General features: G+C 46.0%; 49 protein-coding genes (2 of these 49 cut by a window edge). 23 read left to right on the top strand and 26 right to left on the bottom strand.

What is annotated here, in order from left to right; all coding sequences use genetic code 11:
* Positions 1-1946, bottom strand: the 5' portion of a protein-coding gene (locus tag AC1EK1_RS05605) for a heavy metal translocating P-type ATPase (protein WP_480306063.1). Its footprint begins 232 nt before the window's first position; the window shows 1946 of its 2178 coding nt (coding positions 1-1946); it begins with the start codon at positions 1944-1946; its stop codon lies off the left edge, out of view.
* Positions 1947-1985: 39 nt separating this feature from the next.
* Entirely contained in the window at positions 1986-2795 is an 810-nt protein-coding gene (gene mazG / locus AC1EK1_RS05600; RefSeq protein WP_480306061.1) for a nucleoside triphosphate pyrophosphohydrolase, read from the bottom strand.
* Between the two features lie 912 nt (positions 2796-3707).
* Between mazG and AC1EK1_RS05595 the strand changes: the two genes are divergently transcribed.
* The 12 genes from AC1EK1_RS05595 (at position 3708) to AC1EK1_RS05540 (ending at position 15022) form a co-directional block, all read left to right on the top strand.
* Entirely contained in the window at positions 3708-4163 is a 456-nt protein-coding gene (locus AC1EK1_RS05595) for a helix-turn-helix domain-containing protein (protein WP_480306060.1), read from the top strand.
* Positions 4164-4321: 158 nt separating this feature from the next.
* Entirely contained in the window at positions 4322-4723 is a 402-nt protein-coding gene (locus tag AC1EK1_RS05590; RefSeq protein ID WP_480306058.1) for a LexA family protein, read from the top strand.
* On the top strand, positions 4711-5964 hold the full coding sequence (locus AC1EK1_RS05585; protein WP_480306057.1) for a Y-family DNA polymerase: 1254 nt from the start codon (positions 4711-4713) through the stop codon (positions 5962-5964). The genes AC1EK1_RS05590 and AC1EK1_RS05585 overlap by 13 nt, the downstream gene beginning before the upstream one ends.
* A gap of 87 nt (positions 5965-6051) precedes the next feature.
* Positions 6052-8088, top strand: coding sequence for a DNA primase (gene dnaG / locus AC1EK1_RS05580; protein ID WP_480306055.1), 2037 nt, complete (start codon positions 6052-6054; stop codon positions 8086-8088).
* Positions 8081-9004, top strand: a complete 924-nt coding sequence (locus tag AC1EK1_RS05575) for an ABC transporter ATP-binding protein (protein ID WP_480306053.1) — start codon at positions 8081-8083, stop codon at positions 9002-9004. The genes dnaG and AC1EK1_RS05575 overlap by 8 nt, the downstream gene beginning before the upstream one ends.
* Positions 9005-9011: 7 nt before the next feature.
* Positions 9012-10331 carry an ABC transporter permease gene (locus AC1EK1_RS05570; protein WP_480306052.1) on the top strand — a complete coding sequence of 440 codons (1320 nt, stop codon included), beginning with the start codon at positions 9012-9014 and terminating at the stop codon, positions 10329-10331.
* Positions 10332-10408: 77 nt separating this feature from the next.
* Positions 10409-11050 carry a redox-sensing transcriptional repressor Rex gene (locus AC1EK1_RS05565; protein ID WP_480306050.1) on the top strand — a complete coding sequence of 214 codons (642 nt, stop codon included), beginning with the start codon at positions 10409-10411 and terminating at the stop codon, positions 11048-11050.
* Entirely contained in the window at positions 11051-11665 is a 615-nt protein-coding gene (locus AC1EK1_RS05560) for a fumarylacetoacetate hydrolase family protein (RefSeq protein ID WP_480306049.1), read from the top strand.
* Positions 11666-11673: 8 nt separating this feature from the next.
* Positions 11674-12834 (top strand): type IX secretion system outer membrane channel protein PorV, encoded by a 1161-nt coding sequence (gene porV / locus AC1EK1_RS05555; protein WP_480306048.1) that lies wholly within the window; start codon positions 11674-11676, stop codon positions 12832-12834.
* 15 nt (positions 12835-12849) lie between these two features.
* Positions 12850-13347, top strand: coding sequence for a 2-C-methyl-D-erythritol 2,4-cyclodiphosphate synthase (ispF, locus tag AC1EK1_RS05550; protein ID WP_480306047.1), 498 nt, complete (start codon positions 12850-12852; stop codon positions 13345-13347).
* A gap of 210 nt (positions 13348-13557) precedes the next feature.
* Positions 13558-14682 (top strand): DNA replication/repair protein RecF, encoded by a 1125-nt coding sequence (gene recF / locus AC1EK1_RS05545; RefSeq protein ID WP_480306046.1) that lies wholly within the window; start codon positions 13558-13560, stop codon positions 14680-14682.
* A gap of 31 nt (positions 14683-14713) precedes the next feature.
* Complete coding sequence (locus tag AC1EK1_RS05540; protein ID WP_480306045.1) at positions 14714-15022, top strand: DciA family protein; 309 nt, start codon at positions 14714-14716, stop codon at positions 15020-15022.
* A gap of 3 nt (positions 15023-15025) precedes the next feature.
* Here the strand turns inward: AC1EK1_RS05540 and AC1EK1_RS05535 are convergent, their stop codons facing one another.
* The 7 genes from AC1EK1_RS05535 to AC1EK1_RS05505 form a co-directional block, all read right to left on the bottom strand.
* Positions 15026-15613, bottom strand: a complete 588-nt coding sequence (locus AC1EK1_RS05535) for a 5-formyltetrahydrofolate cyclo-ligase (RefSeq protein WP_480306044.1) — start codon at positions 15611-15613, stop codon at positions 15026-15028.
* Between the two features lies 1 nt (position 15614).
* Positions 15615-17294, bottom strand: a complete 1680-nt coding sequence (locus AC1EK1_RS05530) for a S41 family peptidase (protein WP_480306043.1) — start codon at positions 17292-17294, stop codon at positions 15615-15617.
* Positions 17295-17304: 10 nt separating this feature from the next.
* Entirely contained in the window at positions 17305-17739 is a 435-nt protein-coding gene (locus tag AC1EK1_RS05525; protein ID WP_480306042.1) for a deoxycytidylate deaminase, read from the bottom strand.
* A 47-nt stretch (positions 17740-17786) separates the two neighbouring features.
* Complete coding sequence (gene argS, locus AC1EK1_RS05520; protein ID WP_480306041.1) at positions 17787-19604, bottom strand: arginine--tRNA ligase; 1818 nt, start codon at positions 19602-19604, stop codon at positions 17787-17789.
* 110 nt (positions 19605-19714) lie between these two features.
* Positions 19715-20836: a GTPase ObgE gene (gene obgE / locus AC1EK1_RS05515; protein ID WP_480306040.1), complete on the bottom strand. Its 1122-nt coding sequence runs from the start codon at positions 20834-20836 to the stop codon at positions 19715-19717.
* A gap of 8 nt (positions 20837-20844) precedes the next feature.
* Positions 20845-21420 carry an adenylate kinase gene (locus tag AC1EK1_RS05510; protein ID WP_480306100.1) on the bottom strand — a complete coding sequence of 192 codons (576 nt, stop codon included), beginning with the start codon at positions 21418-21420 and terminating at the stop codon, positions 20845-20847.
* Positions 21421-21439: 19 nt separating this feature from the next.
* The gene (locus tag AC1EK1_RS05505) at positions 21440-21982 is read right to left on the bottom strand and encodes a phosphoribosyltransferase (protein ID WP_480306039.1); all 543 of its coding nucleotides are present in this window, start codon (positions 21980-21982) and stop codon (positions 21440-21442) included.
* 207 nt (positions 21983-22189) lie between these two features.
* On the opposite strand from AC1EK1_RS05505, the gene AC1EK1_RS05500 reads away from it, so the two are divergent.
* From AC1EK1_RS05500 to AC1EK1_RS05470, 7 genes are all read left to right on the top strand, one after another.
* Entirely contained in the window at positions 22190-23644 is a 1455-nt protein-coding gene (locus AC1EK1_RS05500; RefSeq protein ID WP_480306038.1) for a hypothetical protein, read from the top strand.
* A complete protein-coding gene (locus tag AC1EK1_RS05495; RefSeq protein ID WP_480306037.1) occupies positions 23641-24954 on the top strand; it encodes a replication-associated recombination protein A in 1314 nt (437 codons plus the stop codon). Before AC1EK1_RS05500 ends, AC1EK1_RS05495 begins: the two co-directional genes overlap by 4 nt.
* Positions 24955-25046: 92 nt before the next feature.
* Positions 25047-26111, top strand: coding sequence for a 3-phosphoserine/phosphohydroxythreonine transaminase (serC, locus tag AC1EK1_RS05490; protein WP_480306036.1), 1065 nt, complete (start codon positions 25047-25049; stop codon positions 26109-26111).
* A 132-nt stretch (positions 26112-26243) separates the two neighbouring features.
* Positions 26244-27152, top strand: coding sequence for an NAD(P)-dependent oxidoreductase (locus AC1EK1_RS05485; protein WP_480306035.1), 909 nt, complete (start codon positions 26244-26246; stop codon positions 27150-27152).
* Between the two features lie 34 nt (positions 27153-27186).
* Positions 27187-28437 carry a DUF1015 domain-containing protein gene (locus AC1EK1_RS05480; protein WP_480306033.1) on the top strand — a complete coding sequence of 417 codons (1251 nt, stop codon included), beginning with the start codon at positions 27187-27189 and terminating at the stop codon, positions 28435-28437.
* Between the two features lie 527 nt (positions 28438-28964).
* Positions 28965-30713 (top strand): LysM peptidoglycan-binding domain-containing protein, encoded by a 1749-nt coding sequence (locus AC1EK1_RS05475; protein WP_480306032.1) that lies wholly within the window; start codon positions 28965-28967, stop codon positions 30711-30713.
* Entirely contained in the window at positions 30688-31392 is a 705-nt protein-coding gene (locus tag AC1EK1_RS05470) for a porin family protein (RefSeq protein WP_480306031.1), read from the top strand. Before AC1EK1_RS05475 ends, AC1EK1_RS05470 begins: the two co-directional genes overlap by 26 nt.
* Positions 31393-31397: 5 nt before the next feature.
* Here AC1EK1_RS05470 and AC1EK1_RS05465 read toward each other — a convergent pair whose 3' ends face one another.
* From AC1EK1_RS05465 to AC1EK1_RS05455, 3 genes are all read right to left on the bottom strand, one after another.
* The gene (locus AC1EK1_RS05465; protein ID WP_480306030.1) at positions 31398-32426 is read right to left on the bottom strand and encodes a tyrosine-protein phosphatase; all 1029 of its coding nucleotides are present in this window, start codon (positions 32424-32426) and stop codon (positions 31398-31400) included.
* 223 nt (positions 32427-32649) lie between these two features.
* Positions 32650-33366, bottom strand: coding sequence for a recombination protein O N-terminal domain-containing protein (locus tag AC1EK1_RS05460; RefSeq protein ID WP_480306029.1), 717 nt, complete (start codon positions 33364-33366; stop codon positions 32650-32652).
* 19 nt (positions 33367-33385) lie between these two features.
* Positions 33386-34843 (bottom strand): aminoacyl-histidine dipeptidase, encoded by a 1458-nt coding sequence (locus AC1EK1_RS05455; protein WP_480306028.1) that lies wholly within the window; start codon positions 34841-34843, stop codon positions 33386-33388.
* A gap of 305 nt (positions 34844-35148) precedes the next feature.
* Here AC1EK1_RS05455 and dapB point away from each other — a divergent pair, with 305 nt between their 5' ends.
* The 3 genes from dapB (at position 35149) to AC1EK1_RS05440 (ending at position 38011) form a co-directional block, all read left to right on the top strand.
* Positions 35149-35868 carry a 4-hydroxy-tetrahydrodipicolinate reductase gene (gene dapB, locus AC1EK1_RS05450; RefSeq protein WP_480306027.1) on the top strand — a complete coding sequence of 240 codons (720 nt, stop codon included), beginning with the start codon at positions 35149-35151 and terminating at the stop codon, positions 35866-35868.
* An 11-nt stretch (positions 35869-35879) separates the two neighbouring features.
* Positions 35880-37304, top strand: a complete 1425-nt coding sequence (lepB, locus tag AC1EK1_RS05445; RefSeq protein ID WP_480306025.1) for a signal peptidase I — start codon at positions 35880-35882, stop codon at positions 37302-37304.
* Positions 37305-37408: 104 nt separating this feature from the next.
* Positions 37409-38011, top strand: coding sequence for a WbqC family protein (locus AC1EK1_RS05440; protein ID WP_480306023.1), 603 nt, complete (start codon positions 37409-37411; stop codon positions 38009-38011).
* 34 nt (positions 38012-38045) lie between these two features.
* Here the strand turns inward: AC1EK1_RS05440 and ppk1 are convergent, their stop codons facing one another.
* From ppk1 to AC1EK1_RS05380, 12 genes are all read right to left on the bottom strand, one after another.
* On the bottom strand, positions 38046-40142 hold the full coding sequence (ppk1, locus tag AC1EK1_RS05435; RefSeq protein ID WP_480306022.1) for a polyphosphate kinase 1: 2097 nt from the start codon (positions 40140-40142) through the stop codon (positions 38046-38048).
* 5 nt (positions 40143-40147) lie between these two features.
* A complete protein-coding gene (locus AC1EK1_RS05430) occupies positions 40148-41728 on the bottom strand; it encodes a peptide chain release factor 3 (RefSeq protein ID WP_480306021.1) in 1581 nt (526 codons plus the stop codon).
* Positions 41725-42603 carry an SDR family oxidoreductase gene (locus AC1EK1_RS05425; RefSeq protein WP_480306020.1) on the bottom strand — a complete coding sequence of 293 codons (879 nt, stop codon included), beginning with the start codon at positions 42601-42603 and terminating at the stop codon, positions 41725-41727. The genes AC1EK1_RS05430 and AC1EK1_RS05425 overlap by 4 nt, the downstream gene beginning before the upstream one ends.
* A 5-nt stretch (positions 42604-42608) precedes the next feature.
* Positions 42609-43157 carry a DUF4924 family protein gene (locus AC1EK1_RS05420; protein WP_480306018.1) on the bottom strand — a complete coding sequence of 183 codons (549 nt, stop codon included), beginning with the start codon at positions 43155-43157 and terminating at the stop codon, positions 42609-42611.
* 118 nt (positions 43158-43275) lie between these two features.
* Positions 43276-43821 (bottom strand): ribosome maturation factor RimM, encoded by a 546-nt coding sequence (locus AC1EK1_RS05415; RefSeq protein ID WP_480306016.1) that lies wholly within the window; start codon positions 43819-43821, stop codon positions 43276-43278.
* 15 nt (positions 43822-43836) lie between these two features.
* Positions 43837-45147 carry a UDP-N-acetylglucosamine 1-carboxyvinyltransferase gene (gene murA / locus AC1EK1_RS05410; protein WP_480306015.1) on the bottom strand — a complete coding sequence of 437 codons (1311 nt, stop codon included), beginning with the start codon at positions 45145-45147 and terminating at the stop codon, positions 43837-43839.
* Between the two features lie 18 nt (positions 45148-45165).
* Entirely contained in the window at positions 45166-45783 is a 618-nt protein-coding gene (locus AC1EK1_RS05405) for a DUF4290 domain-containing protein (RefSeq protein WP_480306014.1), read from the bottom strand.
* Positions 45780-47135, bottom strand: a complete 1356-nt coding sequence (locus AC1EK1_RS05400; protein WP_480306012.1) for a glucose-6-phosphate isomerase — start codon at positions 47133-47135, stop codon at positions 45780-45782. The genes AC1EK1_RS05405 and AC1EK1_RS05400 overlap by 4 nt, the downstream gene beginning before the upstream one ends.
* 22 nt (positions 47136-47157) lie before the next feature.
* Complete coding sequence (locus AC1EK1_RS05395; protein ID WP_480306099.1) at positions 47158-48144, bottom strand: NAD(P)H-dependent glycerol-3-phosphate dehydrogenase; 987 nt, start codon at positions 48142-48144, stop codon at positions 47158-47160.
* Between the two features lie 72 nt (positions 48145-48216).
* Positions 48217-49764: a lysine--tRNA ligase gene (lysS, locus tag AC1EK1_RS05390; RefSeq protein ID WP_480306011.1), complete on the bottom strand. Its 1548-nt coding sequence runs from the start codon at positions 49762-49764 to the stop codon at positions 48217-48219.
* A 142-nt stretch (positions 49765-49906) separates the two neighbouring features.
* Positions 49907-51073: an HNH endonuclease family protein gene (locus AC1EK1_RS05385; RefSeq protein ID WP_480306009.1), complete on the bottom strand. Its 1167-nt coding sequence runs from the start codon at positions 51071-51073 to the stop codon at positions 49907-49909.
* 2 nt (positions 51074-51075) lie between these two features.
* Positions 51076-52164, bottom strand: a complete 1089-nt coding sequence (locus AC1EK1_RS05380; protein WP_480306008.1) for an adenine-specific methyltransferase EcoRI family protein — start codon at positions 52162-52164, stop codon at positions 51076-51078.
* Between the two features lie 542 nt (positions 52165-52706).
* On the opposite strand from AC1EK1_RS05380, the gene AC1EK1_RS05375 reads away from it, so the two are divergent.
* Positions 52707-54533 (top strand): Na/Pi cotransporter family protein, encoded by a 1827-nt coding sequence (locus AC1EK1_RS05375; RefSeq protein WP_480306007.1) that lies wholly within the window; start codon positions 52707-52709, stop codon positions 54531-54533.
* 89 nt (positions 54534-54622) lie between these two features.
* Here AC1EK1_RS05375 and lipA read toward each other — a convergent pair whose 3' ends face one another.
* Positions 54623-55525, bottom strand: a complete 903-nt coding sequence (gene lipA / locus AC1EK1_RS05370) for a lipoyl synthase (protein WP_480306006.1) — start codon at positions 55523-55525, stop codon at positions 54623-54625.
* On the bottom strand, positions 55526-57671 hold the 3' portion of the coding sequence (locus AC1EK1_RS05365; protein WP_480306005.1) for a S9 family peptidase. The gene runs 38 nt beyond the window's last position; 2146 of the gene's 2184 nt are visible here — the last part of the coding sequence; the start codon falls outside the window, past its right edge; its stop codon occupies positions 55526-55528.

Genomic DNA, 57671 nt, shown 5'->3' with positions numbered 1-57671 from the left:
GTGACTTGTGCCACATCTGTGGCCACATCACTTCCGCTGGCCATAGCTATGCTTAGGTCGGCCAATGCCAGCGCCGGGGAGTCATTGACACCGTCACCGACCATGGCCACAACCTTTCCATTCAATTGTAGTTGCTCAACAAAAGCCTGCTTGTCTAGTGGAGTCATGTTTCCCTCTGCACTATGAATGCCAACTTTGTCCGATATAGTCATTACTCGTTGACGTTGATCACCGGACAGTAGATGTAGTGCAAGCCCCCTGTCCGAAAGTCGTTGTACGACCTTCCTCGCATCTTCTCTTAGCTCGTCATCCAAGGCTATGATCGCCAGCAGTTCACCGTCCTTGGTATAATAGACGAGAGTACTTGTACTGTTCTTTTCCAAAAAGGCCTCTGCTTGTGGCGATGGTTGATACGTAGCAAAGGAGTCATTGCCTATTCTATATTTGTGTCCTCCATATTCAAACAAAAGACCGCCTCCCGATACTTCCTCCACAGAGAGGCTTATGCCATTCTCTGCAGGGGAGTATTCGGATATGGCTTTGGCTACAGGATGAGAGGATTGCTGTTCGGCAACTGACAAAAGCGTGCGGTATAGAGGCGTATCACATAGCCATATTTCGTCTTGTATGCGAAACTCTCCTTTGGTTAGGGTTCCTGTTTTGTCAAAAATCAAGTCCGTTACTTTGCTCAAGTGCTCAAGTGCCACTGCGTCACGAATCAAAAGGCCCATCTGAGAGGCACGTCCAATTGCGACCGCAATAGCTGTAGGTGTCGCCAGACCTAGTGCACACGGACAAGCAATGACAAGGACGCTGATAGCATGGTAAAGTCCTTTCGACCACGAGTCAACATCCCCAAACATCCCCCATGATACAAAAGTCAGTAGGGCTATCAGCAGGATTGCGGGAACAAAAACTCCTGAAATTTTATCAGCGATCCGTTGGATCGGAGCCTTAGTTGCTTGGGCATCTTGTACCGATTTGATAATCATCCCCAGCATCGTCTCTGCTCCGACTTTTCGTGCCACAAATCTAGCGCTACCTCCCACGCACACCGTACCGGCATATACAGGATCCCCAATTGCCTTATCCACCGGTAGTGCCTCTCCGGTAATGTTTTTTTCGTCAAAGACTCCTTGGGTTAGCAAATGACCGTCAACCGGTACATAGTCTCCTTTGCGGACTAAGATCACATCACCAACCCTAATCTCAGCAACCGGCTCCTCGCGTACGATCCCTTCTTGTTCGATAAGTGCATGGGTAGGCCTTATAGACATGAGAGCACGCAATGCATCACCGGTACGCGCTTTTGCCTTTTCCTCAAGCAATCTACCAAGTAGCACAAAAGAGATGATCATTCCGATGACATCAAAGTATCCACTCCCCATAGAGTCGTGGTTGCCCCCTGCGCAGATGAGGAAAAAGCGTACAACACTAAAGAGGTAGGCAACGGAGGTACTCATGCTGATGAGCGTATCCATCGTAAAGCTCCCATGGACTATTTGCCGGAGGGCACGATGGTGGTATTCTCTTGCACAATAAAAGTAAATCACTGAAGCCAGTAGAAAACTCAGGATCTCAATGTAGCCTTCGCTGATTCCAAGTAAATGCGGATGCCATCCAATAGTCATCATGATTGCAGACAAAAGCACTGCGGTGATGAGCTTGTTTTTCAGGCTCGATACTCCGCTGTCTGCCATGTGGGTAGAGTAGGGGACATCCTTTGTCTCGTCATCTATGAGTAGATCATACCCTATGCCTTGGACCACAGCTCGGAGTTGTTGTTGCGAAACGACACGGTCCTCATAGTGGATAGTGGCACTATGCTCAAGCAGATTGACATCCGCACTCTGGACACCGGCACACTTTCTGAGGGCTGACTCCACTGCAGCCGAACAACCGGCACAACTCATCCCTGTCACAGTATATCTCTTCGTTTGCTTCATATTCGGATGGTATTACTATTTTTATTTTGGACATTATTTCTACTCATCATAAGGCATTGTGTCACGTCGCTCATTGATTTTAGCCTCTCTGTAGTAGTTTTCGAGTTGCTCTAACGAAAGACTTCGAAGCTGTTGCCCATTTTCTTGAGCTTTCGCCTCCACATAATTGAAGCGTTTGGTAAATTTATTATTAGTCCTTTCAAGTGAAGTGTCTGGGTCAACTCCATAGAGTCGCCCCATATTGATTAGGCTAAATAAGAGATCTCCAAACTCCTCTTCCCTACGTGCGTTTGACTCCTCTCCTTCAATCACCTCACGGAGTTCCTGTAGCTCTTCAGAAATTTTTGCCCAAATGTCGCTACGATCCTCCCAATCAAATCCGACATTAGAGACCTTTTCCTGGATTCGATACGCCTTGATCATCGATGGAAGACTGCGAGGAACACCAGCGAGTACTGTCTTATTGCCACCCTTTTCTTTCAGCTTGATAGCCTCCCAGTTTTGTTCGACCTCATGCGCATCCTTCACCTTGGTATCTCCAAATATATGAGGATGTCTAAAAATCAATTTGTCTACCAGCTTGTCACATACATCCTTTAGGTCAAATGCTCCTTGCTCATCTCCTATTTTTGCATAAAAAAGGACATGTAGTAGCACATCTCCCAGCTCCTTCTTGATGTCCTCTACATCAGATCGCAGAAGTGCGTCACTTAGCTCATATACCTCCTCAATAGTATTGGGACGCAACGAGAGATTCGTCTGCTTGGCATCCCATGGGCATTGCACCCGAAGGATATCAAGGATGTCCAAAAGTTTCTCAAATGATTGAAGCTGTTCTTTTCTTCTCATCTCATCATACTTTGTAATTATATAGTCACAAACATACCACTTTTTGAGGCAAAAAGATTTATAAACCACAGTACAGCGATTCCCTCAATTACGTTTGGGAAAGCCCATAGATCAGAACTATGTTTTTAGTAAGAAAAACGACTCACTACTTTTAGGCCAGATTGTGCCCTAAAAGTAGTGAGTCGTAAACCACTGAGAGTAGGGGTGTTGTTGGGGATGAAATATTTCACGGATAGAAGCAAAAGTTTTCACGGATAGAAGCGATCGGTTTTACGGATAGAAGCAAATGTTTAGACGCATAAAAGAATTGCTGATCACCATTTCAAGAAAGAATCTTGGTGTGACAGACAATGCCGTGCCCTTGGTTCGAAGATGGGCTGGCAGCAGGTATATATCACACCGTATATGTGAATAAATATCCAATATATTTACATCCCAGGAGTCATTGTTCACATTTGTGAATCCAAAACTATACACATCTGTCACAAATGTAAATCTTGAGCCATAGGTCAATAACACAACCCACAATCTGCTATCTTTGCACGGATTAACGAAAGAGATAGCTACCAACTTTTGATATAAAATGCTTTGCATTATAGTGTTATATGCATTCCCTCCAAAAATTGTAGGACCGCCGGTGATCCCGTGTCGCCATAACCCCTCGAATTTACCATCGTTAGTTCGTTTTGAAAAGACCAATCATCTAATAATTAGATTATTACGAAAATTTTCAAAAAATATTATAGGTTGGGTTATCGGGGTAATCGTATAAAAACTTGGACCATATTCAATGAGTCTATTTTTGAAACGATTATTTATGTATAAATTTGTACACACGGATTGGATATAGAGTTTGGACGTTTAACCAGTGTGTGAATTCACATGCTAATACACACTTTTTACAGGAAAAAAATGAGCACAACCAAAGAACGAATAAAAAGCATAATTACCCGAGAAGGACTTAGTCAAGTGGATTTTTCAACCCGAACAGGTATAAAGACTTCCACACTCAGTCATGTCTTGACCGGAAGAAATAATGCCAGCTCGGAGGTGGTCGACAAGATACTTGCCGCTTTTCCAAACTACGAAGCAGAGTGGTTACTCAACGGTGTTGGACCGATGCTCACTTCCGTAGCTAGAATTCAAGAAGAACGAGAGCGATCAATTCCTCTATTTCGTGAGGTCGTTCCCACACAGCAGACCACGTCACCAGGGCCCGGAGAGGCTGTTGACAACGTTGTTGGGGGCAATATTGTGGACAGTGGCATTGCTCCTTTCTCAAAAAAACAGGTAGAGAAGGTCATCATCTATTATGACGACAACACCTATGAGGTGCTTCTTCCTGCTTCGAAAAAAAATAACGAGTAGAGTTAGCCTGGGGTGGTAGTGACGTTCAAAGCCGATCTGATATCTGTTAAGAAGAGGTCATTGTTTTTATTCCTGACAAAAAGGAACTCTTAGGTGAAGATGCAGTATCTTTGTGTCAGAGATGAGACTGATACAAAGTATAAAAACTACGAAAACCTGTGGCAAGCATAGAAATGTCGCATAGCGGATTTGCATCGCCCGCCACTGATCATGCGACAAATCCTATAGACCTTAACAAAGAGCTAGTACAGCACCCCGAGACAACCTTTTTTGCGCGCATCGAAGGAGATGCGCTCAGTGATGTCGGGGTGTACGATAGTGACCTGATCGTAATAGACCGTTCGCTCACATTTTGTGAAAATGACTTGGTCGTGTGTTACCTCAATGGCGCATTTGATATCAAGTTCGTCCATTACGACAAAAATGGTAGCATATTCCTAACCTCATCGGATCCTGAACAAGCCTCATATACTTTTGAGACTACTCCGGATCTTATGCTTTGGGGGGTTATCACCCATATAATTCACCGTCCCAATAAGAAAAGGCAGTGTACGGTTTAATTGATTGTAACAACTTCTATGTGAGTTGCGAGAGACTTTTTCGGCCAGAGCTGGTAGGGCGGCCAGTGGTAGTCCTCTCAAATAATGATGGATGCGTGATTAGTAGGAGTAATGAGGCAAAAAGGCTCGGAGTACCTATGGGGGTACCTGCTTTTCAGGTCAAGGAGCTCATTGATCAAGAAAACATTGTCGTCTGCTCCAGCAACTATGCTTTATATGGAGACCTATCCAATCGAGTAATGCGTATCATTGGACATACCATGCCCCAACAAGAAATTTACTCTATTGATGAATGTTTTGTGAAAGTTGGCAACAACGAAGAGTTGGAGCAAATTGGCAAAGAGGTGCGACAGAAGGTGTTGAGGGGGACTGGTATCCCGATTAGTATAGGCTTTGCTCCCACGAAGACTTTGGCCAAAATTACTAACCATGTAGCTAAAAAACAGGAGGAATATGGCGGAGTTTTTGTACTGAATGATGCACAACTCACGCGTAGCATTCTCAAAGCGACCCCAATCAACGATGTATGGGGGATTGGCAGACATAATCTGCAAAAGATGATAGACTACAACATCCTAAATGCGGAAGAGCTAACCAGGCGCTCTACGCGGTGGATAAAACACAACTTCACATCGACAGGGCTGGATACCTACTACGAATTAAAAGGTGTTGAGCGCATCAAACTCGACCCCACCACAACAATGAGTATCAGGCGTAGTAGATCATTTAGTACCCCTATTTCGGATAAGCACGAATTATATACGATTATGATGGAGTTTGCCGACATTGTCTGCACATCGCTACAGAAGAAAGGGCTACTGGCCAATACGATTATCCTCTATCTGAAAACTGATCGACATAATGATAAGCAAAAACAATACTTCCCGGAAGCAAGAATAAAACTGGACACCCCGACAAATAATTTGTCTGATCTTGCTCCAGTACTCAAAGCTCTATTGGATAGGCTCTACAAGTCTGACTGTCCCTTCAAAAAAGCTGGGATTATAGCTACGGAAATGGAAAACTCTGGCAGTCGCCTTTCCTTTTATTCCGAAGAGCGACTAAAGGAAAAAGAAATACAACAACTCAGTAAACTCTTCTCTGAGAAGTATGGTAGAGAGGCCCTCTTCATGGCGATCCGTGATCCCCATATACTCGATGGCATTACCCGACACAACCACAAAACTCAAAACTTCACAACCGATATACGCGAGATACTCTGTATCAAACCCACCCGATAAACAGCGGATTGTGCGCCTCTAAATTTATGGGGAAATCATTTCTATTTTTCGGTATCTTTGTAGTGTAGTTGGTTTCCACGCCTTGAAATGATTGACAGATCAACCATAGATAAGGTTATTGATCGAGCTGAGATTGTTGATGTCGTCAGTGACTTCGTAACCCTTCACCGAAAAGGGAAAGACTATGTCGGTCTTTGCCCCTTTCACGATGATACAAGGCCATCGTTTAGCGTCTCTCCATCACGTAACATATGTAAGTGCTTCTCTTGCGGTGAGGGTGGCAATCCGCTGACTTTCATAATGAAGCATGAGCACTTGACATTTCCTGAAGCAATCAAATACTTGGGGCGAAAGTATGGGATTACGGTAGAGGATAAAGAGGCCACTCCCGAGCAACTGGAACGTAAAAACAAGCGGGAAGAACTTAGAGCTGTCAACACATTTGCCAAAGATGCGTTTGTAACGACCCTCCATCAGGATGCAGAAGGCAGGCGTATAGGCCTGAGTTATTTCAGAGAGCGAGGTCTCAAGGATGAGACGATAAAGGAATTTGAGCTTGGATACTCCCCCAACGACTCAACTTTTATGGTCCGGAAAGCAAGGAGTGCAGGCATGAGTTTGGAAGACATGGAGGAGGTCGGCCTTGTACTCAAAACACAAAAAGGAGACTATATCGATCGATACAGGGATCGAGTAATCTATCCGATTCACTCAATAAGTGGTAGTGTCGTTGGATTTGGAGGACGAATACTGGTCAAAAAGGAAAACACCGGTAAGTATGTCAACTCCCCGGCATCTATACTATACGACAAGAGCAGGGAACTCTATGGACTATACCATGCCAAAAACGCTATTTCGAAAAGCGATAAATGTCTGGTGGTGGAAGGCTACATGGATGTCCTATCAATGCACCAAAGGGGAATAAAGAACGTCGTTGCAAGTTCGGGAACGGCTCTAACCGGCGAGCAAGTACAAATGATCAGGCGCTACACACCAAATGTGACGCTGATATTTGATAGTGATGCGGCAGGGCTAAAAGCAGCCCTCAAAGGTTTGGATGTAGGACTTGAGAAAAGTATGAACGTCCAAGTGGTCACGCTTCCAGAAAATGAAGACCCTGATTCTTTTGCACGAACTCACAGTCGTGAAACTATTGAAGAATACATCCAAGAAAATGAAGTTGATGGGCTCTTTTTTAAGGCAAAAGAGCTCAAGAAAGAGCTCGGAGATACTCCCCAAGCTCAAGCGAGCATAGTACAGCAACTTGCTGAGTCAATAGCACACATACCCGAGCAATTGACCCGAGAAATCTATATTGGGAACATTGCGAACCTCATGGGGGTAACAGTGAATGCTCTAGCCAGGAAAGTAGAGGAACTATGTCGCGAGAAGGTTAACGAACGATATAGGGCAAAGGAGAGGGAGCAACAGCGAACCAAACGTCAAGAAACTCAAGAAAGTGACAAAAATGTCTCGGATGCCTCGAATGATAAAAGTCAGGCACACACACCCGGGAGACGTGCCACCATCAAGGCTCCGGTCACCCCTTTTGAGGAAGAACTATTGAGATATATTCTAAAGGAGGGGATGCTTGTGCTTGAGGATTTTCAAAAAAACGATGGGACCATCGGTGGAAATGTAATAGAGGCTATCTATGATCAGACGCTAGATCTGCGCACAACCGGCACGCTTAGCAAAACATTCCAGCAGATACTAGATGAACTCATGGATGAACTGGAACAAAACCCAAGACTCTCTCCGGAACGCTATCTAACGTGGCATGAAAATGAGATCATAACCTACTACTCAACCAAAATGTTGATTGACGACTATGTCCTGAGTTCCATGCACAGTAAATTTGAAGAAGAGGAGAAACAGGCTGCTCAAATTAGCTACCGCATAATGCAAGTCATAATGAGCTATAAGTATGACGTGATCCTAAAAAAGATATCTGAAATGCTTGGCCGTATATACTCTTTTGCTAATGAAGCCGGAGGATCGTCTGATGAGGAAGCTATGCTTTTTTCGGAATATGCTCGGTTGTGTGAGCTGAAAAATAAACTAGCAAAAAGATTGGGTGAAAGAATCATAAACCCATATAGTAGAGTGCTTAGAGATGAGTAGTGAGTACATTGTGGAGGTGAAAGATATTGTCAAGGATTATGCGAACCATCGAGCGTTGGATCATGTAAGCCTTGCGGTAGAAAAAGGAAAGATTCATGGTCTATTGGGGCCAAATGGAGCCGGAAAAACGACTCTTATTCGTATCCTCAACCAAATCACCGCTCCGGACTCAGGTGTGGTAATATTTGATGGGCATCCATTCACGAGGTCAGATCTTGACTCTATTGGTTATCTCCCCGAGGAACGAGGCTTGTACAGAAAAATGAAAGTCGGAGACCAAGCCATATATCTTTCCAGGCTAAAAGGGCTCAGCTTGCGAGAGGCAAAAAGAAGATTACAAGTGTGGTTCGAAAGAATGGAGATCATGCCATGGTGGAATAAAAGGGTATCCGAACTTTCGAAAGGAATGGCACAAAAGGTTCAGTTTATCTGTACCGTCATTCATGAACCTAAGTTGCTTATATTTGATGAGCCATTTAGTGGATTTGACCCTATCAATGTGAAAATCCTCAAAGACGAAATTTTTCGGCTAAGGGAAAATGGGCATACTCTGATTTTCTCTACGCACAACATGCAAAGTGTGGAAGACCTATGCGACAATCTTACGCTTATTAACCAATCAAAAGTTGTATTGCAGGGTACAGTCCAGAGTGTGAGAGAAAGTTATAAGGGAAATATCTACAAAGTCATTTATGACTCCACCCCAACCATTTCGGATGCTTCGAGCAACCACTTTACCATAAATAGTCTGATTTCCAATGAGTATGGTCGCACAAGTCTACTTTTGGAAAACAACCGATCATTGACCTCAAATGAAATAATACAACTGTGTACTCAATGGGGGAACATCATACACTTTGAAGAGGTCCTACCAAGCATGAATGAAATATTTCTTGATGCAGTAAAAAAGAAATAGCCAAATTATGGAGAAGTTTTGGATTGTATTTAAGCGAGAATATATAGAGAGGGTTAAGAAGAAATCATTTGTCTTGATCACTATACTTAGCCCTATATTGATGATTGCCATTATAGTAGTTCCGATGCTCCTTGGGCTAGGATTACGTGACACATCAGAAAAACAAGTCGTGATACTTGATCAAACCGGAAAATACTTCAAGACAATAGCCAGTGAAGGTGCAGATAACGCAGATGGCTTTGTCTTCAAGGATGCCAATGCAAGCTTGGAAGAGTATCGCAATAGCCCTGACGATATTTATGCAGTAGTCCTTATAAACAACGACTTGTTGGATAATCCTGATGCCATTACGATCTTTTCGCATACTTCTATTCCTAATCGTTTGCAAGATGAACTGAGTCGTATATTGAAAGCTAAATTGCGTAGCGAGAAAATTGCATCGTATAATATCCCCAACTTAGACAAGATCCTCGAAGATTCGAATGTTGCACTCAACATCTCGTCCGTCCAATGGTCCAACGATGGCAAGGAAAAGCAGTCATCAACTCTGTTGGCTACTGTTGTCGGTCAGGTATTCAATTTTTCAATCTTTTTCTTTGTCACTATATATGGTAGTATGGTGATGAGTAGCGTTACTGAGGAAAAAAAGAATCGCATTGTTGAGATTATTTCTTCATCCGTCAAACCAACAACCTTACTATCAGCTAAAATTATGGCCATTGGCGCCTTAGGGTTGACACAGGTCCTCATATGGGGCATATTTCTGATTGTTGCTTTTGTCGTCCTACAAGGGGTTTTCCTTAGTTCCATTACGCTCAACCTTAGTCAACTTCAGACCAATGTGATATCAACAGGAAATTTTGATGCTACCGATGTACAGGGTATCATTGAACCGATGATGTCCTTCAACTTCACTGGAATTTTATTTGCGTTTGTCTTTTATTTCATCTGTGCTTACGTCTCATACGCATCTATATTTGCGGCACTTGGAGCTGCAACCGATAGTGACGAGGATGTACAGCAATTCATCGGTCCTGTTATGATTTTCATGGTGTTTGGCTTTTATGGAGCACTATACTCAATGGACAATCCAGATGGTCCTCTAGCTTTGTGGGGTTCTTTTATCCCATTTTTAGCACCCTTCGTAATGATGGTTCGCCTACCATTTGATCCCCCATTGTGGCAACTGGCCCTATCTTGTTTAATTACAGCTGTTTCGACTGCCTTTTTGGTATGGGCTGCTGCTCGAATATTTAGAACCGGACTCCTAATGTATGGGAAAAAGCCTACTCTCAAAGAGCTACTAAAATGGCTAAGGTATAACTAAAAGGGCCTTTTGTATATATTTGTGCGTAAATATCCAGCATCTCGTAAAAAACAATAGTAGAATCCATATACTTCTCGATGGCAGCAAATAAGAAAGCACATCAAGTCCCAGAACCTGTTCTTCGTCGGTTACCATGGTATTTAGCCTATGTGAAACTGTTGAGTTCACGAGGAGAACGAGTCGTTTCTAGTACAAATATTGCCAAAAGTATTGGTGTGGACTCAGCACTTGTGGCAAAAGATCTATCATTTGTTGACATTTCTGGGAAAACTCGCGTCGGATACGATGTCGAAGAGATGGTCCACGTATTGGAACGGTTCCTTGGATTTACCGGCCATCATAAAGCATATATATTTGGGGTGGGAAATCTAGGTGCGGCACTGCTACAAGACAAAGGTCTTTCCCAATACGGGCTTGAAGTTGTTGCAGGATTTGATATAGATCCAGAGCTAACGAACACCACGATTCACGGTGTGCCTGTGTATCCTCTTGAAGATCTTGAGCAAAAGAAGTCTCTAGATGTCAATATCGGTATCCTTACGGTTCCTGTAGATGTGGCGCAAGCAGTTACCAATACGATCGTTGGAATCGGAATTGAAGCCATTTGGAATTTCACGCCATTTCGAATCATCGTTCCTGATACCGTAGTGGTCCAAAACACATCTATGTATTCACACCTAGCAGTCATGTATAACCGGATGAGAGAGTTGCTGGCCTAAATGAAGATATTTTGTACCGAGTATACTCTCCTTGGAGCACCTAGGCGGACAGAATATCCGATAGGCAATTTTTTCATGCGATCCGACAATGCGATCACCAATTCAGGCAAGACACTATACACGCCGACTTGGAGTTCTGATATGCATTTTGTACCAGTTCTTGTTGTACGCCTTTCCAAAGCAGGAAAGTCTATACAAGAGTGCTATGCACATAAATACTACCATGAATTAGCCCTCGGAGTAAGCTTTGTAGACCTCCAATATTATCGAGCGACTTCAGCACTTGGCCTGGATCCATCATTAGCTTACAACTTTGACGGCTCCTTGGCGATATCACGGTTTTTCCCCCAGGAAGAATTTCCCGATACCATTCGACACGTCATGCTAAATAACCAGGACGAGCCAATAGAAGGAGAAGCAATTATCCATCAGAGTGTAGTGTCTCTTGGACACATTCATCAAACGATAGCAATACTCAGTTGCTACTATCTAATGAAAATGGGGGACTGTATTGCATTCCCACTGGTTGACACATTTACACCGGCATCAGCCCCTATGCAACATCTGTACAGTACCACAGATGATCACCTAATCCTAAACTCTGTGATAAAATAAAAACACATATGTACTCCATCAAGGCACTTATTCATACAACAGCTTGTTCACTATTTATTTGCACGACCGCTTTTTCTCAAGACTCTCAGATGGGATCTGCGCCCCAAGACAAATATTGGTCACCTATCATTGTAGGCTTACCTGCATTATCTGTTTCACCTGATGCCCGTAGTACTGGTATGGGAAATATTGCTGTTGCTACAAACGCAGATGCATTTGGCATATGCCACAATATGTCCAAAATGGGGTTTATTTCAAATACTTGGGGCATTTCATTATCCTATACACCATGGATGCCTGACCTCTTTAAGGATATGAATATTTCATATCTATCAGGCTACTATAGTTTTGAGGATGCAACAGGGTTGCGACATACACTTTCAGGCTCTTTGCGCTATTTCAACATCGGAAAAGCTCTTACGTTTCCTAATGGAGTTGCAAATCCAGTACCGGTACACCCCTATGAGTTCGGTGCAGATATCGGATATGCACTGAGGATGCATCCATATTGGAGTGCTGGGGTGGCACTTAGATATGGAGTCTCCGATTACAACTTTTCCGTCAATCAAGTGACTAGCAAAGCACAGACTATCCTTTGTGATCTATCACTCACATACAGAGCTCCTGTGAATATAGCAAACCATAATGCAATGGTACAGGCAGCCATTGCCACAAATAACATTGGAGGCAAACTCACTCATGATGGTGGCAGGACTTACCTCTTCTCTCCTGCCGTCTTTCGGGTTGGAGTAGGGGTAGACACCCAAATATCTAGCATCCACCAATTGGGCGTCTATACAGAGGCGACCAAACTAATGGTTCCAATATTTCCTATCGGTACAGGAGGACAGAAAGACAAAGAAAAATACTATAGTCAAAGCATCCTAAAAGCTTTATTTGGCTCATGGGGGGACAATCCAAGAGGCTTCATCGGAGAACTCAAGGAGATGAGCTTTGCTATGGGGGCTGAGTATACATACGCGGAGCGTCTTACGGCGCGTGTTGGTTATCATTTTCAGAACGCCATGAGTGGCACAAATGGTGGGCTATCAATGGGAGCTGGTATTGTATATGAGTTTGTTAAGTTTGATGTTTCATATTTCCTCGCGGATCGCCCCAACTCTCCACTAAATAACACTCTCAGATTGACCGTAAACCTTTCATTCTAAGCACAATTAATAATTATGCAGAATCAACATGGATTTCAAATAAGAGTAGGGCAAGGCTATGACGTTCACCGATTTGTGTCAGAAAGAGAGCTCTGGCTAGGAGGTATTCATATTCCTTTCGAAAAGGGTCTACTCGGACACTCCGATGCAGATGTGTTATTGCATGCCATTATGGACGCTATGCTGGGTGCATTGGGCCTGCGTGATATCGGCTACCATTTTCCAGATACAGATCCTCATTACTCCGGAGTGGATTCCAAAGTTTTGTTGAGCGCAACGCATGAGCTTATCCAAAAGGAAGGATACCAGATCTGTAATATAGATGCGACTATCGTGGCTGAACGACCAAAACTAAATCCATACATTCCCCAAATGACTGCTTGCATCGCTGATATTCTAAATATTATGCCTTCGCAGGTTTCAATCAAAGCAAGCACCAATGAAAAAATGGGATTTGTCGGACACGAGGAGGGAATGATGTCATTAGCCGTAGTGTTAATGGTTAAAGAATAGAGATTATATAATGGGGGGAAGTATTGGTCCTCCAGTGATATAAGAGTGAAGTGCGTTTCTTTTGTGTCAATTAAACATAAGGTTGATTATAATTCGTTTTGTTTATTAGGATAAAGATAGCGATATGTTTTTATTTTCCCTTAAGTTTGTGCGAAAATAGGTAATTTGTACTTTTATTAGACACCTGCACAAAGTGGCCAAAGAGTATATATGATTCTGAATCACTTATCAATCACCAACTACAAAAACATAGAAGAAGCGTCTCTTCGTTTTTCAGAAAAGCTTAACTGCATCATAGGTGCCAACGGAATGGGAAAGACCAACCTTATAGATAGTATTTACTATCTGTCGTTTACGAAAACGCACCTATATCTTCCGGATAATATGGTCATAAAAGATCATACAGACATGGCTATTATTGAGGGACAATACACCATGAATGACAAGGAAGAACGGTTATTTTGTGGTATACGAGTAGGGAAGCCCAAAGTCCTGAGACGAAATAAAAAAGAGTATGACCGCATAGCAGACCATATAGGTGTATTTCCTTTGGTCATGATCTCCCCTGCGGATATTGACCTGATCAAGGGAGGAAGTACTGAGAGACGTAAGTTCATGGACCAGCTTATATCGCAAGAATCAGTATCCTATCTTACCTCTCTGATTAATTATAGGCGGCTACTTGATCAGCGCAATGCACTTCTAAAGCAGGAGTATGGAATAGATCTGTCGTTGCTCAATATTTTATCGGACCAAATGGCCATTGAGGCAGAGACTATTCTTGAAATTCGGCTCAAATGGGTTGAGCGTATCCGACCTCTGTTTTTGGAGTACTACAATCAAATATCTGGTGGTGATGATCACGTGGAATTACGGTATATAGCGTCAGAACCTCTATCTGACTACACTGCGCCATCACTGAAGAAATCTTGGAGTCAATCTATTGATAAAGATAGAGCTTTGGGATACACAAGTCTTGGTCCTCATCGAGACGACCTAGAGATGCTACTCAATGGTTCCTTAATCCGAAAAGTTGGATCTCAGGGGCAAAACAAAAGCTATATGGTAGCGTTAAAGTTTGCCCAGTTTGCCCTACTTTCTCAGATCCATGCTGGAAATACGCCGATATTGCTTCTCGATGACGTCTTTGATAAGTTAGATGAGAACCGAGTGGACAGGATAGTACAGCTCGTTTCTGGACCTAATTTTGGACAAATTTTCATGACTGATACTAACCGAAAATATTTGGATCAAATACTTGCTTCTCAAAAGGAGCCAAAGTATACCCTTTTTGAAGGTAAACAGGGTTGCTTTAGAGTTTTAGAGTCTGTGTAAATGATTGATATTCTTTCCAGTTCATACATTTATGAGAATCTACAAGGTTGAAAAGGTAGACGAGATCCTAAGCAAGATGACGGAATCTTTAGGTTTTTTGATGCTAGCTCAGCTACACAAGAGTTTGGGAGAGGCATGGAAAAAGATACCAGACTCAACACTTCGTGAGTTAGACCTCGCTATCAGTATAAATACGGATGGCACGCTTTTAATTGAATGTCCCTCCAGTGTAGCACTTACATATGTGAGAAATAGGCGAAAAATGATCGCAGATCATCTAAAAGCAGAAATAAAAGGCCACAGTATTCAACAGATCAACATTACACTGTCCAAGCGCTAATATTCAGAACGTCAAAACCCTTTTGTCGGTGATAATAGCATCCATGCGCCAGTCATATGGAGCCATAGGGACCGCCTCAAATATCTGAATGTCATAGGCAAGAGCTATTTTATATTCTATCAAGTCTTTATATGACTCAAAATAGCGATCATAGTAGCCTTTTCCATGCCCTACCCTTCCTCCACATTGGTCAAAAGCCAATCCAGGCACAAGTATAATATCAGGAACAATAGGATTGGAAACAGCTCGTTGTGGCTCACGAATACCAAATTCTGATATTGTGTACTCACTTGGATCCGAATATTCATAAAAGTGCATTATCGTCGCCCCCTCTACTCTCGGGACCAAGATCGAATACTTGTCTGGAAAACAGATCAGCTGGTCTATAAGTGGACCAGTATCAATCTCTGTAGACATACTTAAAAAGAGGCCCAGACGAAGTGGTTTTGAAAATACCTTCAAGGATTGTAGATTCCAACCATCTAAAAACTCGAGAACATTTTTTGCCATTCTAACAGAAAGATCAGCTCTGTCGTTGACCAAAGCAATTCGTCTTTTTGCCTCAAGTCTAGTCTCTAGCTTAGTTTGCATATCAAGGCTCTTTGAATGCAGTTTGAGCAATGCTGTCGGGCAAAACTAAATCCTCTTGAGGAATCTGTTGCGGAGTATAGATTTCATTGCCAAACAACGACACTACGCATTGCATCATTGGGTCATGAAGACTGAGTGCTTTCTCCGATGCATCCCGACCATAGGTGTAGTTTAGAATCACAGAGATCAGAAGATCCTCAAGTTTTCCTTCTGCTTGGTGTATAAGGAAATTGCGAACCCGTATACCATATTCTTGATTTGCAAAGGTGGCCATCTGCCATGTCAATCCTTGCCTTGTGAGAAAAACATAGCATGTTTCTGCACTTCCAAGACTTTTGAGGGCAGTCCTATACTTATCAGCGTATCTGAACGCAAACGATGGAATCACACCTTTTGAAAATACCTGTGCCGTATACGAGTTGTACCCAACGGTATCACGAGGTATAAAAATGTCAGGGGTAATCCCTCCGCCACCATATACGGGGCGTCCTGAATAGGTATGGTAAAGCATATCCTTGTCCAGATGGATGGAATCACGATGAAATAGTTCTCCATTTTGGAGTCGATCGAGCCAGTCCATTGAATATTCGTTGTCTTGCCCGAGCTCATACCTACGCTGTATACAACGACCTGATGGAGTATAGTATCGTGCAATGGTCAGATGAATGGAAGAGCCATCGTAGTATTCAAATGGTTTCTGTACTAATCCTTTGCCATATGTTCTACGCCCGACAATGATACCTGCGTCATTGTCTTGTATGGCTCCACTAAGTATTTCTGAAGCCGACGCTGACACCTCATTTACCAAAACATAGATAGGTACATTTTGAAGACTTCCTGTACCATCAGATCTAAAGTCTTCTCGCGGAACATTATGACCCTGCATGTACATGATCAGTCGATTAGCTGGTAGTATTTCGTTGCTCAGAAGCAAGGATGCCTGCATGACCCCACCAGGGTTGTCACGAAGGTCAATAACGAGTCCTTTCATGCCAGCTTTTCTAAGTGTAGCGAAAGCCTTCATGAAGTCGTTATAAGTGTTGGTCGCAAATGTAGAAAGCTTGATAACACCAAGAGAATCATTAATCATGTAGGATGCATCAACAGCGTTCATGTTAACAGTCCCACGTGTCACAGAAACATCATGTACATTTCCAGTCTCTGGATTTCGTATTTTTAGGTGTACAACACTACGGTTAGGTCCTTTGAGTTTTGCACGAATGGAGTCAGCTGGCACGCCTACGTTTTCTATAGAATGTCCATCCACATACACGATACGGTCTCCTGGAATAATTCCAGCTATGTCAGAGGGACCATTCGGGACAACATCAAGCACAACTGCTGTATCCTTCAGATAGTTGAATGTCACCCCTATCCCATAAAAGTAACCATCAATACTTTCAATCTCTTGTTTCCGTTGCTCAGAAGTAAGAAAAGAGGAATGAGGATCCAGTTGGCTCATTAGCACAGGTATGAGATCCTCTACAAGATTATCTGGATTGACACTGTCTACATAATATTTTTGAATTAAATACAAGGTGGACTCAAGCTTTTCCATCGAAGAAAGTTGCCCATAACGAGTAAGAAAAGCCACACGATTCCGCAAACCAGCATAAAATGAACCAACCCCCACCAATATGAGGAGAATCGCAACAACCCCGTACCTGAAACCCTTTTTCATGAATCCACTTCTATTCTTCGCCTGTTTCAAAAGGCAAATAAACGATCTCTATTCCTGCTTCTTTTAGCAAGTCAACTCCAGCTGTCAATCTATATCTCTGCGCATATACCACCCGCTTGATCCCCGCTTGTATGATGAGTTTGGAACACTCAAGGCATGGGGCATGAGTAACATAAACTGTAGCGCCACTGCTATTATTGTTAGAGGCTGCTACTTTTGATATTGCATTGGCTTCTGCATGAAGGACATAAGGCTTAGTTAGGCCATCTTCATCCTCACACACGTTTTCAAATCCCGACGGGGTACCGTTGTATCCGTCAGAAATAATCCGTTTATCCTTTACCACTAGTGCCCCCACCTGCAATCGTTTACAATAGGAGTTCTCCGCCCAGATCCGCGCCATGCGCAAGTATCGTTTATCTACAATAAGTTGTTTATCCTCCATTGATAACATAGCTAACTATTTTTGACACAAGGGTAATGATTGTCCATTTACATACGTTCTGGCACCTCTATTCCGAGTAAATCAAGCGCAGATGCAATAACCCTAGCGGTTAGTTGACAAATAGAGACTCTCATGGCCTTCAGTGTTTGATCCTTTTCGTTAAGAACCGAATAGTCATGATAAAATTGGTTGAACTCTTTTACCAAGTCATACACATAATTTGCAATCATGGCCGGATTCATATCCATTGCTGCGGATCGTACTAAAGCCGGAAATGCATCAAGCGTGATGATAAGTGTTCGTTCTTTCTCTTCTAGTTTAATAGATCCCGAAACATCTTGTAGCCCATGAATACCCTGTTGCTCAGCATTACGCAAAACACTACTTATACGGGCATAGGTGTATTGGATAAATGGTCCCGTGTTGCCATTAAAATTGATGGTTTCAAAAGGATCAAACAGTATGTTTTTTTTAGGATCCACCTTGAGTAAAAAGTACTTCAGCGCACCCAAACCCACTTTTCGTGCCACTTCTTTGCGCTCATCATCCGACATGTCTGTCATCTTATCTAGTGATGATGATACTTCGTATGCTTGATCAGTCATCTTCAAGATCAAGTCATCAGCGTCTACTCTAGTCCCTTCCCGACTTTTGATCTTGCTACCGTCCGGCAGTGAGACCATTCCATAGGAGAAATGCTTGAGATCTTTTCCAAAGTCAAAGCCAAGCTTATCCAAGATTATGGAAAGTACTTGAAAGTGGTAGTCCTGCTCATTACCAACTACATATACCATTTTATCAATCGGATAGTCTTGGTACCTCATTTTCGCTGTACCGATATCCTGGGTAATATATACGGAAGTCCCATCTGCTCTTAATAGAAGTTTTCGATCGTACCCCTCATCGGTCAAATCAGCCCATATAGAGCCATCTTGATCTTGTGTGAAGATTCCTTCTCTCAATCCTCGATATACTTCTTCTCTTCCGACGGTGTAGGTATCGCTTTCATAGTATATTTTGTCAAAGCTTACGCCTAGGTTCTTGTAGGTTTCATCAAACCCTTCATATACCCAGCCATTCATTGTCTTCCAGAGTTTTCTTACCTCTTGGTCTCCGTTTTCCCAATCCTTGAGCATCTGTCTTACCTCACACATGAGTTGACTTTTTTGCTCGGCTTCTTCTCTAGAAATTCCCTCTTGTTCTTGAATTTTGGTGATCTCCTCATTGAGTTTCGTCCCAAAAAGCACGTAAAATTCGCCTACAAGATGATCTCCCTTTTGACATGAAGATGCCGGAGTAATGCCATTTCCCCATTTTTCCCAGGCCAACATTGATTTGCAAATATGCACCCCACGATCATTGACAATATTGGTCTTGATTACCCGATTGCCTGCAGCCGCCAGGATTTTGGAGATACTATACCCTAAAAGGTTGTTGCGTACATGCCCCAAATGTAGTGGCTTATTCGTGTTTGGAGATGAGTACTCCACCATAAAGAGTGGTGCCTTTTCCGTGACTTTATGAGTTCCAAACTGCTTCACCTCTAGATCATCAACCAATTGTTTAGCAAAAAAAGTATCGCTCAGTGTTATATTCAAAAAACCATTGACAACATTGTAATCCTTTACCAAGATTGGATACTCACTTTTTAGCTCAATACCTATTGCTTCGGCTGTCGCCTGAGGTTTAGATCGACTCACTTTCAAGTATGGGAAAACGACCAAAGTGTAGTGCCCTACAAACTCCTTGCGAGTAGGCTGTATGGATATGTTCTCTGGTTCTTCATGTAGGCCGTATAATGCTTCAAGTACTTTTGCTACACATACTTGAATATTGTACTCTATGGAATGGTTGGATAGCGACATTATTTCGTTTTTGATTTAGTTTAATCCTCGGACTTAAATTTGTGGATGGAGGGGAATGCAAAAAGACAGCTATTCACTAGAAATTCTGATGGATAATATTGTCCACCTACTTATAGCTCCTCATCGTCATCATAACATACTGCCAGTGACTCATCGTTGTTTTCGTCCTCTTCAACTCCTCTTCCGGATAGGGCTACGTGCATATTTTGTTGCACCAATGGTGACACATCATGAAAATTATTCACCGTTATGCTCCTCCAGATCAAATCTTTGAGTTCAACTAAGCCCTGAGTTGTCACAGCAGAAAAGAAGCAATGTGGAACGTCTTTTGGCAAAGTTGGTGTGAGCAGTTTTATGAGTTCTTCATCTATGAGATCGGCCTTTGAGATACCGAGAATACGGTTTTTATCCAAGAGGTCTGGGTTATATTGCTCCAACTCGTGTAGGAGCACTTCGTAGCTCTCCTTTATATCATCAGCATCAGCAGGGACAAGGAAAAGCAATACAGAGTTTCTCTCAATATGTCTCAAGAACCTTAAGCCAAGTCCCCTACCCTCTGATGCACCTTCAATGATCCCAGGAATATCAGCCATCACAAAAGACCTCCCATCACGATAGCTTACGATACCCAACTGGGGTTCTAGAGTTGTAAAAGGATAGTCTGCAATCTTAGGCTTTGCAGCAGATATAGATGACATGAGCGTGGACTTCCCAGCATTGGGAAAACCTACCAACCCCATATCGGCTAGCATCTTGAGTTGCAGGACGACATACATTTCTTGGTAAGGCTCACCCGGTTGAGCATATCGCGGAGCTTGGTTCGTTGACGTGGCGAAGTTGTAATTACCAAGACCTCCCTTACCTCCTTTTAGCAACAAGATTGTTTCTTGATCCTCTTTTACCTCACATACATAATCTCCCGTCTCAGCATTGTAGCAGACGGTGCCGAGTGGGACATCTATGTATACATCCTCACCATCTTTGCCACTACACTTATTGGCACCTCCAGCCTCGCCATTGGTAGCCATCACGTGGCGGTCGTATCTCAGTGGTAAAAGGGTCCAATAGTGTCTGTTCCCGCGGAGGTAGATGTCACCTCCACGACCGCCATTACCTCCATCAGGACCTCCCTTGGGCACGAATTTCTCTCGCCTAAAGTGCCTTGATCCAGGACCGCCTCGTCCTGATCTACAATAGATTTTTACGTAGTCAACAAAGTTAGTCTCACTCATCGGAGAGTTTATTTTTGCGTATCAATGGCATCTGTGATTCTCCGTGTGATCTCGGAGACTTCGCCCATACCGCACACTGAGATATACTTACCTTGCTTCTCAAAGTAACTAATAACCGGTTCTGTGTCACTATGGTAGACCTTTAGCCTGTTGCGAACAGAGTTTTCGTTATCATCGGATCGACCAGAACTTTTACCCCGCTCAATTATCCTTCGGATCAGTTCCTCTTCCTCAACTTCTAGCTCAACGAGTATGCTAACATCTTCACCCCGTTTTTGGAGCATTTTCTCAAGTGACTTTGCTTGTGCCACAGTACGTGGAAAGCCATCAAAAATCACTCCCTTCGCTTGATTTCCCATCTCGCTCAGTCGATTATCCATCATTTCAACAATGATCTCGTCCGGCACCAACTGGCCATTGGCGATAAGTGCTTCAGCTTTTTTCCCGACAGAGCTTCCTTTTTTTATTTCAGCTCGAAGCATATCTCCGGTTGAGATATGCTCTAGTCCATAGTGTTCCTTTACGAAAGCACTCTGAGTACCTTTTCCAGATCCCGGAGCGCCAAAAATCAAGATATTCAGCATAAATTTATTTTGGTTTGTTTCAATCATCCACCTTGACATAGATGTCTCTGTACATGCGTCCTCTGCCACAGTAGTCCAGTCCTCGACCAACGATAAAGTCATTGGGAATCTCCAAGCCTACGTAGTCCGGTTTGATTGCACACTCCTTGTGAGCATCTGGCTTCGACAGCATGACTGCAACCTTTACATCCGTTGCCCCCCTCTCCTTGTATAGCCGCACCACCTCCGTAAGCGTAAAGCCAGTGTCGATCAGGTCCTCAAGTATTACTACGACCCGACCATTCACATCTGCTTGGGGCTTCATGAGCTCACGCAATACTCCTGTAGAGCTCAGACCACTATAGCTTGAATACTTTGCAAAAGAAAGTTCATAGGGCTTTTCAAACTGCTTGGAAAGATCTGAAGTGAACATATAAGCACCATTGAGAATGCAAATAAACAACGGATCTTGGTCAGCTAGATCTTGTTCTATCTCCCTAGCCACTCTTTTTATTTCAGGAACAATCTGATCTTCAGATAAGTAAAGCTTAAACGTAAGCTCATCGATTTGTACTGTTTCCATTTGTCTTCAACTTTCGGATGTTTGTACGAAACTACTCTGCAAATCTAACAAAAAAAAGGCAGTAGCCTCGGCGATATTTTATAAATAAAAAGGATTAGGGTAGAAACCGAAGAAACGCTATATTTGTACTAACATGTTATTAGAAATACTTAATAAGATGGAGAACTGAGTATCTATTTTGCCCATCTCAAAGAACTAAGCAGAGTCATGATTGATTACATTAAAAACAACTTCAAAGAGGGAGACTACCTAAGCATTACCGGATCAGGGAGCAGAATCAATGGAACTCTCATATACATAGATAATAGGCTTGTAGTGCTTCGCACCCTTTCTGGAGCTATTGAAGGGATCAAAGCAGATGCAATTGTCTCGTTTTCAACTCAAGCGCGTGACAAATATAGCGTCAGAAGGGACAATAGAGATAATAACATTAGCCAGCAAACCACGCTTAGACAAACAGAGCCTATACATACGAATCCTATCACGAACACGTCTACCGACTCTGATCTAAAGGGATTCGCTTTCAGACAATTCAAGCCTGGGGACAAGATACCGCTTGATGAATTGACTCATCGAGATCCATCGTTGACGCATAATTGGCGTCTAAAAAGGGAAACAAAAGCCCGCTCAAGTGCTCTACAAGAAGAGTTACTGACCCTTCTTGACTCCACATCGGAAGGAAGCACCCTCCAAGAGAATTTGCAGACCATCAAATCGATGGGTAAAATAGTAGAACTAAACCCCTGCTTCCATTTTGGATTCATAGATGATCTTGGTGATGGTCAGCGCTATTTTTTCAACAAATTTGACCTTGTTGACGATGAACTCAAGTATGCACAAGGTAAGGAAGTAGAGGTAATATACCTACGCACAACTAACAGAAAGGGAGTGGCGGCCAAGTGTGTCCACCGACCGACATCGGCAGCACAACTACTTGACTTAGTGAAAGAAATGATAAAAAAAGAAGAGTTTCAAAATGCCAAGTATATTGTGCAAATGATTCTCAATGCCTACCCACAAAATCAAATAGCACGTTGTTTAGCTGATGCGTTTGAGCAAGCGAGTGATGACTTACTCCCTGCAAACAGAAATCCCGAAAGTAATGCTGAGATGTATTCTTACTACAAAGAAGGCAAAAAAAAGTTGGTGGAGAAAGATCAAAGGGGAGCTATCCAAGCCTTTCAGATGGCATTAAGTGGTGGATACCGAAAAAGTAGTTGTATTAAGGACATCAGCCAAGCATATATTTCCTTGTATACTGGCACTGAGGATGAGTATGAACGGAAGCGAATTCGCACCGAAGCATTGGACTTCATGGCAAAGCACAGATCAGAGTTGCCCAAAAATCAGAGTACACTCTTCACGCTGGAAAACTTTTATTTTGCGTTAGGAGATTATCAACAGCATATAGATGTCGTAAAGCAAGTCATCGTAAGGTGTGCAGAAGAAGGAGAATTAGCTCAATACGTTTTTTACCAAAACAAAGCTGCTCAGTGCTATATTCGACTTGGAGAACTCAATAAAGCACTTGATGCTACCACGCATGGTCTTGAGGTTGATCCGGAACATACCAATTTACTGAAAACACGTCATGCAATCATGGAAGCCATGAAAGGTAATGGGCTTGAGATGAAGGAACACTCCACCGAAAACAACGAATGAACGGAGATATGCCCCAATTCCTTCCACCACTGGCAGAGCGTCTCCGTCCCCAAAAACTAGAGGATTATTTTGGGCAGGAGCACTTGGTGGGTCCTGGTGGTTCTTTGCATGAAATGATTTCAAGCAAAGTTTTTCGTTCATTTATACTATGGGGGCCACCCGGGGTTGGCAAAACAACACTCGCATATATCGTGGCTCAACAAATGAAAGTTCCTTTTTACCAGTTGAGCGCTGTAAGCTCAGGGGTGAAGGAGGTACGGGAGGTAATTGAACAAGCACAAAAGCAACATGCTGGTCTGTTTTCCCAAGGGACTCCCATCCTTTTTATTGATGAGATCCATCGCTTTAGCAAGGCACAGCAAGATTCTCTTCTGCATGCTGTAGAAAGGGGAGTTGTCACCTTGATTGGCGCGACTACGGAGAACCCTTCTTTTGAGGTTATCCGCCCCCTACTTTCCCGGTGTAGGGTGTTTGTGTTGAATCCTCTTGACGACGAAGCTCTTGGCAAGTTGCTTAGTCGTGCGATCCGTCAAGATGTTGTTCTGAATAAGCTGACCTTTGAAATACAAGAGACAGAGGCACTTTTTGCGACATCGGCTGGAGATGCGCGTAAGCTGCTCAATATCATAGAAATTCTTGCCTCTACATCGGAGGCTACTGAAAAGCAGTCTGTCACTATCAACAACCAGATTGTGACTAGTGAACTCAGACAAAATCTTGCAGCGTACGACAAAGGCGGGGAACTGCACTATGACATAATATCTGCATTCATCAAGAGCATTCGTGGTAGTGATCCAGATGCAGCCATTTATTGGCTTGCTCGCATGATCGAAGGAGGGGAAGACCCTGAGTTCATCGCAAGGCGACTAGTCATTTCGGCCTCCGAAGATATTGGGCTCGCCAATCCCAATGCATTGCTGATCGCCCAAGCAGCATTTGACGCTGTGCACAAAATTGGCTGGCCCGAAGGACGAATCCCATTGGCTGAAGCAACGATCTACCTTGCGACATCTCCAAAGAGCAATAGTGCATATAACGCTATAAATTCAGCCTTGACCTTTGTCCGCAGTGCCCCACCCTACCCAGTTCCGCTACACCTTCGAAATGCCCCCACCCAGCTGATGAAAGACTTGGGCTATGGAAAGGGGTACAAATACCCCCACGATTACATCAACCACTACACAGATCAAGAGTACCTGCCCAAAGCAATTACTGGAACAAAATTTTGGCACAGTCAAGACAACGCTTCAGAAAACAAACTCAAGCAACAGACACTTAGCTACTTACGAAACGATCAGCCAAAAGCGTAAAATCAAGATAAATTGCGTACCTTTACACTAGAGACCAAAACGAATATGCTATAATAAAACCACTATTTATTAAACTCAAACCAAACATCGCCATGAAAATACGCAACTTTTCAGCAGGTCCATCCATTCTCAACGAAGGAGTTATCAAGAAATCAGCCGAAGCCGTTCTGAATTTTGCAAACACTGGGTTATCCCTCATCGAAGTATCCCATAGGGGCAAACCTTTTGTTGCAGTCATGGATGAAACATTGGCTCTTTTCAAAGAGTTACTCAACATCCCGGATACCCACGAGGTGATATTCTTAGGTGGTGGGGCCAGCTTGCAATTTTACCAAGCGCCACTGAACTTTTTGAAGACCAAAGCAGCTTACCTTGACACTGGTACGTGGGCTAGCAAAGCAATCAAAGAGGCGAAACTCGTGGGAGACGTGGAAGTTGTTGCCAGCTCAAAAGATGACAACTACTCGTACATTCCCAAATTCACAATTCCTGATGACGTGGACTACTTCCACTACACATCAAACAACACCATCTACGGGACCGAAATCCGCTATGATCCAGATTGCAAAGTGCCACTAATTTCAGACATGTCGTCTGATATTTTTACACGTGAGATCGATTTTAGCAAATATATTTGCGTCTATGGAGGAGCTCAAAAAAACCTTTCTGCTGCCGGCGTTACATTTGTTGTGGTTAAGAAGGATGCACTTGGCAAGGTGGATCGCACACTGCCCACCATGCTCAACTATCAGACCCATGTAGACAAGGGCAGTATGTTCAATACCCCACCTGTATTTCCGATATACGTAGCCCTCCAAACACTGAGGTGGTACAAGGAACTAGGTGGTGTGAAAGCGATAGAGAAACTCAATGAGGAAAAGGCCAAAGAACTGTACGCAGCCATTGACGAGTCAAAGATTTTCCGTGGTACTGCTGAGGCAGATAGTCGTTCAATCATGAATGTCTGCTTTGTCATGAAGGACGAATACAAGGATAAGGAAGCTGACTTCCTTGAATTTGCGACTTCGAGAGGTATGTCTGCTATCAAGGGACACCGCTCCGTTGGTGGGTTCCGAGCATCTATCTATAATGCAATGGATATCAATGGTGTTCGAGACCTAATTGCTGTCATGAAAGACTTTGAAAAGCAAATCTAAAACTAGAGAACTGAAGGCTTCCCGATCATGCAAAAGAATTTCGAAAAGGTTATTTTGATATTCCGAAAGCATGGTCGGGAACTTTTGGACTATCAAAAACGAATCTACTACTAAAATTAATCTACTACCATTATGTCTAAAAAAATACTTGTCGCTACAGAAAAGCCATTTTCGCCCGTTGCCGTAGAAAAGATCAAAAACGTGATTGAAAAAAGCGGGAACACACTTGTTTTGCTTGAAAAATATACGGACAAAGCTCAGTTGCTTGAGGCCGTAAAAGACGTGGATGCCCTTATTGTCCGCTCCGACAAAGTAGACCAAGAGGTGTTGGATGCGGCAAAGAAGCTCAAAATTGTAGTACGCGCTGGAGCTGGATATGACAATCTTGACACAGCCTATGCCTCAACAAAAGACATAATTTGCGAAAATACTCCCGGACAAAACTCTAATGCAGTGGCAGAGCTGGTCATTGGACTTGCAATTATGGCAGAGCGAAACTTCTACAATGGCAAGTCCGGAGGAGAACTCAAGGACCGAAAGATTGGTATCCACGGCATGGGACATGTGGGACAAAACGTCGCTAGAATAGCAAATGGTTTCGGGATGAGTGTTTACTCCTATCGACGATCAAAAGATGAGGAGCCAGGGGTGACCCGTCTTAGCTCCCCTGAAGAACTATACAAGATTTGTGACGTCATATCACTGCACATTCCATTGAATGACAAAACGGCAAAGTCTGTTAACTACGATTTACTGAAACTCCTCCCGAAAGATGCCGTTTTAGTCAACACCGCCCGCAAAGAGGTTATTAACGAGGATGATCTACTGAAAGTCATGCTCGAGCGACCTGATATCAAATACGTGACTGATCTAAAGCCCGATAAAGAAGCTGAGTTTTGCAAACTAGAAGGTCAGTACTTCTCAACCCCTAAAAAGATGGGTGCACAGACAGCAGAAGCCAACATTAATGCCGGAGTTGCAGCTGCGGAGCAAATTTGTAAGTACTTCTCTACAGGAGACACAACTTTTAGAGTAAACTAAAATTTTTCCACTAACACTAATATAAACTCACAACATGGCAAAAGTAAGACCTTTCCGAGGACTACGTCCTCCTAAGGACCTAGTTACCCAAGTGGCTTCGCGCCCATATGATGTTTTGAATAGTGATGAAGCCCGTGAAGAAGCAAAGGGTAACGAAAAGTCACTATACCACATTATTCGCCCAGAGATCAACTTCCCGGAGGGAAAGGACGAGCATGATCCGGACGTTTACTTGATGGCAAAGGAGCAGTTTGAAGCATTCAAAAAAAAAGGATGGCTGGTCCAAGATGAAAAGCCCTGCTACTATATCTACGCACAAACCATGAATGGTAAGACCCAGTATGGAATTGTGATTGGTGCCAATGTAACAGACTATCTGGAAGGACGAATCAAAAAACATGAATTAACTCGCAAGGACAAAGAGGAAGATCGGATGAAGCATGTAAGAATACTAGATGCCAACCTTGAGCCGGTATTCTTTGCATTTCCTGACAACAAAGTGCTTCAAGGCATTATAGATAAATACAAAGTTCAAACACCAGAGTATGACTTTGTTGCAGAGCATGATGGCTTTAGACACACTGTCTGGGTAGTTTCTGACAATGGAGACATTCAAACCATCACCGATGCCTTCGCCGATATTCCTTCTCTGTACATTGCAGATGGGCACCATCGCTCAGCGGCAGCGGCATTGGTAGGGGCCGAAAAGGCAAAAAACAACCCCGATCACACTGGTGATGAAGAGTACAACTACTTTATGGCGGTGGCCTTTCCGGCCAGTCATCTCACCATTATAGACTACAACCGTGTCGTTAAAGACCTCAATGGTTTGTCCGAAAAAGAGTTTTTGGAGAAACTTTCGGAACACTTTCTTGTCGAAGAAAAAGGCGCAACAGAGTATAAGCCACAGAAACTCCACAACTTTAGCCTCTACATGGATGGCAAGTGGTATTCTCTCACGGCCAAAAAGGGAACATACGATGACAGTGATCCTATAGGGGTGCTCGATGTAACGATAAGTAGCGACCTTATACTCCGTGATATCTTGGGCATAACTGACCTAAGAACGAGCAAACGGGTGGACTTTGTCGGTGGCATCCGCGGCCTTGGTGAGCTAAAGAAACGCGTTGACTCCGGCGAGATGAAAATAGCCTTGGCATTATATCCGGTATCTATGCAACAGATTATAAACATTGCAGATACAGGTGCAATCATGCCACCCAAGACTACTTGGTTTGAGCCCAAACTACGTTCAGGTCTAATAGTGCATAAGCTTGAAGACTAACTAACGGCCTACTTACATAAACGAGAGGTGAGGGGGTGCATTAAACATGTCACACCCTCATCTCTTATTTTGTATCCACTAAAAAGTTTAGAGAAGAATTACTTGATACTATTCCCGAAAGTATGTGAAAACTAATAGGAGTATACTATTCTTTCAAAAACCTGATTTCCAAATCACAGTTCACGACAGACAGCTCTGTCAAATAAGTGGTACCGACAGTCTCAACTACAAAAAGCATAGAAAAGGGGGATGCCACAACACGCTGCAAACAAAGCAATTGAAGTAGCCCCAAATTTTCACGAATAGAAGCAATCTGTTTCACGGATAGAAGCAAAAGTTTTCACGGATAGAAGCGTTCGTTTAGATGGTGTGGATCCCTGAAAATGGTTGACTTGTTTTGTTGTTGAATCGAGAATCAATTGATACCCTTTTTTGCTAAGTCAGCCAGTGTGTGTTTCTGGTTAGAAACGACTACCTTTGTAGTATAAAGATGGATCAATCTGTACAATAACGACCCCAACCATACAATGATAAAAAAAACACTCTACGCACTTCTCCTAATTGCTCTGGTTCCGGTGATGTGTCTTGCCCAAAGTGGCAAAAACAGACATGTCGTCCAATCCAATGAGACCCTCTATCGTATTGGTCTGAAGTATGGTATTTCTGTAGCTGAACTGTATAGCCTAAATCCGGGAGCTGAAAAGGGAATCCATGTCGGGCAAACCCTCTACCTTCCCGATCGGTTGCAACTACAACAACAGCAGGATACGGAGCGATTTCATAGCGTGAAAGCCGGGGAGACCTTATACTCTATCTCAAAACAATATGGAGTAAGTGTTGATGCCATCCGTAATGCTAATCCTGACTTGGGGGACCTCTCTGCTATCCCAATAGGTGTTATCATCAAGATTCCACTCCCTGGCAGTACCTTCGGGGCTGGAAAGTCCGAAAATATGGTTCCGGGTCCGCCTGTCAGCCCAACCAAGCAGGTGACAGGGCTAGCGGTCATGACCGTTGCGCCCAAACAGACGGTATACAGTATTCTAAAGATGACAGGGTGGTCGGAGGAGGTCTTTTACCACTACAATCCTCATGTCCGTAGTGGGCTAAAAGCAGGACAGACGGTTTTTGTACCTGATACAAAACTATCCAACAACCAAGCCACCACCCCTACCCCAGAGAAAACTCCCGGTCGACTTGAAGACAATAATGCGACAAATGTGGTGCTGGCCCTCCCTTTTGAGGAGGATACACAACATCGCTTTTCTGACTATTATAAGGGTTTTTTACTCACGATCAAGTCGGCAAAAATGGCCGGAGCAACGATCAACCTACATGTACTGGACTGTGGAAAGACGCAACTAAGCAATACGCTTAACAAAATACAAAGTCTGCCTAAAGTAGACTTGATAATCGGTGGTGTGTCGAATAACTCGGTTGCTCGTTTGGCAAAGCTCTCCGGGGAGAAGGGTGCGCTTTACGTTGTTCCCTTTTCATCAAAAGATTTGTCGGTCGAAGCCATGAACGGAGCACGCATCTATCAGGTGAACACTCCTCACCGCTTGTTGTACGAAGTCGCTACAGAAAAATTCATGAGTCAATACCAAGGCTACGAGGTCCATTTTGTGCAATTTGGATCGGACACCGAAGAGAAAGGTGACTTTGTGTACCTACTCAAGCAAAAGCTTGTAAAAGCCGGTCGTTCCTACACCGAGAGTCCTAGTACATCGGGGGTATCTACGCTGGCGGAGCTTGTTCGCAAAACAACGCATACAGTGGTGGTGCCGACCTCTTCGTCGTTCGCTGCCGCACAAAGCACTCTCGCTGCCGTTACTGATGCAGTAGGCTCAGATGACTCAGAGGGCTCAGAAAAGATTACGGTGTTTGGCTATCCAGAGTGGCAAACGTATACCTCACAGCTAGAGGCACTCTTTCATCGGACAGGCGCAACCTTTTACACCACCTTTTTCCCAAACCCAATGCATAGAGATTACCGGGCTTTTGAGCGTGAGTTCATCACCTGGTTTGGGCACGGCGTTGGCACCACTTTTCCTCGGTACTCAATCCTAGGGTATGACACGGGGTACTATTTCTTGGCCCCGGGGCTCAACAGTGCGCTTACCCAAAAGTCGTCCGGCAATAGACACGACTCTCTCTACGAGGGGATTCAGTCTACGCTTGATTTTAGGCAACAGGGCAATAAAAATTTATACAGCAATCAAGGTGTTTTTTTCGTAACCTACAATCGCAATGATCGATCTACCTCAATCAACTAGCGTGGCTCGGAAGCCTTATTTATTGATCATGATTGGGCTCCTGCATTGGGGTCTGATTTTTCCACACGCTTTTGCGCAAAAGACCGACCCCAAGCCTCGATTTATGATCGGTCCGACAGGAGGAGTGAATTTTTGTTCTGTGGTGTTTCAGCCCACCATTCAGCAGGTGCCAAAACTCGGATACGATGCTGGCGTGATCTTCAGATACGATGTCACAAAATTTGCGGGAGTATGGGTAGAGATCGATTATTCCAAGAGGGGCTGGAAGGAGGTCAATGAAAAGGTTCCGGGATATGCATACACGAGGGAGTTGAGCTTTGTGAACGTTCCGATTATGACCCACTTTATGGTCGGGAATAGTTCGTTCAAGCCAACCATAGACATGGGAGCGAGCTTTGGATACTATCTAGGCGAGCATGGAACGACGCTTCTACCGGATGGAAAGAAGAAAGTGAAAATTCCTATGGCTCATCACGACACACCAATCCAAAACAAGCTATTTTGGGGTGTTGGAGGTGGAGTCGGACTGGAGTATCACTCTGCGCATATAGTGGTCGGTCTGAGAGGTTCTTACACCTATGGTTTTGGGGATTTGTTTCACAATGCACGCACAGACACGTTTGTGAAATCGTCTGAACAGATCATCTCCACTAAGGCATACGTTCTTTATGCTTTTTAGCTTGGTCAGTAGTAGAGTATGCTCTTGAGTTTGGCACAGTCAGCTGCATCAAAGTCAAGTTCTCTTTTGAGGTAGTTGTAAACACTACCATATTTTTTTCTGATTGCAAAAAACAGAGATTGAAGGTCATTCTCTCTGGACTGGAAAAACTCAGTCACAGCTTCTTGAATACTTGACGATAACTTGTACCCCCCTGGGATCAGCCGATCTACCACCAACAGTTGATTGCTAAGCATGTAGTCGTTGATGATATCGGCTTGAGAAACTCCCAATGCACTCTGGATGAGGATAGCTAGAAATGCGACTCGCTCTTTTCCGTACCGATCACTTATTAGGATTGGGTAGTGATCCGGATCAAGCATGTAATGCAAGGCCATGCTAAACTGTTTGGTATTTTCGAATGCGTAGCTATTGAAAAGGTCTTCGCGAAAGTAAGCAATGTTTTCACTACCAAGACTTCCTTTCTGCAACTTATCCAAGAACTGCTCTGTGTCCGTATTGGTTTCGGGGAGTAAAACGACACTCAATGCCCCGGTCAGTTTGGAAAGATGATGCTGGGGAATGCTATTGTCATCCGACAGAATCAATTGGCTCTTTATGCCAAGTGTATTGAGAAAAAGGGAGTCATGTTGCGTGATACCTTCAAGTGATCCGGAACGATACAACATTCCCCATCTAACTTGATCTCCTTTGGTAGTCATGTACCCTCCAAAATCTCTAAAGTTGGTTATCGACTGGGTTGGTAGCGTACGCGATGAAACGATGCGACTCTCTTTTCCGTCGAACACCATGAGGAAAAACTGCATACCAATTTTATCCGTAGGTGCCAATATGGTTGTTTGCTCCTTTTGGATTGCTTCAGTCACTACGGGAATTGTCGGGTACCTATCGGCTTCCGGGGAGGCGTATATTTTCACATCACCGGACATCCCCGGATTCACCTGCCAGCGAATGACGTAGTTGCCATCATCGTGAATATCGGATCGTGTGTCAATGTCGTAATAGCTCTGCTTGGAGCACGAAATAGTAGCCACAACAATCAGATACAACAAAATCGTTCGATAGAGGTGGAATATGTGTCGTCTTTCACCACCGTCACTATCTTGGGGGTATGTAGTCTCTCCGAAGTCCATTCTCTTTTGTTCCTAACTTTGCACCAAATATAGCAAAAGAGTATCAGGGGCAAGGTGGAAATTACATGTAATAACGTTTTTTGAAGAATTGTGCCTCGGATACAATCCAAGCCACGACAATGGCCTAGAAAAGTTCTGACAAGACGCTTGGAGAACGTAGGTCACCTACGATTGGGTAATAGTGTGCAAGATGCTCAAGTAGCAACTCCAACAGTTCTTTGCGCAACTTGCGGTTCTGAGTGACACTGTATAGATTTTGCTCCGTAAGGCACCTATATAGCGTATGGCTTCCACTCTGATGCGCACGATCGGACAGAGAGCTAATAGGACGAAAGATGCCATCACTAAAGCTAAGTACATATCCTGGACAATATTGATCAGTCTGTGGCAAAATGCCGAAGTGGCGCACTAGAAGAATCAATAGCTCCAGATGAAAGGAAGCCAAGTCACACTCCGGTAGGTCATCCATCTTCAACACTAGTGAACTAAGGTCGGTATATAGGTTTTCGTCCGGACCGTTTGAACTCAATAGACGGCTTAATACTTCGGTTGAAAATATAGCGACAGCGTTCCCAACAACACTACTGCTTGCACAGAATGGAACATGAGAGATTTGGACCTCGAGTGGCAATTGTATCTCTCTCATAGGTCTATAGTCCAGTGTGACACTTAGTTGAGAAAGAGGTATAAAAAAGGCTCTCGCCCCAGTCGACTTTTGTCGCTTGGAGCGAGAGATTTTGAACGACATTGAGCCAATCTTTTCACTGTATGTCTGTACAATACTTGCTGTGTCGGAATAGCGTACAGACTTCAGCACAATTAGCTCAGTAGTTGTCAGCATAGGCTGCTAAGAATTCCCTTCAGATCCGCTCAAGTGATTTTACGAGGAACTCAAATGAATTCTTCACTGTCTCGATTTCCACTTTTTCATCGGGGGAGTGAGGGTATAGGATAGTGGGACCAAATGAAATCATCTCCATGTCGGGCATCACACCTTGGATGATTCCACATTCCAAGCCAGCGTGCATAATCATCACTTGAGGCTCTCTACCGTAGTGCTCTCTAAAGACCTCTTCCATAACCTCAACCACATGCGAATGTGGCTCGGGATTCCAGCCATTGTAGTCCCCATCAAACTCAACACGGGCTCCAATGATCAAAAACGTACTTTCAATTGCAGATCGCAACATTTCTTTGCGTGACTCTGAGGTACTCCGTACTAGGAAGTGTACCTCAAACTTTCCTCCGCCCAACCGGACAGCGGCCATATTGGACGAAGTCTCTACTGTTTCGGGAAACTCTGCAATAAAGGAAACTGCGCCATTTTGGCAGGCCTCAATAGCATTGATGATGTTGTCTCGGATCTCAAATGGCACAATAGAATCTGGCATCTGCTCAGCAATCTCGCAATTCAGAGAAATTCTATCTTCAATGCCTTTGTATTCTTCATTGTAAAGGTCTTCCCACTCTTTTACGAAATTCTTGAAATCTTCCAGTTCGTCTTCTGCCAATGTCACCACTGCTTTTGCCTCACGCGGGATGGCATTGCGAAGAGTTCCACCTTCCATTGATGCCAACTCTAGATCAAAAGCCGCCACAGCTTTTTTCAAGAAGCGAAACATTAGCTTATTGGCATTACCTCTCCCCAGATGAATATCTGCTCCAGAGTGGCCACCTTTTAGTCCCTTGAGAGAAATCAGCAAGGGGATACTATTGGGCATCACAGTTTCATCCCCCTTGTATTCCATAGAGACATTGACATCCACCCCTCCGGCACATCCAATATAGAGGAGCCCATCCATTTCGGAATCAAGATTCAGAAGGTACTTACCTTTTAGGAAGCCTGGTTTCAGTGCATTGGCTCCTACCATTCCCACCTCTTCGTCAATGGTCACCAATACCTCCAATGGTCCATGTTTCAAGGTATCGTCCTCCAGCACGGCTAATGCCATTGCCACGCCAATGCCATTGTCCGCTCCAAGCGTGGTATTGTTGGCACGCACATAGTTCCCATCTATATGTGCATCTATCGGATCTTTGAGAAAGTCATGATCCACATCGCTGTTTTTTTGAGGAACCATATCACAGTGCCCCTGAAGCGTAACCATAGGACGGTCTTCGAACCCCTTTGAAGCAGGCTTGCGGATAACCACGTTGCCAACCTCATCCATATGTGTCTCAAGTCCTAGCTTTTCGCCAACACTTTTGATATACTCAGCAGCTTTTTGGGCATGGTGAGTCGGGCGTGGAATCTGTGTAAGATCATAAAAATACTTCCATACCGCCGTAGGCTTAAGTTGCGTGATTTCTTTGGACATAGTATCTATTTACTTGATATTGATGATAAGTTTTTGGTTTTTGCCTTCCATTACATGCGAAGTTACGAATTTTCAGTTGTTCTCACAAACTTGTTTCTCATGATCGAATGATTAGTTTTCAAGCATGAAAATGGCGGAAAGAATGTATTTGTAAGAACACGCTATTAGGACCTTCTTCCTATTTATTTTTTTGAAATCACACAAAAAGACTACATTTTCCTTTTTGATCCTTTATTCAAAAGGTCTCATATTAGGCTACTTTTCTTACCTTTGTAGGATAAGGTACCTTAAAGTAAAGATAAAGCATGAAAATAACGATACTTGGCTATGGCCGAATGGGTCATGAGATAGAAAAAGTAGCCGAAAAAAGAGGGCATGAGATAGTCGCCAAACTAAATAAGGGATGGTCTTCCCTACCCGAGTGTGATGTGGTTATAGAATTCACGACCCCAAAGGAAGCTCCACAAAACATATTAATGGCACTCCAACAAAACCTGCCCGTGGTATCTGGCACCACGGGGTGGCTTGAGCAATGGGAGGATATAGTAGACTATGTTGAGGCGATGAATGGGACACTGTTTTATGCCTCAAACTTCAGCATTGGAGTCCATATTTTTCGGAAAATCACAAAAGAGCTTGCGCGTTACATGAATGCCCTTCCGGAATATGACGTCAGTCTGGAAGAAGTACACCACATACACAAACTTGATTATCCAAGTGGCACTGCGCTATCCATCGCAAAGGATATCCTTGAGCAATTGGCTCGTAAATCTGATATTCAATCATATCTCGCACCTGCCGATCTACCCCAAACCGTCACCGAAAAGACAATTCCGATTCATTCTATTCGTGAGGGCGAAGTGGCCGGAATACACAGGGTAACATTTGACTCTCATCAGGATACCATTCGACTTGAGCATGAAGCTCATGGACGCGAAGGACTGGCACTTGGTGCTGTACTCGCCGCCGAATACATACAAGGGAAGAAGGGAATTTTCAACATGGACCATCTGCTAAAGCTATAATTTACAGACCAATGAAAAGACTAAATTTCTCACGACTTGATAAATGGGATCGTACGTGGTTGTTTTTTTGGTTAACCATCACAGTCGCTATTGGCATATGGATGAGTAGTTTATGGGTACCCTTGGTGCTGGGACTATTTATTTTTGACGGCTATGTGACCCGTTATATCCCATGGAGATGGTGGCAAAAGTCGGACAAACCTTGGATCAGGGCCTCCATGAAGCTCATCGAGGATATTGTAGTCGTGTTTTTGCTCGTACATGCACTTAACATTTTGTTTTTCCAACAGTTCAAGATTCCTACCTCATCCCTTGAAAAAACAAATCTTGTTGGTGATCACCTTTTTGTGAGCAAACTAAGCTACGGTCCAAGACTTCCCATGACACCGTTGGCTTTTCCTTTGGTACATAATCGCTTCCCTTTGACAGAACAAAAAGCATTTATTGCCAAGCCACAACTAAAATACAGACGTCTACCGGGATTTGGTAGCGTGAAACGAAACGACATCGTGGTTTTCAACTTTCCTCCAGGGGACACGATTACAACAAGAGTGACCAATCCTGACTATTACACACTCATCTATCAATATGGTCGAGAACGTGTAAGGAGTGACGAGCGTACCTTCGGGAAGATTGAGTACCGACCGGTAGACATGAGAGATCACTACGTGAAACGAGTTGTGGGGATGCCGGGCGATTCTCTACAGGTTATCAACAATCAACTGTATATCAATAATACATTACAGGAGTGGCCCAAACACGCTCAACTAAACTATTTTGTACAAACGGGTGCTAATCATATAACGACAGAAGAACTGGAAAAACTAGGTGTTTCAAAAGACGATATTCTTCTATTGGATGGCACCAATTCCTCTTACGATCCTCTTTTTAGTTCATTAGGACTTAAACGAGACACAGTCGGGCATGTCAATTACGGCAACGTATACCATTTTCCTCTAACCAATGAGATGCTATCAAAGCTCAAAAAGCACAGCGCCGTAAAAGAAATAATCGTTGAGCCATCACCTCAAAACAAGGACTTTCCCACCTATCCTTTAACTCCTAAGAACACTTGGGAGCGGGACAACTATGGTCCTATATGGATTCCAAAAAAAGGGTCGACCATAAGGCTAACCCTTGACAATCTACCTATGTATGAACGTTGCATCAGAAACTATGAGCATCACACATTGAGTGTAAAAGATGATGTCATATTGATTGACGGACTACCAACAGACACCTATACATTCGAGATGGACTACTACTTTATGATGGGAGACAATAGACATAATTCTGCCGACTCTCGTTGCTGGGGCTATGTACCAGAGGATCATATCGTTGGCAAACCTCTTTTTATTTGGCTTTCGCTTGATAAGGACAAGAGCTTGCTAGGAGGTAAAATTCGATGGAATAGAATGTTTACGGTCCCCAAATAATGCTTGTCGGTCAATAGCTGAATTCAGTATAATAGGTAGCCGGTTTCACTCATCGTATACATGAGCCAAACCGGCTACATTGGTATTTGAAAAATTACACTCGTATGATTGCTTTACCTTCTTTGTTTTGTCCAAGTACGGCATACATGCAGATCATATGTGACTTTCCTGACACAGTCATTTACATCGGAGAAACGTATCAAAAGCAAACCCTCCGAAATCGTTGTACCCTGATGACAGCCAATGGTCAGGTTGACTTCACCTTTCCTGTAATGAAGTATGATTACCCAACTCCACCGTCCAACAAGATATTAATCTCTGAGCATGGCGCATGGCGACACCGACTGGAATACACACTGAGATCGGCCTACATGGTTGCTCCATTTTGGGATCATTATGAAGCAAAGATTCTTGACCTTATTTATAACCGTTCATTCCAGACCCTTGTGGACTACAACAAGGCATGGATGAATTTTATATGCGAGGTGCTAGATCTTTCCTCACCTGCTCATGTCACAGACTTACCGAGAGAAGCTGAGTTTCATCCGGAATATGGGGAAACCACATTTCCTAAAACAGTAAAAATGAAGCGGTACTGGCAAGTTTTTGAGGAGCGGTATGGATTTACTAGCTCACTCTCTGCCCTAGACCTAATCCTCTGTGAAGGACCGTATGCGCAAAGGACAGCACTTCAGAAAGAGAAGTGATGAACAATATTCGGCAGGAAGAAAGAAACGACTATCAAGGTTGAACAAATTTCTGGAGCAATCCATACATCTCTTTTTGGGTTCGTACGCCGGTTTTTCCATCTTTCTTGGGGATATTATCAAGTGACTCGTCCAAATATACCGCATTTACAGTATCGGCCAAGCAGAGCTCCAAGACATCATGCAAAAGTTTCTTTAGCCTCTTGTCATGGACAGGTGCTGCACACTCTATTCTACGGTATAGATTCCTGCGCATCCAATCTGCACTTGAGATAAAGTAGAGGCCTTCGCCCCCATGATGAAAATACCAAATCCGCGCATGCTCCAAATAAACATCCACCAAACGGATGATTCGAATATTTTTGCTGTACGGTTGATTAGGGACAAGTCGACAAATGCCCCTCACGAGCAAATCAATTTTCACACCGGCCTGAGAAGCTTCATACAGACTGGTTATGATACTTTCGTCTTCCAATGAGTTCATCTTGAGTACCATACGTGCCTCACGCTTCTGATGAGCTTCATTTGTCTCATAGGCTATAAGTTCATGAATGTGCTCCACCATCCCTTTTCCCGCTACAAGTATGTGCCCGAAAGTACAATCTTTTATAGTTCCCTCCAGATGCCTAAATAGTGTCAGTAGCTCGCCTGTCAACTCCTTTCTTGTCGTAAAAATTGTAATATCCGAGTAGATCTTGGCCGTCTTCTCATTGAAGTTCCCAGTACTAAAGATTGCCACACCTGGCGTATTATAGGTATGGCCGTCGTAAAACTCTAGGACAGCTGTCTTGGCATGAACTTTTAGCTTTGGTAGAGAGTAAATGATTTTGATTCCATGCCTAATCATTCGTTGAGCTGTCACAAGATTATTCTCTTCGTCAAATCTTGCTTTCAGTTCAACAAAAACAGTTACCTCTTTTCCGTTATTGGCTGCCTTTATCAATTCATCTATAATCTCCGAATCTTCTGCAACCCGGTATTGCGTTAGCTTGATCGCTTTTACTCGTTGATCTTTTGAAGCTTCGTCTAGAAGATCAAGCAAGTACTGAAATGAGACATATGGCGCATAGATTGCTTCATCCTGCGACAGCAGATGATCGATTCTACTCTTTGAGGCTTCCCACCTCAGATGACGTATTGGTGAAGGGTAATGTTGCGCGAACTTTTCTCCTAATGGATTGGGAAGCTTGATCAAATCATGCAATTGGAGATGACGTCTAGCCTCCATCATATCTTCTGAGGCTATTTCAAAGCTCTCTTGTAGCAGAGACTTCGCGTCCAAGGGTATTGCATCATCGTACTGAAAACGAGAAATTTCTCCAATCTTTCTTTTTCGAATAAGTTTACCAATGTCCCGAGCAAGCTCTACCCCTCCTTCATCGTCCCCTATCACGACATCGGCATCACGGGACACCTTGAAGCTCCAAGAGCCTACCACCTCATATCCAGGAAAAACCATCGGAAGCCCAAGTCGGACAGCTTCATCCAAAAAAGTATATGCAAATCGCTCTTTTTTTGATGGTACCTGAAGAAAACGTGGCACCTTGCTAAAGGGCAACTTGATCATATAGTGACATTTGCTTCCATCAGATCTACTTCGCAACTCGACACACAGATAAATTCTCTTGTCGCGAATAAATGTATGTAGCCGACTAGGATCTATACAAACGGGCTGAATAAAAGGGAATATCTCCTGCGAAAAGTAGGATTTTACAAAGCCTTTCACCTCTTCGGGGTAATCCCTAAAATCAGTATATAGATCCACCCCGACGCTCCGAAGATCTGGCACCATTACCTCCTCCCATGCGTACCTAAAAAGTTGTTCTTGATCCCTTACCTCACAAGTAACATCCTCCAAGTCTCGGATACGCTCCCAGACATCCTTCCGACCGGCATTCATTCTACGCCTTATGGAGGCTTTTGCTCCAGCGACACGGATTTGGTAAAACTCCTCTAGGTTTGAACTAAAAATAGAGAGAAACTTCAGCCGTTCATATATAGGGACATCACGATCCAGTGCCTCCAACAACACCCGCTTGTTGAATGAAAGCCAACTAACATCTCTACCAAAGTATCGATATACCTTATCCTTAGGCATTTCCTCCAAATACCCCTTGTCCCTCTTAGTCATGTCATCTAGAATTCACTGGAGAAATGAAACTGTATATCTGGAAATTCCTGCTGCGCCATCCTGAGCATATATGCTGAATCTGCCAAGTACACGTCCCTTCCTTGAGTATCCTTTGCCATATACTGGGCCTTTCTTTTCATAAAGTCTTCCAATGCCGCCTCATTGTCCGACTTCACCCAACACGCCTTATAGAGACTGATGGGTTCCCATCGACACTTAGCGTTGTACTCGTGGAGCAAACGATACTCAATTACCTCAAACTGTAGCTGCCCTACCGTTCCGATCAGTTTTCGTCCATTGTATGTATTGGTAAAGAGCTGTGCCACGCCCTCTCCCATTAGTTGCTCTATACCCTTCTGGAGTTGCTTGGCCTTCTGTGGGTCTGCATTTTCTATGTACTTAAACATCTCCGGACTAAAGCTTGGCAACCCTCTGAAGTGCAAAACTTCACCTTGGGTAAGCGTGTCTCCGATTTTAAAGTTTCCCGTATCCGGCAAACCCACAATATCTCCGGCATAGGCTTCGTCGACCACCTCTTTTTTTTGCGCCATAAAAGCGGTCGGACTGCTAAATCGTAGATCGCGATCTAGACGAACATGATGGTAATTGGTGTTTCGCTCAAACTTTCCCGAGCAGATCTTGACAAAGGCGATACTGCTACGGTGATTGGGATCCATATTGGCATGTATCTTGAACACAAAGCCGGTAAAACTCTCCTCATACGGATCCACCTGTCGTTCCACTGCCTGTGTGGGCGAAGGTCCCGGAGCAATCTCCACAAATGTATCCAATAGCTCCTTGACCCCAAAGTTGTTGAGGGCAGAGCCAAAAAAGACAGGTGCCAGCTCTGCATCCAGATAACGTTTTTCATCAAGTCCGGGATAGATTTCCCGGATTATCTCCAAGTCATCGGCCAGTTTCTTTGCCTGCCCCTCGGACATATACTTCAGGATATCCGGAGTACCGACTTTCACATCGACTCGCTCAGACACATGAGTCTTGTCTTGAGCACTAAAAACAGCCATTGTACTGTCATAGACGTTGTACACCCCTCTAAATCGATCACCGGAATCCACCGGCCAAGAGAGAGGGGTGGTAGCTATTTGTAGCTCTTCCTCTATTTCATCCAGCAAGTCAAATGGATCTTGAGACTCACGATCCATTTTGTTTACAAAAACAATCACCGGAGTCTTTCGCATTCTACAAACCTCCATCAGACGTCGAGTCTGCAACTCCACACCACGTGCTCCGTCGATCACAATGATCACCGAATCTACTGCAGTCAGAGTTCTAAACGTGTCCTCTGCAAAATCTTGGTGACCGGGAGTATCTAGAATATTGACTTTATACCCCTTGTACTCAAATCCCATGACGGACGTTGCCACAGAGATTCCTCTCTGCTTCTCTATCTCCATCCAGTCCGAAGTGGCTGTTTTCCGGATCTTATTACTCTTGACTGCCCCAGCCACATGTATGGCTCCACCAAAAAGGAGAAGCTTCTCGGTCAGAGTGGTTTTTCCCGCATCCGGGTGTGCAATGACGGCAAAAGTCCGTCTCCTGGCGATCTCAGTTTCGTTGTATTTCATTCACTATCTACTTCTATTACTTCACTTAGTGCTTCCCTCCATGGTCTAAACAGTTCCGGGTACTCATCACTTAGCCATCCTTTGGCTAGCACACTGTAGGCTGGTCGTTTTGCCCGAGTCACAAAGTTGGCACGAAAAGTTGGTACCACCTCCTGCTCGTAGCCAAGCTCTCTTGCTATTTCCTTGGCAAAATCATACCTGCTAGCCTCTCCTAGATCGGTCACATGGAAAACCCCATGGGTCCAATGCCCATCTACGACATATCGTTCGATGAGACGATAAATAACCCTTGCCACAGTAAGTGTGCTTGTGGGACAGCTTACCTCATCAGTGACGACACAAAGCCTGGCACCATCATTTATTTGCTTGCGAATCTTCCCATAAAAGCCTCCATTCCCCCACTTCGTAGGACCGTAGAGCCATGAGACACGCAAGACGGTGGCACCGTGATCCAAAGCCAAGCGCTCACCTTTTAGTTTACTCAGTCCATAGACCGAAATCGGATTTTCTTTTCCCCCACCCTCAATATAGGCCGTATTTTGGAGCCCATCAAAAACATAATCCGTGCCAATATGAATCACATGGTCATGAAGGGTGGTCAGCCACCCAGGCACATCGGCATTGACCGCATAGGACCTGTCTAGATCCTCCTCCGCTCTCTCCACATCGGTATAGGCTGCACAGTTGACCACGACTACCGGGCTCCGAGCTGCCAACAAAGACCGAACGGCCTGCAAATTGGTTAGATCCAAGTCTCTGTGAACGGTCGGATACCAGCAAAAATCATCCGGATCGGGATAGAGTCTCAAGAGTGCGGTTCCGAGCTGTCCTCCGGCTCCTGTCAACCAGACATATGGCTTACCGACATCCGACATTCACATCACGAATCCAAGTGGAGGCTTCCTTCCTGTATACTCCTATAGCGGTCAGAGAGCATGGCTAGAAAAGTGCTAAATTGCTTGATCGAAGCAGTCGTCTGCTCCGAAACCTCCTCACCCTTCGCACGCAAAATCAAGTACCCGTAGATTCCCACAAAGCAGGCCTCCACTTCACCATAGTCCGAAGAGCCGGATCGCTCACGCAATCCCACTATACTCGGCAAAGTTGCGTAGTACAACGAAGCAAAAAGAGATTGAGACGGAGACTTCAATAGCCGACTCACAAGTTCCTGAAGCTCATCCACAATAGCACGAAGTGCCATCACATGTCCCGATTCAGTCACATCTTGTAGTTGCATTTGCACTGCAAGGTCATTGTACCACTCCTCGGTTTCTTTCATCAGATCTGGAGAGAGGTTGTATCCTTTTTGGACATAATCATGAATGCGCTCTGCATCAAAGTCCAGCATCCGAATAATATCCTCCACCTGCCACATATAGAGGATATACTCAGCGATATTCTCCTTTTTCTTTTTTCTTGCTACTATCATCCTAAAGAGACTCCAAAATTACCAGCCAAAGTTAATCAATTCCAATTAGATCTAGCTTAGTAAACATACCAAAGCCCATATGGCATGCGGTGAATGATTTGCGCCAGATAGCTTGAGATTAGTCTGCTTGATTGTGATTCAAGACCATCAATTCTTCCGGGCATGCGTAGGTCACACACCGATTATCGGGATCCAAGCCACAAAACCAAGAATCAACCAGAGGTAGACAACACTCTACACCTTCATCATCAACGATCAATAACAAGATATTTACCGTAGAACTATCCACGTCACTGAGCTTGCCAATATACCCACGAGTTGGATGCAAAAACGTATAGCCGAGGAGTGATTTTATGGAGTTGGGGGATGATGAAGACATACAGTCTTGTATCAAAGATTGATCCACCAGTACTTGTGCACCTCTGAAACGCTCTGCATCGTCTCCACTCTCAATCATCTCGAGCTCAACAATCAGGTTGTCCCATGTGCCACGCAAGTCCAGAAGCCTAAATGGAACCGGAATCCCATCTATTGAGATGAATAAGTACTCGGGATCTATGTCCAAATACTCTTCATGCAGTAATGATAAGATCAGCTCGCCGGACTGTCCGCGCACTTTTCGGATAATCCCGTATGGAGCAAGAGTGGGAACGTGGTATGGCATTTCTTCAGCAATGGTTCAATCAATACGAGTAATCCGAGCTCCTATTGCATTGAGTCGCTTGTCAATGTTTTGGTATCCTCTGTCAATCTGGTCGATATTGTTGATTCGGCTTTCGCCATCGGCAGACAGTGCGGCAATAAGGAGTGCAATTCCAGCTCTGATGTCAGGAGACTCCATGACTGCCGGTCTAAACTTATACTCATGATTCAATCCTATGACGGTCGCACGGTGGGGATCGCAGAGAATAATCTGTGCTCCGATATCAATGAGCTTATCGACAAAAAAGAGCCGACTTTCAAACATTTTCTGATGAATCAGCACGCTACCCTTTGCTTGCGTGGCAGTTACCAGCAACACACTTATCAAGTCCGGGGTAAGCCCAGGCCAGGGAGCATCTGCCAGGGTTAGGATAGAACCATCCATAAAAGACTCCACACGGTATGAATCTTGAGCCGGTATATGGAGGTCGTCTCCCTCTTCATTGACCGTGATACCAAGTTTTCTAAATGCATCCGGAATGATACCCAACTCACGAAGGTGGGTGTTTTTTATGCGAATATCGGACTGCGTGACAGCAGCAAGACCAATGAAGCTACCGACTTCAATCATATCGGGCAACATCGTGTGCGTCGTGCCGGAAAGTCTCTCCACTCCGGTAATGGTAAGGAGGTTACTTCCGACACCCTGAATGTCTGCTCCCATCCTGTTGAGCATTCGGCACAGTTGTTGGACGTAGGGTTCGCATGCAGCGTTGTAGATTGTTGTCACCCCTTGAGCCAAGACGGACGCCATAATAATATTGGCTGTACCGGTGACCGAAGCTTCGTCCAAAAGCATGTAGCACCCCTTGAGCCCATTGTCGGCCTCAATCGTAAATAGATCTCGCTCCTTATTGTGATGAAATGTTGCACCTAGGTTTGTGAAACCTATAAAATGGGTGTCCAGCCTACGACGGCCTATTTTATCCCCTCCCGGCTTGGATATGGTGGCTTTTGAAAAGCGACCAAGGAGAGGGCCGATAAGTAGTACTGAGCCACGCAACTTGCGGCTTTTTTCCAAGAATGCGTGAGAGTATGCAAAGTCGAGATTGACATCATCTGCTTGAAAGCTATAGGTATCCTGATCCACTTTGGTCACTTTGACCCCAAGTTCCATGAGGAGCCCTATGAGGTTTTTGACATCCAAGATATCCGGTACATTATGGATGGTAACCACTTGATCTGTCAGCAAAACCGCAGAAATAACTTGGAGAGCCTCATTCTTAGCTCCCTGCGGAATTATTTCACCCGAAAGGCGATACCCGCCATCAATCACAAATGATGCCATAGCTGTATGGTTTTGGGGTTATCTTTTTCTTCTGTTGTTATGGGGCTTTTTAGAGGAGAGGGCAGCACCCTCTCGCAGGTCATTCGCCTCCGGCAGTTGGAAAAGCAGCTCGTCCAAGTATAGTTTGCCTTCCGACAATTCATACAGGTCGGCAAAAATCTTGGTGTTGGCGACACTCTCCTTATTCCAGTTGATGTAATCACGCTTCATCTGTACTGCAATTTCCTTGGCTAGCTCCATACGTTTTTCTTCATCGTCCTCCTGAAGGGCGATTGCGATCATGCGCTCAACACTTCGACCATAGTGGCGGTACCGAGGACGATACTGGTGATCATTATCCAGCTGTCTGTCAATCTTTGCCGTATACTCTTCACGAGTGGTAACCTCATATGGGAAATCCACGTCAAGCCGAAAGTCGGACATGATATAAAGGTGGTCCCACAAGACTTGCTCAAAATCGCTCCTAGCTCTATCCGCAGAGGAGATGGAGCTCATGATTCGGATGATTGTTTCGGCACACCTCTGTCGCTCGGCACGATCTGCGATCAGGCAACACTCATTGACCATGTTTTGTACATGGCGACCATAAGCAGGAAGTACCAGAGCGGGGGTAATGCTATTGTAGTCTTTATTCATTTCAGGTTGTCGAGTCGTTTTTGGATCTTCGTCGTGTCATCCTCGTAGCCGGGTTTTCCCAGGAGTGCAAACATATTGTGCTTGTAGTCCTCCACACCCGGTTGGTTGAATGGGTTGACGCCCAAGAGATAACCACTGATTCCCACTGCTATTTCAAAGAAATAGTAGAGTTGCCCCAGGGTATGTTCATTTAGTCTAGGCAACGAGAGGTGGATATTGGGGACTTCTCCATCCAAGTGGGCCAACAGTGTTCCCTGCTCTGCCATTTTGTTCACAAAGTCCACATGCTTGCCGGCTATGAAGTTGAGGCCATCCAAGTTGTCTGTATCCTCGGGGATTTTGACCTCATGCTCTACCTTTTCTATACTGATGAATGTCTCAAAAAGGTTGCGCTCCCCTTGTTGGATCATTTGCCCAATGGAGTGCAAGTCTGTCGTAAAGTTTGCCGAAGCCGGGAAAATCCCCTTGGCATCCTTACCCTCGCTTTCGGCATAGAGTTGCTTTAGCCACTCTCCTACATACTGCAACTTGGGAGAGAAGTTGGCAAAAACCTCAATCTTCTTGCCCGCCTTGTAGAGTAGGTTTCGGGTGACAGCGTATTGTGCGGCCGGATTCTTCTCTATCGGCACATTTTCGTTGGTGAGGTCTTGCATGGCTTTTGCTCCCTCTACCAGTGCGACAATATCAAATCCGGCAACGGCTATTGGCAAAAGTCCCACCGGAGTAAGGACGGTGAATCGGCCACCGATGTTGTCCGGGATGATATAGGACTTGTAGCCCTTCTTTTCGGTCAAGGTGCGCAACGCTCCCTTGTGGGCATCAGTTATCGCTACGATGTGCTTTTGTGCAAACGATGCTCCCTGCTCACGCTCGAGCATTTGAGACAAGAGCCTAAAGGCAATGGCGGGCTCAGTGGTAGTTCCACTCTTGGAGATATTTATGATCCCAAACTTTTTGCCCTTGAGTAGTTCCATCAGCTCATATAGATAGTCCTCGCTGATGTGGTTACCTGCATAGAGGAGTGACGCTCCGGACTTTGGCTTGTAGGCGGCAAAGGAGTCCTGGAGGGCTTCTACCGTTGCTTTGATACCTAGGTAGGATCCACCGATCCCGATGGAGACAACGTACTCGCAGTCTTGTCTCAGTCGATCGGCTGTCTCAGCTATATCCTTCAGGAGTTCGGGCTCTATCGAGTGGGGCAACCGGATCCACCCCAAAAAGTCTGCACCCTCGCCATCACCTCTATAGAGTGATGCCAGTGCTCCTTGCGCCTTGGTCAGATCTTGTTGGTATTGTTTGCGTAGCTCCTCAGTGCCGAGAGCGTTGTTTATGTTTAGCTTGATTGCGTTCATTGCAGTTACGTATATGTTTGGTTTAATGAATTAGTCCTTTCAGTCTGTCCACAGCTCTTGGGCAATCCAGTCTGTGGTAGAGGATCTGGTACACTGTCTCAGCGATAGGCATGAAGACCTTGTACTTCTTATTCACCTCGTGGATACACTTGGCTCCATAGTACCCTTCGGCGATCATATCCATCTCGAGTTGTGCCTGCTTCACCGTCCGCCCTTTTCCCAGCAGAGTGCCAAATGTACGGTTACGGCTATACCGAGAGTAGGCTGTCACCAGTAGATCACCGAGATAGACGGAGTCGGTTATGGGTTTTCGGGTCGTTGAGAGGGCCTTGGTGAATCGATCCATCTCAGCCGCAGCATTGGCGATGAGTACCGCCTGAAAGTTGTCTCCCATGCGCAGTCCCTGGCATATCCCGGTGGCTATCGCATAGATGTTTTTGAGGACACTGCAGTACTCGATTCCATTGACATCCGAGCTCACCAGTGTGCGGACATAATCGCAGACAAGCTTCTCCTCTATCTTTTCGGCGTTTCCCATATCGGAGCAAGCGATGGTCAGGTACGACATTCGGTCCATGGCGACCTCCTCAGCGTGTGTCGGCCCACTGATCACACCGATCATATCCGATGGCACCCCAAACTCCTTAGTCAGGTAGTCCGAGATGAGCAGATACTCCTCGGGGATAATCCCTTTCACGGCATTGAGAATAAACTTTCCTGCCAGCTCATGCCCCTGTAGCTTGTCAAAAGTACCCTTGATATAGGGCGAGGGGGTGACCAGCAAAATAGTGTCGCAAGCCTCCACTACCTCACGGACATCGGTATAGAAGTGGATCTTGTCCAGGTCAAAGGTCACGGAGGTGAGGTACGAGGGGTTGTGCGCCCCGGCCTGAAACTTCCGTACCGTCTCCTTGAACCTAAAGTACCAGTGCACCTCATTGCCCGAGTCGATCAGTATTTTTGCCAACGCTGTGGCCCAGCTTCCGCTGCCTATGATTCCGAACCTCATAGGTGACCATACACCACCCTCCACTTCTTGTTGTGTACTATTGCCCTTCACTTGCTTTAGGTGTATAGGTGATCAATTGGGAGTATTTGTCTCGTCCGTTGTTTCCGTCGCTTTTTGCTCGGGCTTCATCTGTGGGAAAAACAATACCTCTTGGATTGTATCCTGCCCGGTCAAAAACATCACCAGGCGATCCATCCCTATCCCCATACCGCTCGTGGGGGGCATACCGTATTCAAGTGCGCGAATAAAATCTTGGTCGATAAACATTGCCTCGTCATCTCCCTTTTCGGAGAGGCGCATCTGCTCCTGAAAGCGCTCCAGTTGATCGATAGGATCGTTGAGCTCGGAGTAGGCATTCAGGAGTTCTTTACCTCCGACCATTAGCTCAAATCGCTCGGTCAGTCCCTCCTTCTCTCTATGCATCTTGGTCAGAGGAGACATGGACACCGGATAGTCGATGATGTAGGTCGGCTGGATGAAGTTTCCCTCACACAGCTCGCCAAAAAGCTCATCGATCAGCTTACCCTTGCCCATCGTGTCATCGACACTCAGTCCACGCTCACGACAAGCCTGGCGTAGTTCCTCCTCGGACTTTCCGGTGATGTCGTAGTCTGCATACTTCTTGATGGCATCGGTCATTGTTATTCGGGCATATGGTGCCTTGAAGTCGATATCATGCCCTCTGTAGTGTACCTTGGTGGTGCCGTTCACCTCCATTGCCGTAAACTCCAGCAGCTGCTCCGTCATCTCCATCATCCAGTTGTAGTCCTTGTAGGCCACATAGACCTCCATTACCGTGAACTCCGGATTGTGCGTGCGGTCCATCCCCTCGTTGCGGAAGTTGCGCGAAAACTCATACACCCCTTCGTAGCCACCGACGATCAGCCTTTTCAGGTAGAGCTCATTGGCTATCCTCAGGTAGAGGGGGATGTCCAGTGCATTGTGGTGGGTCACAAAAGGTCTGGCGGCGGCACCTCCCGGGATACTCTGCAGCACCGGTGTGTCCACCTCCAGGTAGCCACGTTCGTTGAGAAACTTTCGGAAGGCCGTGAACGTCTTGGTCCGCTTCACGAATCGCTCTCGCACCTCGGGGTTCACCACCAAGTCCACATAGCGCATGCGGTACCTTAGCTCCGGGTCGGTAAAGGCATCATACGTCTGTCCCTCCTTTTGCTTCACGACCGGTAGCGGACGTAGCGACTTGGACAGCAGGGTCAGCTCCTGCACATGTACCGAGACTTCACCGGTCTTGGTTGCAAAGACAAAACCCTTCACACCGACAAAGTCGCCAATATCCAGCAGTTTCTTAAACACCGTATTATACATTGTCTTGTCCTCCCCGGGTGCAATGTCGTCCCGTGTGATGTAGAGTTGTATCCGTCCGGTAGAGTCCATCAGCTCGCAAAACGAGGCCTTGCCCATGATCCGGCGCGACATGATTCGGCCCGCCATCGACACCTGCCGGGGCTCCCCATCGGGGACAAAGTCTTTCCGCACCTCATCCGCATAGGCGTTGACCACATACTCAGGCGCAGGATAGGGGTTGATCCCCAGCTCCTTTAGTTCTCTAAGGCTATCCCTCCGCTCCAGCTCTTGCTCACTGTATTCTCGTGTCATCATTGATCTTTATCTAGTGTTCCGTCTTTTTTCTTCTCGGCACTTGGCACTCTTTTCCCCCCAAAAAAAGGACTCCCGTACCGCTTTGTTGCTCGCAAATATAATCAAATGGCACCACTCCGGTGCTTTTCTCTGTCCAAAAGGACTATTTGTTGCCCTTTTGGCGGTTGTGGTGTTTACATAGGACCCGGCAGTTGTCGGCCGTCGTCGCCCCACCCTTGCTCCACGCCGTCACGTGATCAGCGTCCATATCCTTCAGTGCCCAGATCTTCGTCTTGTTGGGGTCAAGAGAGTTGGCGCAGTCGGGGCAGTTGGAGACCCCTTTCGCCTTAGCGGCCTGGGTTTGTCGTTCGTAGATCGTCCGCTTGGTCGAGTCGTCAAAGAGGCGGATATCCAGTAGCTGTGGATCCTGCTCACCCCCGAGCAGATACTCCGGGATGCTCTCCTTTTTGCGCACCGCCTCATCGGCGAGTAGCTCGGCCAAGCGTTGGTGGATAGCGGCATGGTCGTAGGGGGTATTGTGGTACGTCTCGTAGAGCTTGCCCCACGCCACGCCCCTAAAGTGCGGGTGCTCGGTATAAAAGAGCGTCTCCACCCACTTGATCACGCTATTGAAGTAGCTCTGCAGCTCCGTTATCTCCTCATCCTGCCGGTGTGCCGCCATGTACTCCCGCACGTTGCCCCGGCTCACCCAGCTGAGCGCAGTCGCCAAAAACTCTTGGCGCTTCACGTTTCCGCGGATGTAGTGCTCCCACTCCTGCACCTTGGTATTCCCGCTGTTGCTAAAGACCTTGCGAGCCGCTGTCACAAAAGGCCCTGAGTAGACTGCATTCAGCAACTCCTGTTCGTTGAGTGCCACACCGGCGATATTGATTGTCTGAAACCACTCACGGATCTCACTCTCTGTCCCCTCGCAGATATATATAAGGAGTCTTGTATCCAGGATCCGGGCTTTCAGATCATCTGCCAGGGCCGAAAAAGTGTACGGCAACTGCCGATCGCCCATCACGATGCTAAATTGATTACTCAAAAAACGCCCCAGAGAGGTGATCCGCTGCTGACCATCCAGCACCTCCAGTTGACCGTCCTCGCGACGGTTGAAGTAGATCAGGCCGATCGGGTACTCCTTTAGCACCGAGTCGATCACGGCGATATCCTTCTTCCCATCACCGTAGATGTAGTTGCGCTGATACTCCGGCTGGATCGTCAGGCGTCCGCCAAGCCCATAGAGCCCCTTGCCCTCGCTTTCGTCGTACGAAAAGCCCTTGCATATATCACCCACCGTATACTCTGTATGTAGTGTCGTCTTCATATTCAATTAGCTCTTCTCCGTATGATTATTCGTGCATATACCTCCTTATCATCTATTGTAAAGCGCTTACCAGGAATGGGGTTATCCTCAATATACCTGTCAATTCCCAATATTTCGAATTGCTCGGGGCAGTACTTGTCGAGGAAGGAGATCGGCACCCCCATCACCCCGTCGTAGTCGCTTGGGATGGCATCGGTGAAAGCCACCTCAATGGCATCATAATTGTCGTACTTCGGGTACGCCTCCTCAAAGCTCTTTCCCTTGATCTCTTTGTGACGGCTGTACTTTAGGTTCCCCTCGATCGTTGACAGTTGCAATGGCTCGTGGCGTCGCCCATGCTCGAGGTTCGTGTACCAACAAGAATTACCAAGTCGTGTGTAGTTACCCACGTATCCCAATTTTTCGGCTTTCTCTTTGTCTTTAGGAGCTACATATGCGCCTTCAGGAACTGCAAAAACCATATCAGAAGAATTGTGGACCCCCAGCCACATCTCATTGGCAGCGATGCGGGGGAAGACGTTTTTGTAGGTGAGTGCATTCATGTTGCCGATGATGAGGAACTGCTTTTTGGCCTCAAAGATCCAGTCGACAAATTCTCGGAAGAGCGAAAAGGGCGGGTTGGTCACGATAATGTCCGCCTCGTCTCGCAGCCGGCACACCTCCTCGCTCCTAAAGTCACCGTCACCCTCCAGGTAGCTCCACTGCAGGTCGTCAAAGTCCACCTTGCCATCCAAAGTGCAGTCCTCCGAAAGGGTGTAGATCTTGCCCCGCACATTGGTTTTGGTCCGGTCGTACTGTGGGGCGACTTGCTCAAAAAGGGTCGGCTGGTAGGGGATACTCAGTCGCTTGCTGTCCGGGGCGTAGCTGGTACTGATGAGCTTGCGGAGCCCCAGCTCCTCAAAACGCTGAGCAAAGTAGCGGGTGAATTCACTCCACTCCGGATCGTCGCACGGCAGCAGTACCGTTTTGCCCCGAAAGAGGTCCGGGTCGTAGTTGATGTAGGCTTGGATCTCTCGCTCAATATCAGCGTACTGGGTATAAAACTCGTCGTTTTTGGCCTGTTTTGCCTGAGATAGATTCTTATTTGCCATGTGTTGCTTGAGTCTTCGTCCGGAGTGACTCCGTGGTTGCCCCAAAGGTACCAAATCTTTTGCCAACCCCTTATTTAGTTGTTTCCGACCGAGGGAAAAGTCTTTTTCGTCGGAGAAAAACTCGGCAGGGTCGGAGAAAAAGTTGCGCTTGTACCGGGAAAAGATAAAATCACAGTGTGATTTCTAGAAATCACACTGTGATCTGAATAAACCACAATGTGATTTGAACAAATCACATTGTGGTTTTGAGTTTTTCGACCGGAGGATTGACTTTTTGGAGGCTCTGCTTTTCTTTTTCTTGGGGAAAATGGAGACTGTTGCACGAAGGCGATCTGCTTAAAGTGGACGAAAATGGTCGGTGAACCCTCTCTCCGAACAGCCAAACAGTGTTTTAGAAATTAGTTTATTTATTCTAACTTTGCAGTGAGACGATTATGAACCATTTTTTTTGAGGCGGAGGTGTCGTCGTGGCATTTCATAGTGGAGTTGCTGCCCTCCCCTTTTCTAAAAAAGACGAGACACTCTGTGTCCAAACCCTTATCGTGGAATACAGTTTTCTAGACTTTCTGAATCTGCTCGGATCCTTGGGTCTTTTCCTCTACGGGATGAAGATCATGAGCGAAGGGCTCCAAAAAGTAGCCGGCGACCGCATGCGGAGTGTGCTGTCGGCTATGACGCACAACCGTTTTTTGGGCGTACTCACGGGATTGCTGGTGACAGCACTGATCCAGTCGTCGAGTGGCACGACCCTGATGGTGGTGAGCTTTGTGAACGCCGGCCTGCTGAGCCTGGCACAGTCGATCAGCGTGATCATGGGGGCCAATATCGGTACGACGGTGACGGCCTGGATCATTTCACTGCTCGGATTCAAGTTCGATATTGCATCGTTTGCCATACCACTCCTAGCCCTCTCGCTTCCCCTCATCTTTTCCAAAAAAACCAACTGGAATTCGTGGGGGGAATTTGTTATCGGTTTTTCGCTACTCTTCCTAGGGCTGCAGTTCCTCAAGTCCTCTATGCCGGACCTGCAGAGCAATCCGGATGCGCTCGCCTTTTTGCAGCAGTACACGGACATGGGCTTTGGCTCGGTGTTGCTCTTTTTGCTGATCGGGACGATCCTGACCTGTATCGTGCAGTCGTCCAGTGCGACGGTGGCCATCACGCTGATCATGTGCGCCAAGGGGTGGATCCCATTTGAGCTGGGGACGGCAATGATCCTGGGGGAGAATATCGGTACGACCATCACGGCCAACCTAGCAGCTCTCAATGCCAATATTGCGGCAAAGCGGACCGCCTTTTCGCACTTCTTATTCAACGTACTCGGAGTGATCTGGGTCCTCTGCCTCTACTACCCGATCGTCAATATCGTGGGAGAGATCCTTGCCGGTCAGGGGCCGGACCCCAGAGGGCTCTATCCGCTGATCAATGAGCTATCAGGGCAGTACACACCGGAGCAGATGGATCTGATGACGGGAAGCACACCTATCACGGACAACGCACAGCTCGCCGGCATACAGGCGACGCTCGGGTCGATGTCGGAGGCGTGCAGCGTGGGGCTGGCGCTCTTTCACACCCTATTCAACGTGATCAATACAGCGGTGATGATCTGGCTGATCCCGGTGTACAAGAAGATCTGCGAGGTGGTGATCCAACCGAGCAAAAAGGAGGAGAAGAAGCGGAGCTTTGCCCACTTGCAGTTTTTGAGCACCCGCATGCTCTCTACCAGTGAACTCTCGCTGATCCAAGTCCACAAGGAGGTGACCAGCTATGCCAAGAAGGTGAGGGAGATGCTACGGATGGTACAGATGCTCCTCTTCACGGACGTGCAAGCGGACTTTGAGCAAAACTACAACCGCCTGCAGAAGTACGAAAATATATGCGACCGGATAGAGGTGGAGATCGTGGAGTACCTGAGCGAGCTCTCCGAGGGCGACCTCAGTAGCGAGTCGAGACGCGAAGTGCGGATCCTGATGACTGCCGCCACGGAGATCGAGAGTATGGGGGATGCCTGCTACAACATGGGGCAAATCATCCACCGTCGCAACAACAACGACATCATGTTTTGCGCTTCACTGAAGAAGCGAATACAGGAGATGCACGCACTGGTGGAGCAGGTGGTCGATCACACGATCTACGCACTGGATGCCGACACCAAGTCTCCGGAGCTCTTTTATACCGCTGAGAATCTGGAGCACGATGTCAACAACAAGCGCGACATCCTGATCAATGAAAACCTCCATGCCCTGGAGACCAAAGACTATGAGTACCCCGAGTCCGTCTACTACCTCGACCTTGTCGATGAGTACGAGCACCTGGCCGACTACTCGATCAACGTAGTGGAGGCCATCACGGGCAAGAAGCACAGCTAATTCCCCACCCCCACTAGGGTGCAGGAAAAAAGGATGGGCTCCGAATTGTTGTTCGGGGCCCATCCTTTTTGGAAGATCCGGCATGGCGGTCAGTGGCGCAAGAGTTCTTTTAGATCCAAGTGTCGCTTGGCTTGGGTGAACTGTGCGTCGGCATGGTAGGAGGAGCGAACCAGTGGGCCACTCTCTATGTGGACAAGCCCCATCGCCTCGCCCACCTCCTTGTAGGCTCTGAACTGATCCGGGTGGAGGTACTCCACGACAGCGGCATGCTTATGGCTCGGCTGAAGGTACTGCCCGATCGTCAGCGTGGAGACCCCACTCGCCAGGCAGTCGGCAAAGAGGGAATGCACCTCCTCCGCTGTCTCACCCAGCCCAACCATGATGCCGGTCTTGCAGACAAACCCCGCACGGTGTATGTATGCTAGGACGGCTAAGCTCCTGTCGTAGGTGGCGCGGTAGCGCACTTGGGGTGTCAGTCGCCGTACCGTCTCGAGGTTGTGGCCGACAATATCCGGATCGGCGGACAAGACGACATCCAGAAGCTCAGGCCGGCCATCAAAGTCCGGGATGAGGACCTCTATGCGTGTGGCTGGCGACAACCTACGGATAGCCAAGATGGTCCGGCGCCAATGCTCGGCCCCACCGTCCGGCAGGTCGTCTCTGTCCACAGAGGTAATCACAGCATGGCTGAGCCCCATGCGATGCACACCGGTGGCGATACGATCCGGCTCAAGGGGGTCGAGAGGGGGCGGTGTCTTGCTGAAAGCCGTGGCACAAAAGCGACACGCCCTCGTACAGGTCGCCCCACCGATCATGAACGTGGCAGTCCCCCTACTCCAGCACTCCGAACGATTGGGGCACTTCCCACTGGCACAGATGGTATTGAGCCCTGCACCGATGATCGTGCCGGAGGTCATTCCATAGTATTGTGTACTGGAGAGGCTGGACTTGAGCCACTCCGGCTTGCGAAGTATAGGGGGTTTGGTGGTCATCTACTTCAGATTCTCGTTTAGGAAATTGACCATCTGACGGTACAGGTGATAAGAGGTATTGCCCCCGTGAATGCTGTGGTCCTTGTCAGGATAGATCAGCATCCTGTAGTCTTTGTTGTGCTCAACCAAGTAGGGGACAAGCTGCATGACGTTTTGGAAATGGACATTGTCATCAGCTGTGCCCTGCACCAGCAAAAGAGCACCCTGCAACCCACCGACGTGCGTGAATACCGATGCCTGGTCGTACCCTCGGTTGTTTTGCTGCGGGGTGCGCATGTAACGCTCGGTGTAGATGGTGTCGTAGAGACGCCAATCCGTCGGAGGTGCCACGGCTATCCCGGCCTTGAAAGTCCCCGAACCACGGCTCATGCTCATCAGGACATTGTAGCCACCGAAGCTCCACCCCCAGATGGCGATGTTTTTCCCATCGACATAGGGCAACTTTGCCAAGGCGCGAGCTGCCATGATCTGATCCTCACTCTCCAGTATCCCGAGTTGCCCATACGTGCACTTGAGGAAATCCCTACCGCGTCCACCGGTGCCCCTGCCATCCACACTGACCACAATAAATCCCTCCTGGGCAAGGTACTGCTCCCAACCGAGCTTGAAGCGATTGAGGGCGGTCTGCGAACCGGGACCGCTGTACTGGGTCATGACGACGGGGTACCGCTTTTGGGGCGTGAAGTCTGCGGGCTTGGTCACGAGGGCATTGAGGAGCACACCGTCGTCCGTCCGGAGCTGGACAAATTCCTTTGAGGCCAATCGCTTGGTGCCCAAGACCTCCGATAGCTTGTGGTTATCCTCCAGTACCTGGATCTCCTTCCCGGTGCCACCGGCGTGGACGGAATACCTAGGCAGCACCGTGGTGCTGGAGTAGTCCAGCAGGTAATAGCTCATGTCCGCGCTAAAAGTGGCGTCGGAGTAGCCCTTCTCTGGAGAGAGCAGACGTGTACGCCCGTCCAAAGTGGTGGCAACGACCTGCCGATCCATGGGCGTGGGTGCGGCAATCTGGTAAAAGACCTCACCCGAGGCAGAGACACCGTAGACATGAGTCACCTCATAGGGAGAAGTGGTGAGCTGTTTTTGCCTTGTACCGACCGGGGAGTAGAGGTAAATCTGCGCCGTGCCACTCTCATCGCTTACGTAGTAGGTTCCCTTGGGGGTGATTTGCATCTGCATCACCCAGTTGTTGGTGTCAATGTAGAGTTCATCCTTGTGCTGCATCCAGAGCTTTGCTCGGTGGCTGTCGGGATCTATCTGGTACCCCCTGAGGTGGTTTTGGTTGCGGTTGAGCGTAAGTACATACAGCTTGCCCCCGTGGTACTCCATCCGAGGAATGTACTGCTCCTCGGTGGCAAGCTCATTCTCCAGCAGCGCGACGGTTTTCCGATTGTCGACATGGTAGTGACGGATGCTCGTCAGCGCATTGTCTGCACCTGCCTTGGGGTACTTATACTCATAGGTGTGCGGGTAATTGCCGGTTCCGAAAATGGTCATCTCAAAAAGCTTGACCCGGCTCTCATCCGTGCGCATAAAGGTGAGGTACTTGCTGTCCTCACTCCACACCATCGAATTGATGCGATACAGCTCCTCCTCATACACCCAGTCTGTGACGCCATTGAGGACGTGATTGACCTTTCCGTCCGTCGTCACTCGGACCTCAGTGTCGTAGTCAAACTTTTTGATGTAAATATCATTGTCGATCACATAGGCACACATACGACCGTCCGGAGACAAAGTGGGGATACGGACCTGTCCGGGGGTTTCGTTTAGTGGCAGCACCATATTTCTACGCACATCGTAGTAGTGTGCGGTGTAGAGGCGACTCCTCCGATATATGGGCTTGGTCTCTCGCAAAATAACGATGCGAAGGCCATTGTCACTGATCAGGTAGTCATCAAAAGTATCAAAGTCGCACTCACGAGACGTGGCCGTGTCGAAAAGGGTACCTACAAGTTTACCCCCATTGTATGCGTACTTCAGAATCTTGGTGTGATCCGGACTGATGATGGTATAGTGTTTGCCGTCCGGAAGCGAGCGAAAACCATCCCCCGCCGTCCTTGGATAATACTTGTACTCCACCAAATCCTTGAGGTCAAACGACTGGCCTGACTGAGCAGAACAAACTCCCAGCACACTCATTGTG

Source organism: Porphyromonas sp. C0026D3 (assembly GCF_056590775.1).
This window is presented reverse-complemented; position numbering and strand designations above follow the sequence as displayed.

Bases quoted from the DNA above. Each gene is read 5' to 3' on its own strand.
- AC1EK1_RS05460 (WP_480306029.1), bottom strand. From the start codon at position 33,366: ATGCTGACAACTACTGAGCTAATTGTGCTGAAGTCTGTACGCTATTCC.
- AC1EK1_RS05495 (WP_480306037.1), top strand. From the start codon at position 23,641: ATGAACGGAGATATGCCCCAATTCCTTCCACCACTGGCAGAGCGTCTC.
- obgE (WP_480306040.1), bottom strand. From the start codon at position 20,836: ATGAGTGAGACTAACTTTGTTGACTACGTAAAAATCTATTGTAGATCA.
- serC (WP_480306036.1), top strand. From the start codon at position 25,047: ATGAAAATACGCAACTTTTCAGCAGGTCCATCCATTCTCAACGAAGGA.
- AC1EK1_RS05380 (WP_480306008.1), bottom strand. From the start codon at position 52,164: ATGGCAAATAAGAATCTATCTCAGGCAAAACAGGCCAAAAACGACGAG.
- dapB (WP_480306027.1), top strand. From the start codon at position 35,149: ATGAAAATAACGATACTTGGCTATGGCCGAATGGGTCATGAGATAGAA.
- AC1EK1_RS05525 (WP_480306042.1), bottom strand. From the start codon at position 17,739: ATGGAGGATAAACAACTTATTGTAGATAAACGATACTTGCGCATGGCG.
- AC1EK1_RS05475 (WP_480306032.1), top strand. From the start codon at position 28,965: ATGATAAAAAAAACACTCTACGCACTTCTCCTAATTGCTCTGGTTCCG.
- AC1EK1_RS05505 (WP_480306039.1), bottom strand. From the start codon at position 21,982: ATGGAAACAGTACAAATCGATGAGCTTACGTTTAAGCTTTACTTATCT.
- lipA (WP_480306006.1), bottom strand. From the start codon at position 55,525: ATGACCACCAAACCCCCTATACTTCGCAAGCCGGAGTGGCTCAAGTCC.
- AC1EK1_RS05440 (WP_480306023.1), top strand. From the start codon at position 37,409: ATGATTGCTTTACCTTCTTTGTTTTGTCCAAGTACGGCATACATGCAG.
- AC1EK1_RS05430 (WP_480306021.1), bottom strand. From the start codon at position 41,728: ATGAAATACAACGAAACTGAGATCGCCAGGAGACGGACTTTTGCCGTC.
- AC1EK1_RS05425 (WP_480306020.1), bottom strand. From the start codon at position 42,603: ATGTCGGATGTCGGTAAGCCATATGTCTGGTTGACAGGAGCCGGAGGA.
- recF (WP_480306046.1), top strand. From the start codon at position 13,558: ATGATTCTGAATCACTTATCAATCACCAACTACAAAAACATAGAAGAA.
- AC1EK1_RS05535 (WP_480306044.1), bottom strand. From the start codon at position 15,613: ATGCAAACTAAGCTAGAGACTAGACTTGAGGCAAAAAGACGAATTGCT.
- lysS (WP_480306011.1), bottom strand. From the start codon at position 49,764: ATGATGACACGAGAATACAGTGAGCAAGAGCTGGAGCGGAGGGATAGC.
- AC1EK1_RS05530 (WP_480306043.1), bottom strand. From the start codon at position 17,294: ATGAAAAAGGGTTTCAGGTACGGGGTTGTTGCGATTCTCCTCATATTG.
- AC1EK1_RS05595 (WP_480306060.1), top strand. From the start codon at position 3,708: ATGAGCACAACCAAAGAACGAATAAAAAGCATAATTACCCGAGAAGGA.
- dnaG (WP_480306055.1), top strand. From the start codon at position 6,052: ATGATTGACAGATCAACCATAGATAAGGTTATTGATCGAGCTGAGATT.
- AC1EK1_RS05415 (WP_480306016.1), bottom strand. From the start codon at position 43,821: ATGCCATACCACGTTCCCACTCTTGCTCCATACGGGATTATCCGAAAA.
- AC1EK1_RS05385 (WP_480306009.1), bottom strand. From the start codon at position 51,073: ATGAAGACGACACTACATACAGAGTATACGGTGGGTGATATATGCAAG.
- AC1EK1_RS05480 (WP_480306033.1), top strand. From the start codon at position 27,187: ATGGCAAAAGTAAGACCTTTCCGAGGACTACGTCCTCCTAAGGACCTA.
- AC1EK1_RS05470 (WP_480306031.1), top strand. From the start codon at position 30,688: ATGATCGATCTACCTCAATCAACTAGCGTGGCTCGGAAGCCTTATTTA.
- lepB (WP_480306025.1), top strand. From the start codon at position 35,880: ATGAAAAGACTAAATTTCTCACGACTTGATAAATGGGATCGTACGTGG.
- porV (WP_480306048.1), top strand. From the start codon at position 11,674: ATGTACTCCATCAAGGCACTTATTCATACAACAGCTTGTTCACTATTT.
- ppk1 (WP_480306022.1), bottom strand. From the start codon at position 40,142: ATGACTAAGAGGGACAAGGGGTATTTGGAGGAAATGCCTAAGGATAAG.
- murA (WP_480306015.1), bottom strand. From the start codon at position 45,147: ATGGCATCATTTGTGATTGATGGCGGGTATCGCCTTTCGGGTGAAATA.
- AC1EK1_RS05400 (WP_480306012.1), bottom strand. From the start codon at position 47,135: ATGAACGCAATCAAGCTAAACATAAACAACGCTCTCGGCACTGAGGAG.
- AC1EK1_RS05540 (WP_480306045.1), top strand. From the start codon at position 14,714: ATGAGAATCTACAAGGTTGAAAAGGTAGACGAGATCCTAAGCAAGATG.
- AC1EK1_RS05395 (WP_480306099.1), bottom strand. From the start codon at position 48,144: ATGAGGTTCGGAATCATAGGCAGCGGAAGCTGGGCCACAGCGTTGGCA.
- AC1EK1_RS05560 (WP_480306049.1), top strand. From the start codon at position 11,051: ATGAAGATATTTTGTACCGAGTATACTCTCCTTGGAGCACCTAGGCGG.
- ispF (WP_480306047.1), top strand. From the start codon at position 12,850: ATGCAGAATCAACATGGATTTCAAATAAGAGTAGGGCAAGGCTATGAC.
- AC1EK1_RS05500 (WP_480306038.1), top strand. From the start codon at position 22,190: ATGATTGATTACATTAAAAACAACTTCAAAGAGGGAGACTACCTAAGC.
- mazG (WP_480306061.1), bottom strand. From the start codon at position 2,795: ATGAGAAGAAAAGAACAGCTTCAATCATTTGAGAAACTTTTGGACATC.
- AC1EK1_RS05575 (WP_480306053.1), top strand. From the start codon at position 8,081: ATGAGTAGTGAGTACATTGTGGAGGTGAAAGATATTGTCAAGGATTAT.
- argS (WP_480306041.1), bottom strand. From the start codon at position 19,604: ATGTCGCTATCCAACCATTCCATAGAGTACAATATTCAAGTATGTGTA.
- AC1EK1_RS05565 (WP_480306050.1), top strand. From the start codon at position 10,409: ATGGCAGCAAATAAGAAAGCACATCAAGTCCCAGAACCTGTTCTTCGT.
- AC1EK1_RS05570 (WP_480306052.1), top strand. From the start codon at position 9,012: ATGGAGAAGTTTTGGATTGTATTTAAGCGAGAATATATAGAGAGGGTT.
- AC1EK1_RS05405 (WP_480306014.1), bottom strand. From the start codon at position 45,783: ATGAATAAAGACTACAATAGCATTACCCCCGCTCTGGTACTTCCTGCT.
- AC1EK1_RS05420 (WP_480306018.1), bottom strand. From the start codon at position 43,157: ATGATAGTAGCAAGAAAAAAGAAAAAGGAGAATATCGCTGAGTATATC.
- AC1EK1_RS05510 (WP_480306100.1), bottom strand. From the start codon at position 21,420: ATGCTGAATATCTTGATTTTTGGCGCTCCGGGATCTGGAAAAGGTACT.
- AC1EK1_RS05455 (WP_480306028.1), bottom strand. From the start codon at position 34,843: ATGTCCAAAGAAATCACGCAACTTAAGCCTACGGCGGTATGGAAGTAT.
- AC1EK1_RS05485 (WP_480306035.1), top strand. From the start codon at position 26,244: ATGTCTAAAAAAATACTTGTCGCTACAGAAAAGCCATTTTCGCCCGTT.